Source organism: Pseudomonas sp. FP597 (assembly GCF_030687435.1).
Taxonomy (GTDB): Bacteria; Pseudomonadota; Gammaproteobacteria; order Pseudomonadales; family Pseudomonadaceae; genus Aquipseudomonas; species Aquipseudomonas lactucae.
Genome location: NZ_CP117432.1, coordinates 6,130,149 through 6,185,803, shown reverse-complemented (window position 1 = coordinate 6,185,803; position 55,655 = coordinate 6,130,149). Strand labels below are relative to the sequence as shown.

Sequence of the window (55,655 nt, the reverse complement as noted above, 5' to 3'; positions counted from 1 at the left end):
CCACGGCGTGCAGGTGTTCAGTGAGCTGGAGTTGCCTGAGGCGGCAGTCCATCTCTCAAGTCATGCGTAGATCAGATGTGGGAGGGAGCAAGCCCCCTCCCACATTTGGATCTACTCAGACTGATCCACCGGTGTTGTTCCCTCAAACCACTTCTGCGACAGCGCCTTCAGCCGGCCATCGTCCTTCACCCGCTTCAACGCCCCGTCCAAACTGCTCTTGAACGCCGGGTTGCCCTTCTGGAATGGGATCGCCAGCTCAGGTTTCTCGTGATAAACCGCGCTGAAATCGAACTGATCCTCAAGCTCGGCAGTCTTAGCGATATGGTTGATGGCCACGTCATATTTGCCGGTGGCTACACCGGGGAGCAGGTCGGCCTCATCGGTGGTGATAAACGAGGAGCGCACGTCCATTTCCTTTGCCAGCAGTTCACCCAGCTCGACTTCAAAGCCAGTGAGTTTGTCGCTTTCCTTGAAATTGTAGGGCGGGGTGTTGGCTTCAAGGGCAATGCGCAGTTCACCGCGATCATTCACATCGTCGATCAGTTCGGCATAAGCCAAGGGGCTCAGAAGGGGTAGCAAAAGTAACAGGCCAGGCGAAAAGCGCATGGTCACTCCTAAAGAATTCGAATGTGCGAGGCGCCGTTCAGCATCGCTTTGCTAGGGTGGTGAGTGCCTTGGACAGCAAATTATCGCGAAGTTGTCATAACCCTACAGATTTCACAGAAAAACTGGAGAAGCGAATGAAAGCCCTTTTGTCCCGTGCAACGATTGCCAGCCTGCTGCTGGGTGCTTCGATGTTGGCCACTGCCGCCGACGGCATCCCGCGCAGTGCACCGCCTGAAGGCGCCAAAGTGTTTATCGTGTCGCCCAAGGACGGCGCCACTGTCGATAAAACCTTCACCGTGAAATTCGGCATGGAAGGCTTGAAGCTGGCCCCGGCCACTGACCAGACCGCCGGCACCGGCCACCATCACCTGCTGATCGACCAAAAAGAGCTGCCTGACGCCAGCCTGCCGATCCCGGCCACCGACACTGTGATCCACTACGGCAAGGCCCAGACCGAAACCGAACTGACCCTGACCCCAGGCAAGCACACCTTGCAACTGGTGGCCGGTGACAAACTGCACATGCAGTTCAACCCGACAGTCGCCTCGAAAGTCATCACGGTGATCGTCAAGTAAGCGTTATCCAGACAAAAAAATGGGAGACCCCTGCGGGTCTCCCATTTTTTGTGCGGCGTTTAAAGCGTTAGAACAACACGCGGCTGCGGATAGTGCCGTTGATGTGCTGCAGCTTCTCTTGCGCCAGGTCCGAGTACTCGGCGTCGACGTCGATCACCACGTAGCCGACCTTCTCGTTGGTCTGCAGGAACTGACCGGAGATGTTGATGCCGTTTTCCGCGAAGACTTTGTTGATCTCCATCATCACACCAGGAATGTTCTGGTGGATGTGCAGCAGGCGGTGCTTGCCAGGGTGAGCCGGCAGGGCCACTTCCGGGAAGTTCACCGACGATACCGAAGTACCGTTGTCGCTGTACTTGACCAGTTTTTCCGAGACTTCCAGGCCGATGTTGGCCTGCGCCTCAGCGGTGGAGCCGCCGATGTGCGGGGTCAGGATCACATTGTCCAGGCCACGCAGCGGGCTTTCGAAAATGTCATCGTTGGAACGTGGCTCCACCGGGAACACGTCGATGGCGGCGCCGATCAGGTGCTTGTCCTTGATCGCGTCGGCCAGGGCGTCCAGCTCGACCACGGTGCCGCGTGCGGCGTTGATCAGGATGCCGCCTTTCTTGATGGCGCGGATTTCCTTTTCGCCGATCATCCACTGGGTCTCGGCGGTTTCCGGAACGTGCAGGGTAACGATGTCGGACATGCCCAGCAGCTCGGTCAGGCTCGACACTTGCGTGGCGTTGCCCAATGGCAGCTTGGTCAGGGTGTCGTAGAAGAACACCTGCATGCCCAAGCCTTCAGCGAGTACCGAAAGCTGCGTGCCGATCGAGCCGTAACCGACGATACCCAGCTTCTTGCCGCGGATTTCGAAGGAGTTGGCCGCGCTTTTGATCCAGCCGCCACGATGGCAGGAAGCGTTCTTCTCAGGGATACCGCGCAGCAGCAGGATGGCCTCGGCCAATACCAGCTCCGCAACGGAACGGGTGTTGGAGTACGGTGCGTTGAACACCGCGATGCCGCGCTCGCGCGCCGCGTTGAGGTCGACCTGGTTGGTGCCGATGCAGAAACAGCCAACTGCCACGAGTTTCTTGGCGTGATCGAAGATTTCTTCGGTCAGCTGAGTGCGGGAGCGAATGCCGATGAAGTGCGCGTCGGCGATCTTTTCCTTGAGCTGGGCTTCCGGCAGAGAACTGGTGATGTACTCAATGCTGGTGTACCCGGCGGCTTTCAGAACGTCGACAGCCGATGGGTGGACGCCTTCCAGAAGAAGGAACTTGATCTTGCTCTTATCGAGAGAAGTCTTGCTCATCTGCGTAAACCTGTATCCCGGAGAAAAATGGCAGGGAGTCGGATCACTTAAGCTGACCCGGACGGCAGGAAAGCCGTCACCGCAGAAACGCCCTTGGGCTCTGTCCTGCGGGGGCGGTATGCTAGCATACGCGCCCCGCTAACACTCATTCCTGCGACGTGAAGCGTTCTCAGGATGACCATGAATTGTTCGAGAGTTCTGTCGATGACCCATCCTGCCCTGATTGATGAGCTAAAGACCCTGGTTGAGCCCGGCAAAGTGCTGACCGACGCCGACTCCCTGGAGGCTTACGGCAAGGATTGGACCAAGCACTTCGCACCCGCGCCAACCGCCATCGTCTTCCCCAAGACCATCGAACAGGTGCAGGCCATTGTGCGTTGGGCCAATGAACGCAAGGTGGCGCTGGTGCCGTCGGGCGGGCGTACCGGGCTGTCGGCTGCGGCGGTGGCGGCCAATGGCGAAGTGGTTGTGTCCTTCGACTATATGAACCAGATCCTCGACGTGAACCTCACCGACCGCACCGCTGTGTGCCAGCCAGGCGTGGTCACCAAGCAATTGCAGAACGTCGCCGAAGAAAACGGCCTGTACTACCCGGTGGACTTCGCATCGTCCGGTTCCAGCCAGATTGGCGGCAATATCGGCACCAATGCCGGCGGGATCAAGGTGATTCGCTACGGCATGACCCGTAACTGGGTAGCCGGCATGAAAGTCGTCACCGGCAAGGGCGATGTGCTGGAACTGAACCGCGACCTGATCAAGAACGCCACCGGCTACGACATGCGCCAGCTGTTCATCGGCGCCGAAGGCACCCTGGGTTTTGTGGTCGAAGCGACCATGCGCCTGGACCGTGCGCCGAAAAACCTCACCGCCATGGTGCTGGGCACCACCGATTTCGACTCGATCATGCCGGTGCTGCACGCCTTCCAGAGCAAGCTGGACCTGACTGCCTTCGAATTTTTCTCGGACAAGGCCCTGGCCAAAGTCCTCGGCCGTGGCGATGTGCCGGCGCCGTTTGAAACCGAGTGCCCGTTCTACGCGCTGCTGGAATTCGAGGCCACCACCGAAGAAGTCGCCAACCACGCCCTGGAAACCTTCGAGCACTGCGTCGAGCAGGGCTGGGTGCTGGATGGCGTGATGAGCCAGAGCGAAACCCAACTGCACAACCTGTGGAAGCTGCGCGAGTACATCTCCGAGACCATCTCCCACTGGACACCGTACAAGAACGACATCTCGGTCACCGTCTCCAAAGTGCCGGCGTTCTTGAAGGAAATTGACGCCATCGTCGGCGAACACTATCCGGACTTCGAAATCGTCTGGTTCGGCCATATCGGTGACGGCAACCTGCACCTGAACATCCTCAAGCCGGAAAACCTGAGCAAGGACGAGTTCTTCGCCAAGTGCGCCACCGTGAACAAGTGGGTGTTCGAGACCGTCGAGAAGTACAACGGCTCGATCTCCGCCGAACACGGCGTGGGCATGACCAAGCGCGATTACCTGACCTACAGCCGCTCCCCGGCTGAAATCGAATACATGAAGGCCGTCAAAGCGGTGTTCGATCCGAACGGGATCATGAACCCTGGCAAAATCTTCGCTGTTTAATCGCCCCTGAAGGAGTCGTTTCATGAGCTACCAGCACAAGTACGTCGACGGCACCAACATCCATTTTCCGGTGGGTAAAGTGGTGTGCATTGGGCGTAACTACGCCGAACATGCCAAGGAACTGGACAACCCGGTGCCGACCGAGCCGTTGCTGTTCATCAAGCCGGGCAGTTGCGTGGTGCCACTGGACGGTGGTTTTGCCATCCCGACCGAGCGCGGTTCGGTGCATTACGAAGCGGAAATCGCGGTATTGATCGGCAAGCCGCTGTCGAACAAGCCAAGCCGTGAAGAAGTACTGGATGCCATCTCCGGTTTCGCGCCGGCTTTGGATTTGACCCTGCGCGACAAGCAAGCCGAGTTGAAGGCCAAGGGCCTGCCATGGGAAATCGCCAAGTCCTTCGACGGCGCGGCGGTGATTGCACCTTTTGTGGTGAGCAGCACCTTTGCCGACGTCACCGATATCGGCATCCGCCTGACCATCAACGGTGAAGTGCGTCAGGACGGTAACAGTTCGCAGATGCTCAACCCCATCGTGCCGATGATCCAGCACATGGCCGGCTGCTTCTCGCTGCAGGCCGGCGATGTGATTCTCACCGGCACCCCGGCCGGCGTGGGCCCGTTGAATGTGGGGGACGAGTTGGTGCTGGAACTGTCGGGTGTGAATCGCTTCGAGAGCGTCGTTCGCTGAGCATCAGGCAAAACGCGGTTAAAAATATGGGAGGGGCGGTGCGACGATTCGCCCCCTCCCACATTGGGTCCGGGTATATTTCATATATCGGGTTTTGCATTTTTTTCACACGGCATCCGGATAATTCCCAGCCTCGAACGCGCGGGCCTGTTGCTCCTGTGCTATCACCTAACGCTGACTTTCCGGAAAAAGCGCCCCATGGCCTTGCCTCTGCCCTCCGTCACCCCTAAGCCGCGTTCTCGTTTTGCCCTGCGCTGGTATTCCTGGCTGTTTCTGTGCGGCGCCGTTGTGTACGGCATCGCCTGGGCCATGCATTGGGATGATCGCGGTGTGCTCTGGGTGCTGGAGCGTTTTGAAACTTCCGCCGAACGCGGCGAAAGTGTGTGGCTGCCGGACTATCAAGCCGTCATCGACGCCAAGGTGTTGCCGGGTATGGAGAAGGATGAGGCTTCGGACGTCTCCTACAATCCGCAAACCAAGACCCTGTTTTCCGTGATGGGCAAAAACCCGTTTCTCGTTGAGTTGAGCCTGCAAGGCGATGTGCTGCGCAAGATGCCACTCAATGGCTGGGACAACCCGGAAGGCGTGACGGTGATGGAAAACGGCCTGATGGCAATTGTCGATGAGCGCCAGCACACCCTGACCATCGTCAAGGTCGATGCCACCACTCAGCAACTCACCAAAGCCGACTTCCAGAGTGTCGACCTGGGCCCCTCCAAAAACCAGAACAAAGCGTTTGAAGGCGTCGCGTGGGACAAGCGCGGTCAACAGCTTGTATTGGGCGAAGAGCGCCCGCCGGCGTTGTTCACCTGGAAAAGCGATGGCAGCCAGGCCCTGGTTGGCGACAAGCAAAAACTGGCGAGCAAGGAACTGGACATGCGCAACCTCTCGGCCCTGGCTGTCGACCCGCGCACCGGACACCTGTTGGTGCTGTCGGCCGATTCCCATCTGTTGCTGGAGCTGAACGAGAAGGGCGAACAAGTCAGCTTCATGACCCTGCTCGGCGGCTTCAACGGCCTCAAGAACACCATCCCGCGTGCCGAGGGTGTGACCATGGACGAAAGCGGCACCCTGTACGTGGTCAGTGAGCCGAACCTGTTCTATCGTTTCGAAAAGCAGAAGTAGCCCACCGATTACGTCGGATAGTTCTCCAGTTGCGGCATTCGCCAGACAGATGGGCGCGTTTAAGTTTAAATTCAGACCGGCGTGATATTTATTCGCCACTTTTGATTTTGAGCCCGCCCAATGCGTCGACTAACCCGCCCCAAACCCCTTCTGATTGTGCTTGCGCTGATCGCCCTGATCAGCGCCGGGGCCGTTGCGCAGCATTTTCGCCTGTTCGAGCGCGCCTGGTTCAATCTGCAGGCCTGGCGCCAGCCGGCGGATGCGCGCTCCATTGGCTTGGCGGATTACCGGGTCGTCCTGGAGGCCCAGGTGATCGAGGGGCTCGACGATGATGTCTCGGCCCTCACCTATGACCCGGTGCGCAAAAGCCTGTTTACCGTCACCAATAAAAACGCCGAGCTGATTGAGCTGTCCCTGCAGGGCAAGATCCTGCGGCGTATTCCCCTGGTGGGCTTTGGCGACGCCGAGGCCGTGGAGTTCATCAGCGACAACATCTACGTGATCACCGATGAGCATCAGCAGCGTCTGATCAAGGTGCATGTCGACGATGACACCCGCTTTCTCGACGCCGCCGATGCCGAGCAAATGACCCTGGGCGTGCACGTCGGTGGTAACAACGGGTTCGAAGGGTTGGCCTATGACTCGGTGGGCAAGCGCCTGTTCGTGGCCAAGGAGCGCGACCCGATGCTGATCTACGAGGTTCGCGGTTTTCCCCATTTCAAACCGGAAAAAACCTACTCGGTGCACGTGATCAACAACCCCAAGCGTGATGCCGGGCTGTTTGTGCGCGACCTGTCGAGCCTGCAATACGACGAGCGCAGCGGCCATCTGCTGGCGCTGTCGGATGAGTCGTTTCTGGTGTTGGAACTGGATATCGACGGTCGCCCGCTGAGCAGTCTGTCTCTGCTCAATGGGCGCCACGGCCTGAAAAGGCGCGTCCCGCAGGCCGAAGGGATCGCCATGGATGACGACGGCACGTTGTACCTGGTCAGTGAGCCGAACCTGTTCTACGTCTTCAAGAAACCAACACCCTGACACACCGCCGATCAAAAGTGTGGGAGGGGGCTTGCTCCCACATTTGGTTTTGCATCAGGCCTTGAGGGTTTTTACGCCTTCGCAAGTGCCGAGCAGCAGCACGTCGGCTGGGCGCGCGGCGAACAGGCCATTGGTGACCACGCCGACGATCGCATTGATCTGCGTCTCAAGCTCCACCGGGTTGGTGATCTGCATGTTGAACACATCAAGGATGATGTTGCCGTTGTCGGTCAACACGCCTTCGCGGTACACCGGGTCGCCGCCCAGTTTCACCAGCTCGCGGGCCACATGGCTGCGGGCCATTGGGATCACTTCCACCGGCAACGGGAAGGCGCCCAGTACCGGCACCAGCTTGCTGGCGTCGGCGATGCAGATGAAGGTCTTGGCCACGGCCGCGACGATCTTTTCACGGGTCAGGGCCGCGCCGCCGCCCTTGATCAGGTTCAGGTGCGCGTCGCTTTCATCGGCGCCGTCGACGTAGAACTCCAGGTCGCTCACGGTGTTGAGCTCGTACACCGGAATGCCGTGGCCCTTGAGGCGCGCGGCGGTGGCTTCGGAACTGGCCACGGCGCCGTCGAATGCGCCTTTATGCCGGGCCAGCGCATCGATAAAGCAATTGGCGGTGGAGCCTGTGCCGACACCGACGATGCTCTTGTCGTCGAGCTTGGGAAGGATTAAATCGACGGCGGCCTGGGCCACTGCCTGTTTGAGTTGATCCTGGGTCATGCGGGCTCCGGAACGGGCGGGGAGTTATCGAGGCGCGCGAGTATAACCCAACAAAACCTCGGGATTCGTGTGGTCGTACGGCTAAAAGCCGGGTTAGACTCCTCGGCCCTGCCCAACCCGCCCAGTGATTCCGCCGATGCTTGAACACTACGTCAAAAAGATCCTCACCTCGCGCGTTTACGACGTCGCCGTAGAAACCCCGCTGCAGACCGCCCGTCAGCTCTCCGAGCGCCTGGGCAACAAGGTCTGGCTCAAGCGCGAAGACTTGCAGCCGGTGTTCTCGTTCAAGATTCGCGGCGCCTACAACAAGCTGACCCAGTTGAGTGCCGAAGAACGCGCGCGTGGCGTGGTCACCGCCTCGGCGGGCAACCATGCACAGGGCCTGGCGCTGGCGGCCAAGGTGCTGGGGGTCAAGGCCACCATCGTGATGCCCAAGACCACCCCGGAGATCAAGGTCGAAGGCGTGCGCTCGCGTGGCGGCAAAGTGGTGCTGCACGGTGACTCCTTCCCGGAAGCCCTGGCCTACTCGCTCAAGCTGGTCGACGAAAAAGGCTACGTCTACATTCACCCTTACGATGATCCGCACACCATTGCCGGGCAGGGCACCGTGGCGATGGAAATCCTGCGCCAGCACCCGGGGCCGCTGGACGCGATTTTCGTACCGGTGGGCGGCGGCGGGCTGATCGCCGGCATTGCGGCGTATGTGAAATACCTGCGGCCCGAGATCAAGATCATCGGCGTAGAGCCGGACGACTCCAACTGCCTGCAAGCCGCGATGGCGGCGGGCGAACGCGTGGTGTTGCCGACGGTCGGGATCTTTGCCGATGGCGTGGCGGTGGCGCAGATCGGCCAGCACACCTTCGATATCTGCAAAGACTATGTCGATGAAGTGATCACCGTGAGCACCGATGAAATCTGTGCAGCGATCAAGGACATCTACGACGACACCCGTTCCATTACCGAACCGGCGGGCGCCCTGGGTGTGGCGGGCATCAAGAAGTACGTGGAAACCCGTGGCGTCAGCGGCCAGACCTTTGTCGCCATCGACTCCGGCGCCAACGTCAACTTCGACCGCTTGCGTCACGTGGCCGAGCGCGCCGAGCTGGGCGAGGGCCGCGAAGCCATCATCGCCGTGACCATTCCCGAGCAGCCCGGCAGCTTCAAGGCGTTCTGCGAGGCCGTGGGCAAGCGCCAGATCACCGAATTCAATTACCGCTACCACTCCGGCAGCGAGGCGCACATCTTCGTTGGCGTGCAGACCCACCCGGAAAACGATCCGCGCAGTGCACTGATCGCCAGCCTCACCGAGCAGGGTTTTCCGGTGTTGGACCTGACGGAGAACGAACTGGCCAAGTTGCACATTCGCCATATGGTCGGTGGGCATGCGGCGCACGTCAGCAACGAAGTGGTGTTTCGCTTCGAATTTCCGGAGCGTCCGGGGGCCTTGTTCAACTTTCTCAACAAATTGGGCGGGCGCTGGAACATCTCGATGTTCCACTATCGCAACCACGGCGCCGCCGACGGCCGTGTGGTCGCTGGCCTGCAAGTACCGGCGAGCGAGCGTCACCTGGTGCCGGCCGCGTTGGAAGCGATTGGCTACCCGTACTGGGATGAGAGCGATAACCCGGCCTATAAACTGTTCCTCGGTTGAGCGACTACGCTGATTGAGGCGCGGCCTTTAAGGAAGACGACACATGGAAACCCTGATCACCCTGAAAGTTATCCACATCGCGGCCACCGTGGTGTTACTGCTCAGCGGCCTCGGCCTGGCGCTGCTGGCCTGGCGCAAACGCAGTGCCGGCGCGGCGGTGACCGTGCAGCGCCCGTGGGCGTTCGTGTGGTTGCTGATGGGCATTTGCGTGGTGAGCATGCCGTTCACCGGCTGGTGGTTGGTGCACCTGACCGGCTGGCCGCTGGGGCAGACCTGGATCCTGGGCTCCAGCCTCCTCTACACCGTCGCGGCGCTGGCCTGGTTCTGGCTGGTGGCGCGGCTTAACCGCCTGCGCAAGGGGGAGGGTGGCAGTCTGAATTTCACCCTGGTGCTGGCGGTGGTCAGCCTGGTGGGGTTCGTGGCGATTGCGGGGCTCATGGGGGCCAAGCCGGTTTAAGGCTTGAGACCGACTTGCCCCCGATAGGGCCATCAGCTACGCAGCGTAATCACCGGCCAGCCGCGCCGTTCAGCCTCAGCGCGAAGATTGGGGTCCGGATCCACCGCCACCGGGTGCGTCACCTGCTCCAGCAACGGCAGGTCATTCATCGAATCGCTATAGAAATAGCTGTCTTCCAGGCTATGCCCGGTTTCTTCCAGCCAACGATTCAAGCGCGTGACCTTGCCCTCGCGAAAGCACGGCACATCAGTGCTGCGCCCGGTGTAGCGGCCGTCTTCCATCTCACACTCGGTGGCGATCAGGGTTTCGACACCCAGGCGTGCGGCAATTGGCGCGGTGACGAAACGGTTGGTGGCGGTGATGATCACCAGCTTGTCGCCGGCGGCGCGATGCTTGGCCAGCAGTTCCACGGCCTTGGGTAGCAGGATCGGCTCGATGCAGTCGCGCATATAGTCGTTGTGCCACTCATCCAACTGGGCCATCTCGGTGCGGCCGAGGATTTCCAGGCAAAAGTTCAGGTAGGCGGCGTTATCCAGCTTGCCGGCCAGATAATCCTGATAGAACTCGTCGTTGCGAGCCTTATAGGCTACGGCGTCGAGAATCCCGCGTTCGCACAGGTAATCGCCCCACGCGTGGTCGCTGTCGCCGCCGAGAAGGGTGTTGTCCAAGTCGAATAAAGCCAGGCGCATTGCAGTTACTCGCTGAAAAGTCTGTAAAAAGGCGTCCAGAATACGGTCTTTTCACAAGAGTGCACATAAGCTAAGAAGCCTCGTTGCCGCTGGAACAACCTTTGTGGAACAATGCGGCGACATGCGTTTGCGAGGTTGTTGCCGTGATCGACCCCGATGGTTTCCGTCCTAATGTCGGGATCATTCTTACGAATGATGCCGGACAGGTGCTATGGGCTCGCCGAATCAACCAAGATGCCTGGCAGTTTCCTCAAGGTGGAATCAACCCCGACGAAACCCCTGAAGACGCCTTGTACCGTGAGTTGAATGAAGAAGTCGGCCTTGAGCGTGAAGATGTGCAAATTCTGGCCTGTACCCGTGGCTGGTTGCGCTATCGTTTGCCGCAACGCCTGGTGCGTACCCACAGCCAACCGCTGTGCATCGGCCAGAAGCAAAAATGGTTTCTCCTGCGCCTGATCTCCAACGAGCAGCGGGTGCGGATGGATTTGACCGGTAAACCGGAGTTCGATGGCTGGCGCTGGGTCAGCTATTGGTACCCGTTGGGCCAGGTGGTGACATTCAAGCGCGAGGTTTATCGTCGCGCTCTCAAAGAGCTTGCCCCGCGCCTATTAGCGCGCGACTGACGACGGAGTTCGACCCCGAGCCATGCTCAATACGCTGCGCAAGATCGTCCAGGAAGTTAACTCCGCCAAGGATCTCAAGGCGGCGTTGGGGATTATTGTGTTGCGCGTCAAGGAAGCCATGGGCAGCCAGGTCTGCTCGGTTTACCTGCTGGACCCAGAGACCAACCGTTTTGTGCTGATGGCCACGGAGGGCTTGAACAAGCGCTCCATCGGCAAGGTCAGCATGGCGCCCAATGAAGGGCTGGTTGGCCTGGTGGGGACGCGTGAAGAACCCCTGAATCTCGAAAACGCGGCCGATCACCCGCGTTATCGCTACTTTGCCGAAACCGGCGAAGAGCGTTACGCCTCATTCCTCGGCGCACCGATCATTCACCACCGCCGCGTCGTCGGCGTGTTGGTCATCCAGCAGAAAGAACGCCGTCAGTTCGATGAAGGTGAAGAAGCCTTCCTCGTGACCATGAGCGCACAGCTCGCCGGGGTTATTGCCCACGCTGAAGCCACCGGCTCGATTCGTGGCCTGGGCCGTCAGGGCAAGGGCATCCAGGAAGCCAAGTTCGTCGGTGTGCCGGGTTCGCCGGGCGCCGCCGTCGGTACAGCCGTGGTCATGTTGCCGCCGGCCGACCTTGATGTGGTGCCGGACAAATCCGTCGACGACATCGACGCCGAAATCAAACTGTTCAAGACCGCCCTGGAAGGCGTGCGCGCCGACATGCGCAACCTGTCGACCAAGCTGGCCACCCAACTGCGTCCCGAAGAGCGTGCGCTGTTCGACGTATACCAGATGATGCTCGACGACGCGTCCCTGGGTAACGAAGTCAAGACCGTGATCAAGACCGGCCAGTGGGCCCAGGGTGCGCTGCGCCAAGTGGTGACCGATCACGTCAACCGTTTTGAGTTGATGGACGACGCCTACCTGCGCGAGCGCGCCTCGGATGTGCGCGACCTCGGTCGCCGTCTGCTGGCGTATCTGCAGGAAGACCGCAGCACCAACCTGGTCTATCCCGACAACACCATCCTGATCAGTGAAGAGCTGACCGCCACCATGCTCGGCGAAGTGCCTGAGGGCAAACTGGTGGGCCTGGTCTCGGTACTCGGTTCGGGCAACTCCCACGTCGCGATCCTGGCCCGCGCCATGGGCATTCCGACGGTGATGGGCCTGGTGGACCTGCCGTACTCCAAGGTCGACGGCATCGACATGATCGTCGATGGCCATCGTGGCGAAGTGTTTACCAACCCCAGCGAAGTACTGCGCAAGCAATACGCCGAAGTGGTTGAAGAAGAGAAACAACTGGCGCTGGGCCTCGATTCATTGCGCGAACTGCCGTGCGTGACCACCGATGGCCACCGGGTGCCGTTGCTGGTGAATACCGGGCTGTTGGCTGACGTGGCGCGTGCGCAGCAACGTGGCGCCGAAGGCGTGGGGCTGTACCGCACCGAAGTGCCGTTCATGATCAACCAGCGCTTCCCGAGCGAGAAGGAGCAGTTGGCGATTTATCGCGAGCAACTGCAAGCCTTCCACCCGCTGCCGGTGACCATGCGCAGCCTGGACATCGGCGGCGACAAGTCCCTGTCGTATTTCCCGATCAAGGAAGACAACCCCTTCCTTGGCTGGCGCGGCATTCGTGTCACCCTCGACCATCCCGAGATTTTCCTGGTACAGACCCGCGCCATGCTCAAGGCCAGCGAGGGGCTGAACAACCTGCGTATTTTGTTGCCGATGATCTCCGGCACCCATGAGCTGGAAGAGGCCCTGCACCTGATCCATCGTGCCTGGGGCGAAGTGCGCGACGAAGGTGCCGACGTACCGATGCCGCCGATTGGCGTGATGATCGAAATCCCGGCAGCGGTTTACCAGGCCAAGGAACTGGCGCGGCAGGTGGACTTCCTGTCGGTGGGCTCCAACGACCTCACTCAATACCTGCTGGCCGTGGATCGCAACAACCCACGGGTGGCCGACCTCTACGACTACCTGCACCCGGCGGTGCTGCAAGCGCTGCAACACGTGGTGCGCGACGCCCATGCCGAAGGCAAGCCGGTGAGTATCTGCGGTGAAATGGCCGGTGACCCGGCGGCGGCGGTGCTGTTGATGGCAATGGGCTTTGACAGCCTGTCGATGAACGCCACCAACTTGCCGAAGGTGAAGTGGATGCTGCGCCAGGTTGAACTGAGCATGGCCAAGGACCTGCTGGCCGAGCTGATGACCATCGACAACCCGCAAGTTATCCACAGCTCGCTGCAGTTGGCGCTGAAGAATTTGGGGCTGACGCGGATGATCAACCCGGCGTCGGCCAAAACCCTTTAGAACCTGATCGTTCCCACGCAGAGCGTGGGAACGATCATGCCGCTAAATTCTGAGCTCTACTTCACCCAGCCGCCCACCTTGCGGCCCAAAACTGCGCTCCACCATCCGCCGTGTGCCATCGGCATTCACAATCAACGCCGTGCTCGCCCGTGTCCCATAAGTGGGGCTGGCGATAAACACGCTCGACAGCAGACTTTCGGTCGCCAGACCCACGCCGGTATCCGGCAGCTCGGCAAACGGCGCAATCTGCGGATCGCTCAGAATCTCCAATAGCGCTTCAGGCTGCGGATCGGCCAGCAATTCGCTCAGCGCGGCTTTGGTCTTGAGCAGTTTTGGCCAAGGCGTGTCCAGCCCTGCGTTGGATAACCCATACACGCCCGGTTTCAACTGCGTGGGCTCGGTGTGATGGGCGTTGTAGTGCCACAGCTCATCCTGGGTCCCCACCAGCAGGTTAAACCCGGCATATTCAATCGAACGGCCGTTAACGTCGGCCAAATAATCCTCAATCGACAGCGAACCACTGAGAAACCGCGCCACCAGTTCCCCGCGGGACTTGCGTGCCGGCGGCTGATGCGGATCACGGATATTGGTCAGCGCGGCAAAACGCCCCTCGGCATTCACCCCCAACCAGGTACCGCCGGCTTCCTGATCGCGGCCGGCGTAGACGTGCGGCGCATCCGGCCACTGGGCCAGCGGCAGGCTGGGGCGGGCGTAGAACTCATCACGGTTGGCCGCGACGATCAGCGGTTGGGCGTGGCCCGGCCGCCAGGCGAAAACAATCAGGCACATCAGGCGATTTCCCTTTGTGGTTTTTTGCCACTCTACCCACACAACCGGAGGCGTTCCATCGTATCCAGTTGGGTAGCACGCCTTCCATCCGTTAACATGCCGGACTTGATTCGGGGGCTCCCATGGAATTTCTGCTGTATTTGCTGCTGGGCGCCTGCGCAGGCGTGCTGGCGGGGCTGTTCGGTGTCGGCGGCGGGATCATCATTGTGCCGGTGCTGGTGTTCAGCTTCACCGTGCAGGGCTTCGACCCGCAGGTGCTGACTCACCTCGCCGTGGGCACCTCCCTGGCGACGATTATCTTTACCTCGATCAATGCCGTGCGTGAGCACCACCGGCGCGGCGCGGTGCGTTGGCCGATCTTCGTGTGGATGACGGTAGGCATTTTGATCGGCGCAGGCTTCGGCGCGCTGACTGCCGAGGCGATTTCCGGCCCGCATTTGCAAAAGATCATCGGTGTGTTTGCGCTGGTCGTGGCGGTGCAACTGGGCCTGGATTTCAAGCCCAAGGCCAGCCGCACGGTGCCGGGCAAGGTCGGGCTGACCCTGGCCGGTACGGTAATCGGCTGGGCCTCGGCGATTTTCGGCATCGGTGGCGGCTCGCTGACCGTGCCGTTTTTAACCTGGCGCAGCGTGCCGATGCAGCAGGCAGTGGCCACCTCTTCGGCCTGTGGTCTGCCGATTGCCCTGGCCAGTGCATTAAGTTTCATGATTCTGGGCTGGCATGACCCGTTGCTGCCCGCTCATAGTCTAGGGTTCGTGTATTTGCCCGCACTGCTGGGGATTGCCCTGACCAGTATGGTGTTCGCGCGCTTTGGCGCACGCCTGGCGCACCGCTTGTCGCCGCGCTTGCTCAAGCGGCTGTTCGCCGGCCTGCTGTTTTGCGTCGGTATAAATTTTCTGATTTGACGGCAGTTGCTGTAACGCACGCTTAATCGCGCCCGGGCATGGTCCGGTCGCTATAACGAATGATTTTACGAGGAGTCGCAATGCTGCCTTACCCGCAGATCGACCCGGTGGCCCTGGCCATCGGTCCGCTGAAAATCCACTGGTACGGGTTGATGTACCTGATCGGCATCGGCGGCGCCTGGCTGCTGGCGTCCCGGCGCCTGAACCGTTTCGACCCGACCTGGACCAAGGAAAAACTCTCCGACATGGTGTTCTGGCTGTCGATGGGGGTGATCGTCGGCGGGCGTCTGGGGTATGTACTGTTCTACGATCTTCCTGCGTATATCGCCAATCCGATGCTGATCTTCGAGGTCTGGAAGGGCGGCATGGCGTTCCATGGTGGCTTCATCGGCGTGATGATCGCGGCTTGGTGGTTTGGCCGTCGCAACGGCAAGTCGTTCTTCGAACTGATGGACTTCGTCGCGCCGCTGGTGCCGATCGGCCTGGGCGCCGGGCGTATCGGCAACTTCATCAACGCCGAATTGTGGGGCAAGCCGACCGACGTGCCCTGGGCCATGGTCTTCCCTCCGTTCAGCGATCCGGCGCAACTGCCGCGCCATCCGTCGCAGCTGTACCAGTTCGCTCTGGAAGGTGTGGCGCTGTTCCTTATCCTTTACCTCTTCTCGCGCAAGCCACGTCCGACCATGGCCGTTTCCGGCATGTTCGCGTTGTTCTACGGGATCTTCCGCTTTATCGTCGAGTTCGTGCGCGTGCCGGATGCCCAGTTGGGTTACCTGGCGTGGGGCTGGTTGACCATGGGGCAGGTGCTCAGCATCCCGATGATCCTGGTAGGCCTGGGCCTGCTGTGGTGGGCGTACAATCGCCCGCAGCCGTTGAAGAACACCGCGCTTTGAATTCGAATGCCGGGGCCTGCGAGGTCTCGGCTTCAACGATACAGGTAATGATATGAAGCAATATCTCGAGCTGCTGAACGACGTCGTGACCAATGGCCTGACCAAGGGCGATCGCACCGGCACCGGCACCAAGGCCGTGTTCGCCCGTCAGTATCGGCATAATCTGGCCGACGGCTTCCCGCTGCTGACCACCAAAAAGCTTCACTTCAAAAGCATCGCCAACGAACTGATCTGGATGTTGAGCGGCAACACCAACATCAAGTGGCTCAACGAAAACGGTGTGCGCATCTGGGACGAATGGGCCACCGAAGACGGCGACCTGGGCCCGGTGTACGGCGAGCAGTGGACTGCCTGGCCGACCAAGGACGGCGGCACGATCAACCAGATCGACTACATGGTTCACACCCTCAAGACCAACCCCAACAGCCGGCGCATCCTGTTCCACGGCTGGAACGTCGAATACCTGCCGGACGAGACCAAGAGCCCCCAGGAAAACGCGCGCAACGGCAAGCAAGCCCTGCCGCCGTGCCACCTGCTGTACCAGGCATTTGTGCATGACGGTCATCTGTCGATGCAGTTATACATCCGCAGTTCCGATGTGTTCCTTGGCCTGCCGTACAACACCGCCGCCCTGGCGCTGCTCACCCATATGCTGGCCCAACAGTGCGACCTGATCCCCCACGAGATCATCGTCACCACCGGCGACACCCACGCCTACAGCAACCATATGGAACAGATCCGCACCCAGCTGGCGCGCACGCCGAAGAAGCTGCCGGAGCTGGTGATCAAGCGTAAGCCCGAATCAATCTACGACTATAAGTTCGAAGACTTCGAGATCGTGGGGTACGAGGCCGATCCAAGCATCAAGGCGGACGTGGCGATCTAAAGTCGGTCTCGGTCCAAATGTGGGAGGGGGCTTGCTCCCACATTTTTATCCGGTTACCAGTCTGGGTTAATGGCCATGGCTTCTGCCCACGTGTGAAGGCTCAGCTTCACTGGGCTGCACACTCCCGTTCACCTCCAGCCGCTGCAAAATCCCACACTGCTCCCCACCCCCACAGCGCTGGCGCAAATCCAGCAATTGCTCCTGCAGCGCCAACAGCCCATCGATCCGTGCTTTTACATGGTGAATATGCTCGTCGATCAACGCATTCACGCTTTCGCACTGGTCCTGGGGACTGTCGCGCAGGCTGAGCAGGCTGCGGATTTCTTCGAGGGTCATGTCCAGGCTGCGGCAGTTGCGGATAAAGACCAGCCGTTCGGTGTGCGCCTGGGTGTACACGCGATAGTTGGCGTCAGTGCGGGCCGGGGGCGGCAGCAGGCCTTCTTTCTCGTAATAACGGATGGTTTCCACCGGACAGTCGGTGAGTTTGGCCAATTCGCCGATCTTCATCGCAGCAATCTCCAAAAGGGTGCTTGACCCTATAGTGGCTACAGGGTCTTTACTTGGCAACAGGCACCTTTTATGGACGCGACCTGATGAGCGATTCCCTTCACACCCCGCACCTCTCCCCGCACAAACATGACCATGACCATGGCGAGAAGAAGCTGACGCCTGTGCATAACCACGGCCACGGCGGTGCCTGCTGTTCCGGCACCCCGGCTCCTGCGCGGGTGCAACTGAGCCAGGCCCCTACCGCCGGCTCGCGCCTGAGCACCTTTCGCATCGAAGCCATGGACTGCCCCACCGAGCAAACGCTGATCCAGAACAAACTGGGCAAGCTGGCCGGCGTGCAGCAACTGGAATTCAACCTGATCAACCGCATCCTCGGCGTCACTCATGACTTGCCGAGCACGGCGCCGATCATCGATGCGATCAAATCCCTGGGCATGCAGGCCGACCCGATTGAACAAGGCACCCCGGCCGCCGAGTCGCCCGTCAGGAAACATTGGTGGCCGCTGGCGTTGTCCGGTGTGGGGGCGTTGGGTGCCGAAGTACTGCACTTCACCAACGCCGCGCCGACTTGGGTGATTGCCATCGTGGCATTGGTGTCGATCCTCAGCGGTGGCCTCACTACCTACAAAAAGGGCTGGATTGCCCTGAAAAACCTCAACCTGAACATCAACGCCCTGATGAGCATTGCCGTCACCGGCGCGGTGCTGATCGGCCAGTGGCCGGAAGCCGCCATGGTGATGTTTCTGTTCACCGTGGCCGAGTTGATCGAAGCCAAGTCACTCGACCGCGCACGCAATGCCATCAGTGGCTTGATGCAGATGACCCCGGAACAGGCCACCGTGCGGCAGGCTGACGGAAGCTGGGCGGAACAAGAGGTCAAAGACATCGAACTTGGGGCCATCGTGCGGGTAAAACCCGGCGAGCGCATTGGCCTGGACGGTGAAATCACGGCCGGTCAATCCACCATCGACCAGGCGCCGATCACCGGCGAAAGCCTGCCGATTGAAAAGACCGTGGGCGACAAAGTCTTCGCCGGCACCATCAACCAGGCCGGTTCCCTGGAATACGCCGTTACCGCAGCGGCCAACAACTCAACACTGGCGCGCATCATCCATGCGGTGGAGCAGGCCCAAGGTGCCCGCGCACCGACCCAGCGCTTCGTCGACAGTTTCTCCAAGGTCTACACCCCGGCGGTGTTCCTGTTTGCCCTGGGCGTGGCGGTGATCCCGCCGCTGTTCATGGCCGGCGTGTGGTTCGACTGGATCTACCGCGCCCTGGTGCTGCTGGTGGTCGCCTGCCCGTGCGCGCTGGTGATCTCCACCCCGGTGACTATCGTCAGCGGCCTGGCGGCGGCGGCGCGCAAAGGTATCCTGATCAAGGGCGGCGTGTACCTGGAGGGCGGCTATAAGCTCGACTATCTGGCGCTGGACAAGACCGGCACGATTACCCACGGCAAACCGGTGCAAACCGATTACCTGGCGCTATTCCCCAATGTAGAAGACAGCGCACCGGCCCTGGCCGCCAGTTTGGCCGGGCGTTCCGACCACCCTGTGTCGTTGGCCATCGCCAAAGCGGCTGTGGATAACAATCTGCCGAGCCACGTTGTGGATAACTTCGAAGCCTTGGCCGGTCGTGGTGTGCGCGGTGATATCAATGGCAAAACCTACCACCTGGGCAACCACCGCCTGGTGGAAGACCTCGGCTTGTGTTCGCCGCAGCTGGAAGAAAAGCTCTTCGCCCTGGAGAAACAAGGCAAGTCCGTGGTGCTGTTGCTCGACAAGTCAGGCCCGCTGGCACTGTACGCCGTGGCTGACACGGTCAAGGACAGCAGCCGCGAAGCCATCCGGCAGCTGCACGAGCTGGGCATCAAGACCCTGATGCTCACCGGTGACAACACCCACACCGCCCAGGCGATTGCGGCACAGGTCGGCATCGATCAGGCCCAGGGTGACCTGCTGCCCACCGACAAGCTGCACGCCATCGAAACCCTCTACGGCCAGGGCCGCCGCGTGGGTATGGTCGGCGACGGCATCAACGATGCCCCGGCCCTGGCCCGCGCCGAGATCGGCTTTGCCATGGCCGCCGCCGGCACCGACACCGCCATCGAGACCGCCGACGTGGCGCTGATGGACGATGATTTGCGCAAGATCCCGGCTTTCATTCGGTTGTCGCGGCAAACGTCGAGTATCCTCAAGCAGAACATCGCCCTGGCGTTGGTGATCAAGGCGATTTTCCTGGCGGTCACGTTCCTGGGCATGGCCACCATGTGGATGGCGGTGTTCGCCGACATGGGCGTGAGCCTGCTGGTGGTGTTCAATGGCCTGCGCCTGTTGCGCAAATGAGGATGAGAGGGTGGTGTGCTGAGTGCCGAGCTGAAGGCGTTTTTCATGGTAGCCCGCCTGGGCAGCATCACCCAGGCGGCGAAGAAACTCGGCCTCAGCCAGCCCACGGTCACCACCCAGATTCGCAACCTGGAAAGCCAGTACGGCGTTGAGCTGTTCTACCGTGGCGGTCGCCGCCTCACGGTGAGTGACGAAGGCGCGCGGCTGTTGCCGATGGTCAAGGCGTTGTTGCAGCAGGAAGCGGATATCGAATTTTTCCTGCGTAACAACGGCCAGGTCCAGGGCGCCTTGCGCATTGCCGCGACGGCGCCGTATTACATCCTGGATCTGGTCAAAGCCTTTCGCGAGCGCCTGCCGCAAGTGGACGTGTCGGTGGAAATCGGCAACTCCCAGCAGGTGCTCGAGGCGTTGGACGATTACCGCGTCGATGTCGCGGCCTCTTCGCAACTGCTGGAAGACCCGCGCCTGATTCGTCGGGTACTCGGCACCGACCCGCTGGTGCTGGCGGTGCACCGTAATCATCCCCTGGCCAAGCTCGATCATGTGCCCTTGACCGCACTGGCCGGGCACACCTTGTTGATGCGCGAAGCTGGCTCCACCACACGCCGTCTCACCGAAGAAATGCTGCAAGGTGCCGGCGTGAGCTACGGCCCGCTGCTGGAAATCGGCAGCCGCGAATCGATCCGCGAGGCGGTGCTGCGCAATATCGGCATCAGCATCATTGCCCGCCAGGAAGTGCCGCATGACCCACAGCTGCGGGTGTTGACCCTCGAGAATGCGCCGCAGATCGCGGAGTATCTTTACTGCCTCAAGGAGCGTAAAGGTGCGCGGCTGCCGGCGGCTTTTCTGGGGTTGGCGCAGGAAATGTCGCCACTCTGAAGTGTTGTGGTGGCCTTTGGGGCCAATCGGGAGCAAGCCCCCTCCCACAGGTGACCGCGTTCCCATGTTGGAACTCGATCGAATGTGGGAGGGGGCTTGCTCCCGATAGCGCCAGACCAGGCAACCCATCCCTATGAGTCCTACCCAAATCCACCAATACCACTATCACCGCCTTTTGCCTTCCTGCCACATGCACGACGCATTGCCTGCCTAGCATGGCCCTCATTCGTTCGATGAGGTGCCCCCATGAACACAGCCCTGACCCAACCCGGCGCGCCGATGAAGGTGCGTGCCATCCAGAAACGCTTCGGCGCCTTTACCGCGCTGGACAACGTGTCCCTGGACGTCGCCGCTGGCGAGTTGGTGTGCCTGCTGGGGCCGTCCGGTTGCGGCAAGACCACCTTGCTGCGCTGCATCGCCGGCCTGGAGCGCCAGGACAGCGGTGAGCTTTACCTGGGCAACCGCGATGTTTCCCTGCTGCCGCCCCAGGCCCGGGACTACGGCATTTTGTTCCAGTCCTACGCGCTGTTTCCCAACCTCACCGTCGAAGCGAATATCGGCTACGGCCTCACCGGCAGTGGCCGCGATGAAGTGCGCAAGCGCGTCGGGCAGATGCTTGAGCTGGTGGGCCTGCTGGGCAGTGAAAAAAAATACCCCGGTCAACTCTCCGGTGGTCAGCAGCAACGTGTAGCGCTGGCGCGTGCGTTGGCGCCGGCCCCGTCGTTGTTGCTGCTCGACGAACCCATGTCCGCGCTGGACGCCCGTGTGCGTGAGCACTTGTGCACTGAACTGCGCCAGCTGCAACGGCGCCTGGGCGTCACCACCTTGATGGTCACCCACAACCAGGACGAAGCCATGTTGATGGCCGACCGGATTGCCGTGATGAACAACGGCAAGGTCGAGCAATACGCCACGCCCCAGGAGATCTACGACCGCCCGGCCACACCGTTCGTGGCGGAGTTTGTCGGCCAGGGCAACTGGCTGCCGTTCAGCCGCAACAGCGCCAGCCACGCCCAGGTCGGCGGGATGAATATGCGCCTGGCCGATGATGCTGGTGGGGCCAGGTCCGGTCGTCTGTTCTGCCGCCCGGAAGCCATCAGCGTGAACCCCCCTGTGCATGAAGAAAACCTGTTCCCGGCCAAGGTCCGCGAGATCACCTTCCTTGGCAACCGCTGCCGCATGAGCTTTGAGCTGGAGCAGTTGCCCGGTCACCCGCTGCTGGCCGAACTGGCCCCCGAAGCCATGCCGCGCCTGGGCGCCCAGCACATTTGGGTGGCCCTGCCGCCGCGCAGCCTGCAGGTGTTTGCCTGAGATGGCTGGCGTGATGACGCTGCCGATGCCGCGCCAGGTTTCCCGCGCCGAAAGGGGCGACCGCCTGTTTGTGGTGGGCGGCAAAGTACTGTGGCTGCTGTTGCTCGGCGTCGCTGTGTTGTTGCCCTTGCTGGCGATTTTCTGGCGCGGCTTCAGCAGTGAGGCCGGGCAGGGCGGCGGGCTGATTGCTGCCCGGGCGTTGGTGACCAGCGAAAACTTCCACTGGCTGCTGGGTAACAGTCTGAAAGTTTCTCTCAGCGTCGCGGCCATCGTCGTACCGTTGGCCTACCTGTTTGCCTACGCCCTGCAGCGCACGTTGATTCCCGGCAAGGCGATCTGGCGCGGCCTGTCGCTGCTGCCGTTGATGGCGCCGTCGATGCTGCCGGGCATTGCGCTGGTGTACTTGTTCGGTAACCAGGGCCTGTTGCGCGGGCTGCTCTCGGAGAATATCTACGGCTTCTGGGGCATTGTTCTAGGGGAGGTGATCTACACCTTCCCACATGCGCTGATGATCTTGCTGTCGGCGCTGTCGCTGGCGGATGCGCGCCTGTTCGATGCGGCGTCCAGCATGGGTGCCAGCCCGGCGCGGGCGTTTCGCAGTATCACCTGGCCGGCGACACGCCAGGCGGTGTTCGCCGCGTTCTGCCTGGTGTTCACCCTGACCATCACCGACTTCGGCGTGCCCGTGGTGGTGGGGGGCGATTACCAGGTACTGGCACTGGAGGCCTACAAGGCGGTGGTCGGCCAGCAACAGTTTGGACGCGGCGCGCTGATCGGCATGGTGTTGCTGCTGCCGGCGCTGTTCAGTTTTGGCGTGGATGCGTGGCTGCGCCGTCGGCAGGGCGATGCCATGAGTGGCCGTGCCCAAGTGTTCCGACCGGCGCCGTCGCGGGTAAGGGATGGCAGCTACCTGGCGATCGTCCTGCTGATCTGTGCGGTGTTGCTGCTGGTGTTCGGCATGGCGGTGTACTCCTCGCTGGTCAAGTTCTGGCCGTACAACCTGTCGCTGTCGCTTAATCATTACCAATTCGAAGACACGGCGGGCGGCGGCTGGTTGGCCTATCGCAACAGCCTGACCCTGGCGCTGTGCGCCGCATTGATCGGCAGCGTGCTGATTTTTACCGGCGCCTACCTGATGGAAAAGACCCAGGGTCAGAAGGGCCTGAACCTGGCGTTGCGCCTGCTCAGCTTCGTACCGATGGCCGTGCCGGGGTTGGTGTTGGGTTTGGGCTACGTGTTCTTTTTCAACCTCAACGGTAACCCGCTGCATGTGTTCTACGGGACCATGACCCTGCTGGTGGTGTGCACCATCGCTCACTATTTGACCACCGCGCAGATGACCGCCACCACGGCGCTGCGCCAGTTGGACAGCGAGTTCGAAGCCGCCGCGCTGTCGCTGAAGGCGCCGCTGTACCGTCATTATCTGCGCGTCACCGTGCCGATCTGCCTGCCGGCGCTGCTGGATATCGTGCGCTACCTGTTTGTGTCGGCGATGACCACCGTGTCCGCCGCCATCTTCCTCTACAGCCCCGACACTATCCTCGCTGCCGTCGCCGTGCTGAACATGGACGACGCCGGCAATGTGGGCGGTGCGGCGGCCATGTCGACCCTGATCCTGTTCACGTCGGCCAGCGTCTCGCTGCTGCTGGCGTGGGCCTCACGTGGCGTGTTGCGCCGCTCTCAAGCCTGGCGCCAGAGCGCGCCGGGTAAATAAATCCGTCCCCATTAAAGGAGGTGATTCATGTTCAAGCCCCTGGCGCTGGTCGCTGCCGCACTCACTGCATTCAGCCTGAATGCCTTCGCCAAGACCGAGCTCACCGTGTACACGGCCCTCGAAGCCGAGCAGTTGAAGACCTATAAGCAGGCGTTCGAAACAGCCAACCCCGACGTCGAGATCAAATGGGTGCGCGACTCCACCGGCATCATCACCGCCAAGCTGCTGGCCGAGAAGGACCGCCCGCAGGCTGACGTGGTGTGGGGCCTGGCCGCCTCCAGCCTGGCGATCCTCGACCAGCAGGGCATGCTCGATAACTACGCACCGAAGGACCTGGACAAGATCGGCAAGAACTACCGCGATGCCGCCAACCCACCGGCCTGGGTCGGCATGGACGTGTGGGCGGCGACTATCTGCTTCAACACCGTCGAAGCCGAAAAGCAGGGCCTGACCAAACCGGTGAGCTGGCAAGACCTGACCAAGCCTGAGTACAAGGGCAAGATCGTCATGCCTAACCCGGCGTCCTCGGGCACCGGCTTTCTGGACGTGAGCGCCTGGCTGCAGACCTTTGGCGAAAAACAGGGTTGGCAGTACATGGACGACCTGCACCAGAACATCGGCCAGTACGTCCACTCCGGCTCCAAGCCGTGCAAGCTGGCGGCATCGGGGGAGTTTCCGATTGGCATTTCGTTTGAATACCCGGCCATACAGCTCAAGCGCCAGGGCGCACCGCTGGACATCATCCTGCCGAAGGAAGGCCTGGGCTGGGACATTGAGGCCACGGCTGTGATCAAGGGCACGGCCCACGCCGATGCGGCGAAAAAACTCGCCGACTTCTCCGCCAGCCCGGCGGCGATGGCGCTGTACAAGGACAACTTCGCCGTACTCGCCCAGCCGGGTATCGCCAAGCCGCAGACCGAATTGCCGGCCGATTATGAGCAGCGATTGATCAAGAACGACTTTGCCTGGGCCTCGAAGAACCGCGACAGCATCCTGGCTGAGTGGCGCAAGCGTTATGACGGCAAGTCGGAGAAGGTGGCGGGTCAGTAAGCTCTTTGTTAAGGCTGACGGCCTCATCGGGAGCAAGCCCCTCCCACATTCGATTTGTGAATACCTTCAAGTGTGGGAGGGGGCTTGCCCCCGATGGCGGCTTCGAATTCAGGACATCACTCAATGACACACCACAGCGACCTGCTCATAGTCGGCGCCGGCATCCTCGGCCTGTCCCACGCGTACGCCGCCGCCAAGCGTGGCCTCAAGGTCAAGGTGTTCGAGCGCAGCGCCATGCCCTTGGGCGCCTCGGTACGCAACTTCGGCCAGGCATTGGTCACCGGCCAGCCGCCGGGGCCGATGCTCGACCTGGCGCGGGAAAGCCGCGAAATCTGGGGCCATTGGGCGCAGGTGGCGGGCCTGCAACTCAAGCGCAATGGCGCGTACCTGTTTGCCCGCACCGAAGCCGAAGAACATCTGTTGGAAGCCTTTTGCGCTGGCCGCGCCCGGCAACACGGCTACAACGTCGAGTTGTTGCAGGGCGCGGCGCTGAGGGATCTGTATGGCGGCCAGTTCCGCCATCACCGCGCCGCACTGCATGGCAAGGACGATCAGCAACTGTATTCGCGCGAAGCCATCCCGGCGTTGATCCACTACCTGAGCCAGCAGCTTGACGTGGAGTTCTACTTTTCCACCCTGGTGCGCGACGTCGAACCGGGCCAGTTGCACAGCACGGCGGGCAGCTTTCGTGGCGAGCAGATCATCGTCTGTTCCGGCCACGATTATCAAACCCTGCTGGCCGAATCAATTGCCCAGCTCAACCCGCATGTCTGCCGCCTGCAAATGCTGCGCGCCCGGCCGGCGGTGAACCTGAACCTGCAACATGCGTTGCTCACAGGCCTCAGTTGTGTGCATTACGGCGCCTTCGCCGACCTGCCGGAAGCCGCGCCGGTGCAGGCGCAGATCCTGCGTGAAACACCGCACCTGCACGAGCACGGGATTCACCTGCTGATCAGCCCGACGCCCCATGGCGAACTGATCATCGGCGACTCCCACGATTACGGCAGCGATGCGTCGCCGTTCAATGCCGAGCAGGTCGACGACTGGCTGATCGAACTGGCCGAGCAGACCTTGGGCTGCACGCTCCAGGTGGTGGAGCGTTGGCAGGGGGTGTATGGCGCGCGTGGGCCGGGGCCGTTTTCGTTCCTGCGCGTGGCGCCAGGGGTGAGCGCGGCGTTGATGCACACCGGCGTAGGCATGAGCGTGGGGCCGGCGATGGCCGAGCGCAATATCCGTGCGTTGTGGGAGGAGGCGTGACGAACCGCGAGCAGGGGGTTGATGAAGTCTTCGGTTTGTACGAACGGTACGGCACGGCGGATTACATCGGCGAGCCGGTGTCGCAGATCGAGCATATGTCCCAAACCGCGCAGTTGGCCATGGCCGAAGGTTTCGATGATGAGGTGGTATTGGCGGCGTTCTTCCACGATATCGGGCACATTTGCGGCGAAGGCGGCGAGAACATGGGTGGGTATGGCGTGGTCAGCCATGAGCGGCTGGGGGCGGACTATCTACGGCGTGCGGGCTTCAGTGAACGCATGGCCAAACTGGTGGAATACCATGTGCAGGCCAAGCGTTACCTGACGTTCAGTCAGCCGGACTACTACGCGCGCCTGAGCGAAGCCAGCCGCCGAACCTTGGGTTATCAGGGCGGTGTGATGAGCGCCGAAGAAGCGCGTGTCTTCGAGCAGGACCCGCTCTGTCGGATCAGCCTGCGCATGCGCCATTGGGACGAGCAGGCCAAACACAGGCATGTGCCGCTGCTTGACCTGGCAATGCTCAAGGCCAAGGCCCGCCAGGTGCTGGCAGCTCAGGTGTCGTCGAGGCGCTGAGCGAGGGCTTCAACCTGTTCCTGACGCTCTGCCTGGCTCAGTTTGACGTGAGGATTGAGGGACGACCATTGCGGATGGGCGCGGGCCTTGTGCAGCGCGTCCGGCAACTTGCCTTCGCGCCAGGTTTTGTCCTGGGGCGTATCGACCTTGATGCTGTGCATCGCGGCATGGCCGCGCAGGTTCAGGGCCTTGAGCAACTGGCGTTGGCGCAGGGCGAGCAGGCGCAGCACGCTGTCGTCCACGGTGAGTTCGCGCTGGCCTTTGATTTTGCCCAGCAGACGGCTGCCATAACTGCGCGCGGTTTGCAGCGCACCCCCGGCGATGGCGCCGGCGAGGGCGGCAGCGCCGAGGGTCAGCCCGCCGACCAACAAGTCCACACCGGCACCGGCGGCCGCGCCTGCGGCGATCCCACCGCCCACGCGCACGCCGAGTTGCTTGAGGGTTTCCGGGTTGAACAGGTCATCGCCCCAGCGGCCGTCGAGCAGCGGTAGATCACTGGCGGCGGCGTCCTGCGCACGAAAGCCGAACAGCTTGAGCAACGCCTCCACGCATTTTTGTTCGCGCTGGCGCACGGCCTTGCGCAACTCGCTGATGGCTTGCGGCTCATCTTCAGTGAACACGCTGCGTCGGCACGCGGCGCAGTCGATCAACAGCTCGGCGATCAACCGCGCGGCGCTTTGCTGGCGGGCCTGACGCTGGGCCTCTTGATCCACAATCAAACGTTCCAGTTGCGGCCGTGCGGTTTCCAGCAACAAGGCGAGGCTTTCATACAGGCGACGTTCGCCGTCTTCGGGCGGCGCGACGCTGTCAAAACGCACCAGCGCATGCAAGCCGAGGCGGGCCAGGGCTTCGCGCCAGTGCGGCTCGCGGTGATCGTTGCTGCTGACGAAGTTGAGCACCGGCAGCAGCGGTTTGCCGCAACTGGCCAGCACTTGCAACTCGTCGCGGTACTTGGCCAGCACCGGTTCGCGGGCGTCGATCACATACAGGCCGGCGTCGCAGGCCAGCAGTTGGCGCAGCACCTTGGCTTCCTGCTCGAAACGCTGGCGTGCTTCGCTGCCTTCAAGAAAACGTGCCAGGCGCGCCGGGCCGTCCAGGCGTTCGCCGGGGCGGTCGAGGCGTTCCAGGTAGTCGAGCAGGGCAATGGCGTCTTCCAGGCCGGGCGTGTCGTACAGCTCCAGCAGGGCTTCGCCCTCCACCGACAGGCGCGCGCCTTCCACGTGTCGCGTGGTGCTGGGACGATGGGAGACTTCGCCGAAGCCCACATCGCGGGTCAGGGTGCGCAGCAGCGAGGTCTTGCCCACATTGGTGTGGCCGACCACGGCGAGTTTCAGCGGCTTAGTCATGACCGGTCTCCAGCCAGTTCAGCGGCGCACAGTCGGCAAACGGCAGCTCCAACTGTTGCAGCGCGGTGTGCCAATCGCCCAGGCGCTCGGCGTTCAGCGCCTGGCCCGGTGGCGCTTGCAGCAACCACACGCGGGTGGCCGCGGCACTGCGCGCCAGTTCGGCGATCAGCGCCAGGCTGCCGCGATCCGGCGAGCGGCGCGGGTCGCAGGCAATGGCCAGGCGCGCGGGCGGGAAGCGCGTGAGTTGCTCCAGCAGTTTGTGGCGCGATTCGCGGCTGTCGAGAATACCGGCGTCTTTTACGGTGCCGGGCAATTTGGGCGGCCAGGGCCGTTGATCGTCCAGTTCGATGGCCACCACCAGCGCGCCGTCGCTTTGCAGTTCGTTCACACCACCGCTGACCTGGTGCAGTTGTTCCGGTGCGGCGTCGTTGACGCCGAGGCGTTCGCTGCTCGGCATCAGGCGTTCGCGCAACGGGCTGTAGCCGGGCAGGTTAAGGTCCAGGCGCAATGCGGCGCGCCCGCGTTTCCAGCGCCACAGGCACAGCAGGGCGAGGAGCAGTCGTGGCAGCAGGCCGTAGACCAGCAACACGCCCACCAGCCAGGCGGCCCAGGCTTGGCGGGCGTTTTCGATATTCAATGCCGAGTCGCCGCTGGCGCGGATCATCTCGACTGTCGGCACGTTGAAGCCGAACAACCCAGGCAGCGTGCCGAGGGCCTGGGTGACGGCGACAAAAGTGTCGGCACCAAGAATGGTGGTTTCCCACACGAAGCCGTAGCGCCTTGTGGCGAGCAGCATCAGCAGGACCACCAGCGCGCTGAGCAACGCCAGCAACCACAGGCCGTTGACCAGTACGCCGACGGCCCAGCGATTGAGTTTCTGGCGCTGCAACAACAGCAATAACGCCGGCGCCAGTTGCGCGGCCTTGGCGTCGCGGGCGAGTTTTTCGCTGAGCCACAACCACAGGCGACCGAGGCTGGCGCTGTGTTCGCCGGTAAACAGCAGGCCCATGACCCAACTGAGCAGCAGGATCAGGTTCAAGCCGAGCAGGCTGCCCAGGGCCCAGAACACATTCACCGGGGCCAGGCCGTTGCCGAGCGCGGCCAAAGCCAGGCCGGCGCCACTGATGATGGCGACAATCGCCAGCACCACAAGCGCCAGGCGCGCGCCTTGCAGCCAATGGGTGAGGGCGGTGCTCAGACCGTCGCGTTCGGCCAGGTGCAAGGCGCGGTGCTGAATGCGCGTCGGCAGGTCGCCGCCGGCCTTGCGGGCCAGACGGTTGGCTTCCTGGTCTTCCAAGGCGCCGGCGTGTTCTTCACGCAGGCGCACGGTTTCTGTCAGCCAGAGTCTGTGCAGGGGGGTCAGTGCAGTCACGCGCCGTCCTGTTGAGCTAATGAGATTGGAGCATAACCGCTGTGCACCCTGTTGGGGAAAGCTGCGCGGGGCTCTGGTATTCTCGTCGCCATGAAAAAAACTCTCCCTTTAAGCCTGATCGCAGCCCTCGGTGAAAACCGTGTGATCGGCGTCGACAACAGCATGCCCTGGCATTTGCCGGGGGACTTCAAATATTTCAAGGCCACTACGCTCGGCAAGCCGATCATCATGGGGCGCAAGACCTGGGACTCCCTGGGCCGACCGTTGCCGGGACGCTTGAACATTGTGGTCAGCCGTCAGACCGATCTGAGCCTGGAAGGTGCGGAAGTTTTTCCGTCACTGGAAGCGGCAGTGGAACGGGCCGAAGCCTGGGCGCTGGCGCAGGGCGTGGATGAGCTGATGCTGATCGGCGGTGCGCAGTTGTATGCGCAGGGGCTGGAACAGGCAGATCGCCTGTATTTGACGCGAGTGGCGCTGAGCCCGGAAGGGGATGCTTGGTTTCCGGCGTTTGATGCGAACCAGTGGAAGCTGGTGTCGAATGTTGTGAATCCGGCTGAAGGGGACAAGCCGGCGTACAACTTTGAGCTTTGGGAAAAGGCCTGACTGGCACCAGATAAGTCAGACTTGCAAAAGAAACCTTCATGCGCCACTGTAATGACTGATGTCTTTACAGTGAGGGCTACCCCATGGCCTCTATCAACGTACGTATCGACGACGACCTTAAGGCTCGTGCTTATCACGAGTTGGAAAAGCTCGGCGTCACCCCATCGGAATTAATGCGTCAAGCCTTGCAGTACGTGGCAGAACGCGGCCAGTTACCTTTCAAGCCTGTTCTCATGACTGAAGATGATGAGGCATTGTTGGCAACAGTTCGGGAACGGCTGTCTGCGCCGCAGCGGGTGAAGGTCTCACTGGATGACCTATGAACTGGATTTCGATGCGCGGGCTTTGAAGGAATGGCACAAACTGGGCGATACCGTTCGTCAGCAGTTTAAAAAGAAGCTGGTCGAGATCCTGATCAATCCACGTATTGAAGCCAGCCGTCTGCACGGCTTGCCCGATTGCTACAAAAACAAGCTTCGCAGCAGCGGCTATCGGTTGGTGTATCAAGTCATTGATCAGGAGATCACGGTGTTTGTCGTGGCTGTGGATAAACGTGAGCGTGATGAGGTTTACCGAAAAGCTGCTGATCGTTTGAGCTAGCAGGGACTGAGGTCCCTGCTAGCTTATTACGTTAAGCCTGCGCCAACTCCGCGTGCTCATCCGCCTCCAACAACGCCTTATCCGTCTGCCCCATGATCTGGCTGGTAATCGCCCCCGCCGTCATCGAACCGTTCACGTTCAACGCCGTGCGGCCCATATCGATCAGCGGTTCCACGGAAATCAGCAGCGCCACCAGTGACACCGGCAAGCCCATCGCCGGCAGTACGATCAGCGCGGCAAAGGTCGCACCACCGCCCACGCCCGCCACACCGGCCGAACTCAAGGTCACGATCGCCACCAGGGTCGCGATCCACAGCGGGTCCAGCGGGTTGATGCCCACGGTCGGCGCCACCATCACCGCCAACATGGCTGGGTAGAGCCCGGCGCAGCCGTTCTGGCCGATGGTCGCGCCAAACGAGGCGGCGAAGCCGGCGATGGATTGCGGGATGCCCAGGCGACGGGTTTGCGCTTCGATGCTCAGCGGAATCGCCGCCGCGCTGGAGCGGCTGGTGAAGGCAAAGGTCAGCACCGGCCAGACCTTATGGAAAAACCGCAACGGGTTGACCCCGGCCAACGACAGCAGCAAACCGTGCACCACGAACATCAGGCCCAAAGCCAGGTACGACACCAGCACAAAACTGCCGAGCTTGATGATGTCCTGCAGGTTGGAACCGGCGACCACTTTGGTCATCAGCGCCAGTACTCCGTACGGGGTCAGCTTCATCACCAGGCGCACCAGGCGCATCACCCAGGCTTGCAGGGTGTCGATGGCGTTGAGCACCTTCTGGCCTTTTTCCACGTCATCCTTGAGCAGTTGCAGCGCGGCGACCCCCAGGAACGCGGCGAAAATCACTACGCTGATGATCGACGTCGGCTTGGCCCGGGCCAGGTCGGCAAACGGGTTGGCCGGCACGAACGAGAGCAGCAACTGCGGGATATTCAGGTCGGCGACCTTGCCCGCGTAGTCACTCTGGATCACTTGCAGGCGTGCCATTTCCTGGGTGCCGGCCACCAGGCCTTCGGCGGTGAGGCCGAACAGGTTGGTCAGGCCGATACCAATCAACGCCGCTATCGCGGTGGTGAACAGCAAGGTGCCAATGGTCAGGAAGCTGATCTTGCCCAGGGACGCCGCGTTATGCAGGCGCGCCACGGCGCTGAGGATCGAGGCGAATACCAGCGGGATCACGATCATTTGCAGCAACTGCACGTAGCCATTGCCGACCAGGTCGAACCAGCCGATGGAGGCCTTGAGTACCGGATTGCCGGCACCGTAAATGCTGTGCAGCGCCACACCGAACGCCACGCCCAGGACCAGAGCGAACAAAACCTTCTTGGCCAGGCTCCAGTTCGTGCGGCGAGTTTGTGCCAGGCCCAACAGCAGGGCCGCGAACACCAGTAAGTTGAGAATCAGGGGCAGATTCATTGAAGCTCCGTTGAGAAGGCAGCCCATCGCATGAGACTGCGATTGCGAACCGGGAAGCCTAACAGCTTGAAATATAATGATTTAATACCGATATGGAATGTCGACTGTCGTTTTTGGAATAAGTGGTTGACGCTCAGGCGTATGCCGCTGGCGGGATCAGGACGTGTACCGTCGTGCTCGACACGGGAACTGTCACAGGGATTTGTTAGCGTCGATGTCTTTAACTCAGGGAGACAACGCCTATGAAGCTCGCGCCGAAACTACTGGTATCCGCCGCACTTTGCCTGGGGCTCGCCAGCCAGGCGTTTGCCGCCACCGAGTTGAAACACTGGCCGGCGCCCGCCGCCAAGCAACTCAACGAAATGATCGCCGCCAACGCCAACAAGGGTAACTTCGCGGTGTTCGACATGGACAACACCAGCTACCGCTACGACCTTGAAGAGTCCTTGCTGCCGTACATGGAAAACAAGGGTCTGATCACCCGCGAAAGCCTTGACCCATCGCTCAAACTGATACCGTTCAAAGACACCGCCGACCATAAGGAGAGCTTGTTCAGCTACTACTATCGTCTGTGCGAAGTGGACGATATGGTCTGCTACCCATGGGTCGCCCAAGTGTTTTCCGGTTTCACCCTCAAGGAACTCAAGGTCCAGGTCGATGAGCTGATGGCCTCCGGCAAGCCCGTTCCCGTCACCTATTTTGAAGGCGACGCGGTGAAGAAGTCCGAGGTGCAGCCGCCGAAAGTCTTCACCGGCCAGGCCGAGCTGTACAACAAGCTGATGGAAAACGGCATCGAGGTGTACGTGATGACCGCCGCTTCGGAAGAACTGGTGCGCATGGTCGCGGCGGATCCGAAGTACGGCTACAACGTCAAACCCGAGAACGTGATCGGTGTGACCACCCTGCTCAAGGACCGCAAGACCGGCGAGCTGACTACCGCCCGCAAACAGATCGCTGCCGGCAAGTATGACGAGAAGGCCAACCTCGGCCTGGAGCTCACCCCCTACCTGTGGACCCCCGCGACCTGGATGGCCGGCAAGCACGCGGCAATCCTCACCTACATCGATGAATGGAAAAAACCGGTGATCGTCGGCGGCGACACGCCGACCAGCGACGGCTACATGCTGTTCCACGATGTGGACGTGGCCAAGGGCGGCATTCACTTGTGGATCAACCGCAAGGACAAGTACATGACCCAACTCAACGGCATGATGGCCAAGCACGCGGCGGCGCAGGCCAAGGAAGGCTTGCCGGTGACAGCGGACAAGAACTGGGTGATCGTCAAGCCGGAGGACATCCAGTAAGACCGAGTCGCCCTTATCACAGGCAAGCCAGCTCCCACATTTTGATCTCCAGTGTTTTGGAGATTTGCTTCAAGCAAAAAAATGCCCCGCACTTGGCGGGGCATTTTTTATGGGCGCGGTTTACAGACCGTCAAGCATCGCCTTGTTACGTACCGCACCTTTGTCGGCGCTGGTGGCCAACAACGCGTAAGCCTTCAAGGCGGTGGTGACTTTACGTGGACGTTTTTCCACCGGTTTCCAACCCTTCTTGTCTTGCTCAACGCGGCGGGCCGCCAGTTCTTCATCGCTGATCAACAGGTTGATCGAGCGGTTCGGAATGTCGATCAGCACCTTGTCGCCGTCCTGCACCAGGCCAATCGCGCCGCCGGCTGCGGCTTCGGGCGAGGCGTGGCCGATGGACAGGCCCGAGGTGCCGCCGGAGAAGCGGCCGTCGGTGAGCAGGGCGCAGGCTTTGCCCAGGCCTTTGGATTTGAGGTAAGACGTCGGGTATAGCATCTCCTGCATACCCGGGCCGCCTTTCGGGCCTTCGTAGCGGATGATCACGATGTCGCCTTCTTTCACTTCGTCGGCGAGGATGCCGCGTACCGAGCTGTCCTGGCTTTCGTAGATCTTGGCGCGGCCTTCGAAGACGTGGATGGATTCATCCACACCGGCGGTTTTGACCACGCAGCCGTCAAGGGCGATGTTGCCGTACAGCACGGCCAGGCCGCCTTCCTTGGAATACGCGTGTTCAACACTGCGGATGCAGCCGTTTTCACGGTCGGCGTCCAGGGTGTCCCAACGCGTCGACTGGCTGAAGGCGGTCTGGGTCGGGATGCCGGCCGGGCCTGCCTTGAAGAAGGTGTGCACGGCTTCGTCGTCTGTCTGGGTGATGTCCCACTTGGCGATGCCTTCGGCCAGGGACGTGCTGTGCACGGTCGGCAGGTCGGTGTGCAGCAGCCCGCCACGGGCCAGGGAGCCCAGGATCGAGAAGATCCCGCCGGCGCGGTGCACGTCTTCCATGTGGTACTTCTGGATGTTCGGCGCGACCTTGCACAGTTGCGGTACGTGACGGGACAGGCGGTCGATGTCGCGCAGGTCGAAATCGATCTCGGCTTCCTGGGCAGCGGCCAGCAAGTGCAGGATGGTGTTGGTGGAACCGCCCATGGCGATGTCCAGGGTCATGGCGTTTTCGAACGCCTTGAAGTTGGCGATGTTGCGCGGCAACACCGACTCATCGTTCTCACCGTAGTAACGCTTGCACAGCTCGACGATGGTGCGACCGGCCTGCAGGAACAGTTGCTCGCGGTCGCTGTGGGTGGCCAGGGTGGAACCGTTGCCCGGCAAGGCGAGCCCCAGGGCTTCCACCAGGCAGTTCATCGAGTTGGCGGTGAACATGCCGGAGCACGAACCGCAGGTCGGGCAGGCGCTGCGCTCGTATTCCGCGACCTTCTCGTCGGACGCGCTGGAATCGGCGGCGATGACCATGGCATCGACCAGGTCGAGGCCGTGGGAGGCGAGCTTGGTCTTGCCGGCTTCCATCGGGCCGCCGGAGACGAAGATCACCGGAATGTTCAGGCGCAGAGCGGCCATCAGCATGCCGGGGGTGATCTTGTCGCAGTTGGAGATGCAGACGATGGCGTCGGCGCAGTGGGCGTTGACCATGTACTCCACGGAGTCGGCGATGATCTCGCGGCTCGGCAGCGAATACAGCATGCCGTCATGGCCCATGGCGATGCCGTCGTCCACGGCGATGGTGTTGAATTCCTTGGCTACGCCGCCGGCGCGTTCGATTTCGCGGGCGACCAGTTGGCCCAGGTCCTTGAGGTGGACGTGGCCGGGTACGAACTGGGTGAACGAATTGGCAATCGCGATGATCGGCTTCTTGAAGTCGTCATCTTTCATCCCCGTGGCACGCCACAGTGCGCGCGCGCCGGCCATGTTGCGGCCATGGGTGGATGTTTTCGAGCGGTAATCTGGCATGGAGCACTCCGGGCGGCTAATCAGGTAACTACTAATCAGGTACTACTGGGGAGTGAGCTTCTATTGACGTCTGGAACACTCAGAAATAGCCGTGTGTCCGGAAGTTGCCGCTCGCGTCGCGGGATCGCCGCACGCTTGGGCCTTGAGCTCATAAACCCGCCGGGGATGACTGGCGATGAATAGGGCCGATTCTACACCGCTGGCGGCTGGAGGGAATGGGGCAATACTCAGGGCGGCCGGCTTTGTTTAGACTGGCGGCCCTTTGCACTCACCTCGCTCCAAAGGAATTGGAATGCCCGTTATTCACCGTTTTCTAGGGTTCTACCTGCTGATCGGCCTGATCCAGGGAATCGTCTTTTATTACGCCGGCCAGTTGCATCGCCTGAGCGAGACGCTGTTTTTTGTCATCGGCACCGTGGTGCTGGTCGGCGGTACCGCGTTGCAGTTGCTCGGCGAGAAAGCCCGACATTGGCGTTCATTGCTGCCTACGCTGGCGTTCACCGTACTGATGGGCGGTATGACGCTATGGGTCTGCCAGGGCCTTGATCCTGAGGGCAATCCCCGCTGGGCGATCAACTCCTGGGTGATCAGCCTGCTGGTGTTGAGTTATGTCTGCGCTACCTTTCTGTTCGTCTGGCCTGCCACCAAAGGCGAGCGCTGGCGCTATGAGGCGTTGTTCCTGCAGGCCTGGAGCAGCGTGTTTATTGTGCTGTACGCGCTGATTCTGGTGGCGGTATTCATGCTGTTGCTCAAACTCTGGGGCCAGCTGTTTCTGATGCTGGGCATCGAGTTTTTCGAGCATCACTTCTGGAGCAAGCTGTTCCTGAGTTTCAGCCTGCCGCTGCTGTTCGCCCTGGGAATGTATTTCGCGGCGCGCAGCGAGAAAGTCATCGGCCAGATGCGTGGCATGTTGTTAAGCGCCTGTGGCTTGTTATTGCCGTTGATTGCGCTGATCAGTGTGTTGTTTACCTTGACCTTGCCGTTCACCGGGCTGGCACGGATTTGGGCCACGGGCTATTCCACTCCGATTCTGCTGGTGTTGGCCGGTGCGCAATTGTTCCTGCTCAACGGCGTGTTCCAGGATGGCGTCCAGCCTCGACCGTATCCCAAATGGTTGACGCACTTTATCGAGTTGAGCCTGCTGTGCCTGCCGATACTCGCCGCATTGGCGTTTTACTCAAGCTGGCTGCGGGTCGAGCAATACGCCTTGTCGCCACTGCGCTTCATCGCGCTGGCGCTGGCAGTGTTGTGTGGCTTGTACGGCCTGGCGGCGGTGTGGGCGGTCGCCCTGCGCTCGCCGGTCTGGCTGGGCAACTTGCGGGTGACCAACCCGGCCTTGGCGTTGTTGTTTTGTGGGCTGGTGGTATTGATCAACACGCCGCTTCTGGACCCGGTGCGCCTGAGCGTCGACGACCAGGTCCGGCGTTTGCTTGACGGGCGCACCAAGGCTGAAGCGTTCGATGCGCACAACCTGCGGTTTGGCTTGGAGAAGGCGGGCCAGGAGGCATACGCGAAGTTGCAGGCCGATCTGGATCAGGAGCGCATTCTGGACCCGGAATCACGCCGGGCCTTGCGCGAGCGCATGGACGACACGTCGCTGAGTTTCAGCGAACAGTACGAAAAGGAACGCGCCCAGCGGCCCACGCCCGAACTGGAGTGGATCGGACCGCAGCCCAAAGGCAGCGAACAGTTCGCCGAACTCAGCCTGGACACTGACTCGGCATGCGAGCCCGGCTGTGTGCTGTGGGCTGTCGACCTTGATGAGGATGGCCGGCCCGAAGTGCTGGCAGTGCCGCGCACAAGCTACCGTCACGACTTCAAGCCCCCGCGCATTTTCGTGCAGGACAATAAAGGCCAATGGAGCGATCGCGGCCCGCTGCTGTGGACGCAGCTGCCGGACGGAGCCATCGACACTGAAACGCTGATCCACGACATCCGTGCAGGCAAAGTCTCGTTGGCCAAGCCGCGTTACCTGCAATTGGAATCCAGTGACATGTTGCTCACTCCGGTCATTCGGGAGCGTTAGTCGCGGCCTGCTCGGCGATTGGTCACCAGCCCCCACAGGCTGAACCCGATGAAACTGAGGGCGATAGTCAGCAGCAGATGATCGCCCGCCTGGGCCAGTGCCGCGCTGCTGACAGCGGCGGTGAGGAACATAATGCTGTTTCCTGCCGATGCCGCCGTGCCCGCGCGGCTGGAAAACAACAGCATCGCCGCAGAAATGGCGGCAGGGCGAACCAGCGTGACGGCGAGGGCGCTGATCAGCATCGGGATCAGCAAGGTGACGGTGGTGATGGCATCCAGGCTCAGGATCAGCGCTAACAGCATGCCGGCGACACAGAGCAAGCCGAGGCCGATGTTGATTTGCCGGGACAGCGAAATACGTTTCTGCCAATACGATGCCGCCACGCCGCCGAGCAGGTACGCCACGCCGTATACCATCAGCACCAGCGCGTATTGGTATTCGGAGAGCTTGAGTGCGTCCATGAAGATCAAGGGTGTCACGCTGATCAGGGCGAAATAACAGGCGAACACCAGCGCGGCGATCCACCAGTAGCGCAGGAAGTCTCGATTGGCGGCCACGGCTTTGAGTGTGCTGATGATCGATACCGATGCGTGCTCCGGGCTGGCGGATTTGGACGGCAGGATGCAAAACGCATGGATCAACATACCCAGCGCCATCAAGACGAAGCCGTAGAAGCTGCCTTGCCAATCGAACGTCGTTTGCAGCCAAGAGCCGATCAGCGGTGACAGGGCCACAAAGGAACCGCTCAGGGTCATGTAATAGAGGCGCACCCGGGCTCGGTCCTGCTCCTCGAACAGGTCCTCCACCAGCGCGTGTCCCAATACGAAGAAACCGCAACCCATGGCCTGGACTGAGCGAAACAGCAGAAAGCTCAGGTAATCCGTCGCCAGTGCGCAGCCTATCGCACCCAGGATTGATAGCGTGATGCAGCCAAGCAGCACCTCCTTGCGGCCCCATTTATCCGAGAGGGGGCCGGTAATGAGTTGGGAGATGGAGAAGACCAATGTGAACAAGCTGATCGCGATCGCGACGTCAGCAAGGGGGACGTTGAACTCCGTGGCCAGCGCCGGGAATGAGGGCAGTAATATATTGAGAGGGAAAAAGCTAATTAAAGAGATATTTGTAATAAGTACAAAACGGGAAACAGTCTCCGCTTTTAAAGGGCGTGATCGGTTTGACGTAGAGTATGTTGGCATTTTAGGTTCCACCGCTTGATGACTGGCATTCTAATAAATCTATTAATGCCTGGCAGTTTTCTTCTCCATTACTCACGCCTGCCCCAAAAAAAAGAAATACTTGCTCTGATAAGTCATGGAGAGCGAGTGTCTTTTCGATTTTTTGTTCGCTTAATGCAGCGGTCAACCAGGTTTTTAAACCTAGTGATGTTGCACCTAATTGTAATGTTTGTGAGATGTGTCCTGCGTCAAGCAACGAGACTCTATATGCCTGGGAGTGAGGGTATTTCCACCACATCTTGTCGAGTCTTGACGTTATAAAAACTCCAAAAGGTAAATCATTGGCAAAGTGCTGGCCTTGTAAGAGTGCACCCAGCGGTTCCTGAGTCCGGCTTAACATTTTCAGCGCATGTTTTTGAGGGTGGTAGTAATAGAATCCTGGGTCCAGTCCTCGAACGTTGTTGGCGTATAAGTATCCTTCGCTGCAATTCAATCCACCTCCCGAGGGACTACTTCTTCGTGCCCGAAACATGGAAGGTACTAATTCGTTAGCGTCACTCTCTCGCTCCGATAGATAACCAAGTGCCAGGTAAAGAAGATCCGAAACCACCGGCAGCTCGATGCTTGATTTTTCGAACGTGCGGCATGTTTTTCGGTTTATGAGGCTTTGTTTCAGGCTTGCGTTTGTATCAAACACGTCATTGCTCCATGGACATGGGAGGGGCAACATATTTTCGAACCCTAGATTGGCAAGTCGATGACCCGGTGGTCGCGGACGGCTCATTGTCTCTTGGCATTGAGCAATGTAGTGCTGCGCCCACTCTTGGGTCGTCTGGGGGAGATCCGAGGGGGCGAGGTCTTTGGTGCCGATGTGGAAGATTTTTGAAAGGTCATCCCATCGCCATGTTTCAGATTCACTGGGTGTATCGAGCAAAATCGCGGTGTTGAAAAGATCCTGGTCCAGTTGGTTTGTCTTGTCTATTAATGAAGGACATTCGATGATCTCAAAAAGGCGGTTGGCATGAGCGCTATCAATCTCGAATTGTTCGTGTGACTTATAGTTCCAAACAATAAGTTTGGGTGGTTTTGGTAATAGAAAAACATAAGGGTTTATGCGCATTGAGTCACTCCTTGATCGCGTGCCACAGAGCCTCGGCTGAGCAGCGCTGTCGCTGCTCAGCGTTCGGCTTTATCGGTACTTATTTTGAAGTATTCAACATCATTGCGTGATGTTGGGCTGCGGTTTGCTCAAGAGTGACCTTTTTCATGATGGTGCTCCTTCGCTATTTTGTAATTGCCAATCTGCGTCGAGTGGCAATCCAAATAATAGGTGTCTTGTTGCGAAGGTCAATTCAAGGTGGTGTGGGATGCTTCTTGTAAAAATGTGGCTTTTTTCCGACGGGGTAGATGGCTAAGCTAACTTCTTAATGTTAATGGTTTTTTATATGAGTTTTTTAAGGAAAAATTTATTGAGATTGGCATGGTCGGCGAGATGATTAGCTAAAAGACAGCATTTACACCGTGTGTGAACGCCGCCTGATCAACGCATTCAAGACGAGCCCGGCAGCACTCAGCACTAAAAAACACAGGGCTAGGGCGCTGGTCAGGTTTTTGGTTACCAGCGTTGTTACCAGGCTGATCAGGCCCCCGCACATGAAAATCAACAAGCTGCCGGCGGAGGTCGCTGTGCCGGCGAGCTGAGGATGAAGTGTCATGGCCTTGGAGTTGGCGATGGGGCGGCAGATGGTCGTGCCGGCGGTGCAGATCAGCATGGGGATCAATACGGTGGCAACGGACAAGCCCCATTGCCACGCCAGACCCAACATCACCAGCCCCGAAAAGGCGATCAGCCATAGGCCGGTATTGATCTGTGTGTCTGCGTCTATCTTGCGATGCAGAATACTGGCGACCACGCCGCCCAACACGTAGGCCGCGCCGTACAACAGCAGCGCCCAGGCAAACTGGTAGGCCGACAGGTTCAGGTGTTCCATGAGGATCAGTGGCGACATTACGATAAAGGAAAAATGGCAGGCGAACGCCAGCGCGGAAATCAGCCAGTAGGCGACAAAGCGGAAATCGGAAAACAGCTTCCAATAGCCGCTGAAAAACTGCCGTGCTGATGTTCGATGGTGGCTGCGCGAATCGTGCAGCAGCCGTGCGGACCAGACCCAGACCCCTGTCGCCAGCGCGATGAAGACATAGAAACTCGCCTGCCAGCCCCCATACAGCTGAAGCCACGTGCCCATCAGCGGCGAACTGGAGATGAAGATCCCGCCGGCGGTGGTCATCCAGATGCGTATCCGCTCCAATTCGCGCCCGGCAAACAGGTCCTGGATCAGCGCCTGGGACAAGGCAAACGCCCCGCACCCCATCGCCTGGACCACGCGAAAGCCAAGAAACCAGTTGAAGTCCGGGGCCAGCAGGCAGCCCGTTGCCCCCACCGCCGACAAAGCCACGCCCGCCAGCAGCAGTTTCTTGCGGCCAAACATGTCGGACAAAGGCCCGATCAGCAGCAATGAGACAGCCAAGCCGATGGCGAAAATACTGACGGACTGGGCGATATCGGAGGGTGTATTGCGAAAGTGACCGGCGAGGGCCGGGAAAGACGGTAGGACCACGTCGAGCGGGAATACCGCGAGCAGGGTCATGGTCATCAAAAGCGCGATAAAAGATGATTTGCTTGATGTAACCGCGTTGCCAGGCATCAGGATCACTCTGTCCGTGAGGGAAGAAGAGGATCGATTTGGCGGTAGGGGAAGTCAACGGACGCTGCGGTGGGAAATGGCTGAAAGCCCCGTAGGAATACTCGCTGAGTGTTCCTGCGGGGCTCTTTCTATCAGCTGTTAGGCAACAACCGGCACGTAATGCTCTTGATATACCGCGTCTCTACAATCGCCGGGTGCACCGGATGGTCCGGGCCCTGGCCGCCGCGCTCCAGCATCTGGATATTGCGGTCCAGGTGACGGGCGCTGGTGAGCAGGATGTTCTGCAGGTCGTCTTCCGGCAGGTGCATGGAGCACGAGGCGCTGACCAGGATGCCGTCCTTGCTGAGCAGGCGCATGGCTTGCTCGTTCAGGCGGCGGTAGGCGCCTTCGCCGTTCTTCATGTCTTTTTTGCGTTTGATGAAGGCCGGTGGGTCGGCAACGATCACGTCGAAGCGTTCTTCGCTGGCCTTGAGTTCTTTCAACGCTTCAAACACGTCGCCTTCGATGCAGGTCATCTTCTCGGCCACGCCGTTCAGCGCGGCGTTGCGCTCGACGCCATCGAGGGCAAAGGCCGAGGCGTCGACGCAGAACACTTCACTGGCGCCGAAGGCGGCGGCTTGCACGCCCCAGCCGCCGATGTAGCTGTACAGGTCGAGTACGCGTTTGCCTTTGGCATACGGCGCCAGGCGGGCACGGTTCATGCGGTGGTCGTAGAACCAGCCGGTCTTTTGGCCCTGGATCACCGGGGCTTCGAATTGCACGCCGTTTTCTTCCAGCCCGACCCACTCCGGCACCAGGCCGAAGACGGTTTCGACGTAGCGGTTGAGGCCTTCGGCGTCGCGCGCGGCGGAGTCGTTCTTGAACAGGATGCCGCTCGGCTTGAGCACTTGGGTCAGGGCCGCGATCACGTCGTCTTTATGCGCTTCCATGGTCGCCGAGGCGATCTGTACCACCAGGATGTCGCCGAAACGGTCGACCACCAGGCCCGGCAGCAGGTCGGAATCACCGTAGACCAGGCGGTAGAACGGCTTGTCGAACAGCCGGTCACGCAGGGACAGGGCGACGTTGAGGCGGTGTACCAGCAGCGACTTGTCCAGCGGCAACTTGATGTCGCGCGACAGCAGGCGCGCGCAGATCAGGTTGTTCGGGCTCATGGCCACGATGCCCAGGGTCTTGCCGCCGGCTGCTTCGAGGATGGCCTGGTCGCCTGCCTGGAAGCCGTGGAGTGGGGTGGCGGCCACATCGATTTCGTTGCTGTAGACCCACAGGTGGCCGTTGCGCAAACGACGATCGGCGTTGGCTTTGAGACGCAGGCTTGGCAGGGACATGACGTCGCTCCGGAAAAAAGAGCGGGAGTATACCTGTTGCGGCATGGTTCATGTGGGAGCTGGCTTGCCTGCGATGCGGGCGCTGCGGTGTATCTGACGTACGGTGTTGATGCTATCGCAGGCAAGCCCGGCTCCCACACTGGGTCCGCGTCCAATCCGGTATTTGAGGTGTCGGTCAGCTTTGCTTAGGGGTTAGAATCCCCGCCTAGCCCAGAGTGTGTACTTATGTCCCAAGAGCTTTCCGCCGAACAGATCCAGCAGGCCCTTCAGGGCATCAGCGTGCCGCCTCAGCCGCAAATCATGGTGGATTTGCAGATGGAGCAGTACATGCCCGACCCGGACCTGGAAGTGATCGCGCGGTTGATCTCCCAGGATCCCGGCTTGTCCGGCGCGTTGCTCAAGATCGTCAATTCGTCGTATTACGGGCTGAGCAACAAGATCGCCTCGATCCAGCGTGCGGTGAACCTGCTGGGCAGTCGTTCGATCATCAACCTGATCAATGCCTTGTCGATCAAGGGCGAGATGAGCGACGACACCATCGTCACCCTCAACCGCTTTTGGGACACCGCCCAGGATGTGGCCATGACCTGCCTTACGCTGGCCAAGCGCACGGGCTCCCAGGCCGTGGACGAGGCCTACGCCCTGGGGTTGTTCCACGATTGTGGCGTGCCGTTGATGCTCAAGCGTTTCCCCGACTACATGGCGGTGCTGGAAGAGGCTTACGCCAATGCCGGCCCCGACTGCCGCGTGGTCGACACTGAAAACAATGCCTTCAACACCAACCACGCCGTGGTCGGTTACTACACGGCCAAATCCTGGCGCCTGCCTGAACATGTGACCGACGCCATCGCCAACCACCATAACGCCCTGGCAATTTTCAGCGATGAATCGACGCGCAATCCCCAGCTGAAAAACCTGTTGGCGATCCTGAAGATGGCCGAGCACATCTGCTCATCCTATCGGGTGTTGGGCAACCAGGCGGTCGATCACGAATGGGAAACCGTCGGCCCTCTGGTGCTGGATTACGTGGGCCTGTCGGACTACGACTTCGAGAGCATGAAGTTGTCGATCCGCGAACTGGGCGCGCACTGACCCTTCCTTCAAGAGGTACGCATGCCCGAGTTGCCAGAAGTCGAAACCACCCGTCGGGGCATCGCGCCGCACCTGGAAGGCCAGCGCGTCAGCCGTGTGGTGGTGCGTGAGCGACGCCTGCGCTGGCCGATCCCGGAAGACCTGGATGTGCGCCTGTCCGGGCAGCGCATCGTGCTGGTGGAACGACGCGCCAAGTACCTGCTGATCAACGCCGAAGTCGGCACCCTCATCAGCCACCTGGGCATGTCGGGCAACCTGCGCCTGGTGGAGACCGGCATGCCGGCCGCCAAGCATGAACATGTGGACATCGAGTTGGAATCGGGCCTGAGCCTGCGTTACACCGACCCTCGACGCTTCGGCGCGATGCTCTGGAGCCAGGACCCGCACAACCACGAGTTGCTGATTCGCCTGGGGCCGGAGCCGTTGACCGACCTGTTCGATGGCGAGCGCTTGTTCCAGTTGTCCCGCGGCAAGTCGATGGCGGTGAAGCCGTTCATCATGGACAACGCGGTGGTCGTGGGCGTGGGCAATATCTATGCGACGGAAGCGCTGTTTGCGGCCGGAATCGACCCGCGTCGCGCGGCCGGCGGTATTTCACGCGGGCGTTATTTGAAGCTGGCGATCGAGATCAAGCGCATCCTGGCGGCGGCTATCGAGCGTGGCGGGACCACGTTGCGGGACTTTATCGGCGGCGACGGGCAGCCGGGGTACTTCCAGCAGGAACTGTTCGTCTACGGCCGGGGAGGCGAGGCGTGCAAGGTCTGCGGGACAGAGTTGCGCAATGTGGTGCTGGGGCAGCGGGCGAGTGTGTTTTGCCCCAGGTGCCAGAGCTGATTATTGGGTAATGGCTGATATCGACTTGCTCCCGATGAGGCCCTTACAGGCACCCAAGAGCCTCAAGCCTTACCGGTAATCTTCCGGTACTTCTCCATCAATTGCTCTTGCGTCTCAGGATGGGCTTCATCCAACGGAATGCAATCCACCGGGCACACCTGCTGGCACTGAGGTTCGTCATAGTGGCCGACACACTGGGTGCACAGGTTGGGATCGATCACGTAGATCTCCTCACCTTGAGAAATAGCAGCGTTCGGGCACTCGGGTTCGCAGACGTCGCAATTGATGCAGTCGTCGGTGATGATCAGGGACATGGAAACTCCTGCCAGGGCACTCGGCCAAGGCATCTGAAAACTAATGCGTGCAATTGTGCCGCATTGGCGCCCGCAGTGCGAGCAGGCGCCGATTAAGCGGTCTTACTTCTTGAAGCGCAGCGTCAGCGCATCCGCCACGGCAGGGTGCACGAACTTGGTGATATCTCCGCCCAGAGCGGCAATTTCACGGACCAACGTCGAGGAAATGAACGAATAACGCTCAGACGGCGTGAGAAACAGGCTCTCGACGTCCGGTGCCAGTTGGCGGTTCATGTTGGCCAGTTGGAATTCGTATTCGAAGTCCGAGACCGCGCGCAGGCCACGCAGGAACACGTTGGCGTTCTGCTCCTTGGCAAAATGCGCCAGCAGAGTCGAAAAACCCACCACTTCTACGTTAGGCAGGTGCTTGGTGACCTCTCGCGCCAGCTCCACACGCTGTTCCAGGGGAAACAGCGGGTTTTTCTTGGGGCTGGCCGCGACCGCGATGATCACATGGTCGAACAAGCGAGAGGCGCGTTCGACCAGATCGCCATGGCCTTTGGTAATCGGGTCGAAGGTACCTGGGTACAACACTCGGTTCATCGCGTCGTCCTGGCGGAGTCCGTTGGGGAACCGGATGGTATCGCAGCCATCCCGGTCGGCCAAGTCGACTTATGTAGATAGAGGCCGCGTATCGAACGTTTTTTCACGCTGTTTTCAGACGTTCGGCCAATGCATCGGCCAGTTGTGCGGTCAACCCGTAGACCGATAATTGCGGGTTGGCCCCAATGCTGGTGGGGAATAGCGAGCCATCGTGGATCGACAGGTTACGCAATTGGTGATGACGACCGAGGCTGTCGGCCACTGCGTTTTTCGGGTCTTCACCCATGGCGCAACCGCCCATTACATGGGCGCTGCCCAGGCAGGTGCGGTGCAGTTCCAGGTTCAAACCGTCGATCAACGTGCGGGCTTCGGCCAGGGTTGTGACATAACGCGCATCGTGGTGCAGCGGTTTGACGGACTTGGCGCCCGCCGCGAACTGGATCTCGGCCATGCTGTGAAAGGCCCGGCGCAAGCCGTCCCAGGCGTACGGCGAGACCTGATAGTCGAGCACCGGCGTGCCGTCGCCGCGCAGTTCCACGTTGCCGCCCGGGCTGTCGGGGTGAAAGCCGTCGCGCAGCAGGGCGAGCATCGCGTGGGTGTTGGGCAATTGGCTCATGTCCAGGGCGTTTTGCGTGCCGTAGCCCCCCAGCAAGGTGCTGGCCAAGGCCGGATGCAAGGGGGGCGCCTCAAGCTTGTAGGACATTTTGCCGGTGGTGCCGTCCTGCCATTGGAAGTGGTCGGAGTAGATCGACTGCGGCGCGCCGTAGAACGGGTTGATCACCTCGTCGAACAGCGCGGCGGAAAAATTCACCAAGTGCAAAAAGGTACGCTTGCCCAGCCGCGAATGCGGGTCGGGCGCGTCCGAGCGCATCAGCAATGCCGGGCTGTTGATGCCGCCGCCCGAGAGCACGTAGTGTTTGGCCTTCACGGTGATCTTGCGTCCGGTGGGCGCCACGCAACGGGCATCCATCGCCAGGCATTCCAGGCTGCCGATGCGGTCGCCGCTGTAGTTCAGGCGTTCGGCGCGAGCCAGATACAGCAGCTCGCCGCCTTTCTCCAGGGTGGACGGGATGGTGGTCACCAGCATCGATTGCTTGGCATTGACCGGGCAACCCATGCCGCAATAGCCCAGGTTGAAGCAGCCACGCACATTGCGCGGGATCACGTGCCAGCTGTAGCCCAGTTGTTCGCAGCCTTTGCGGATGACGTCGTTGTTGGCGTTTGGCGGTATCGCCCAGGGCGCGATGCCCAGACGTTGTTCCATCTTCTCGAACCACGGCGCCATCTCGGCACTGCTGTGGCCTTTCACTGCGTATTCGCTGGCCCAGTGGGCGAGGGTCGCGTCCGGGGTGCGGAAGCTGGAGGTCCAGTTGATCAGCGTGGTGCCGCCCACCGCCCGGCCTTGCAGGATGGTGATCGCGCCGTCCTTGCTCATGCGGCCGATGCCTTCCTGGTACAGGCTGGTGTAGGCCTCGTCTTCGAGCAGCTTGAAATCGCTGCTGGTTTTGAGCGGGCCTTCTTCGATCAGCAGCACCTTGTAGCCGGCGGCGCTGAGGATCTCGGCGGTGGTACCGCCACCCGCGCCGCTGCCGATGATGGCGACGTCGGCTTCCAGGGTCAGGTCGTTGTCTAGGGCGGCGCCGTTGTGGGTTTTCCAGCCACGGGCCAGGCCTTCGCGAAACAGATCGGGTACGGGCATCAGGGTCGTCTCTTGTTTTTATTGGAGGATGCGGATCAGATCTTCGGCGGGCCGGGGTAGCCGCAATGGGCCCAGGACGCCGGTTGGAAGTACCATGCCATGATCACCAGTTTGAGCAGCGAGCCCTGGCCCATGCGCAGCAGGTTCAGGTAGCTGTTCTCCCAGCGGTGCAGGAAGTTGCGGATCTGCTCGCTGTCGGCGTTTTCCCAACTGCCCCAGATACCGGTCAACGGGCCGCGGGTGATGCCCATACTCAATACGTCGAACAATTGCTGGGTGAGCTTGAACATCTCCGGCGACAGGTGTTTCAGGCTGAAGTCGAGCTTTTTGAGGGTGTCTTCGACGCCATTGGCGATTTGCTGGGCGCTGGCCACGCCTTCCAGCAATACCGGGATCACCGCACGTAAAAAGGGCAGATCACTGCTGCGCAGCAGGGCGAAGCCGTTGGCCGGCGTGCTGCTGGAGCAGCCGCTGAGGCTGGCGCCCAACCCGGCGGTGGCCAGGAAGGCGCTGGCGCACAGGCCGATTTTCAAGACGCCGCGCCGCGACAGCGCAGGTGTTTCAGTCAGGCTAGGGTTCATTGTTATTGTTGTCCCATGGGTGGCGGTATCAGCGAACGAACAACTTCTGGATCAGCTTCTGAATGGATTTACCGTAGGGCGGGTAGATCAACCTGGCGGCGTTCAAGCGCTGTTTCACCAGCACACCCTTGGCCTTGCTGAAGGTCAGGAAGCCTTCATGGCCGTGGTAGTGGCCCATGCCCGAAGGGCCTATGCCGCCAAACGGCATGTCGTCCTGGGCCACGTGCAGCAGCGTGTCGTTCAGGCATACGCCGCCGGAATGGGTTTCGTGGAGCACGCGGTTCTGTTCGCCCTTGTTGTAGCCGAAGTAATACAGGGCCAGTGGGCGAGGGCGCTGGTTGATGTAGGCAAACGCCTGGTCGATACCGCGATAGGGCACGATCGGCAGCACGGGACCAAAGATTTCATCCTGCATCACCGTCATGTCGTCGCTGACATTGAGCAACAGGCTATGAGCCATCCGCCGCGCCTGGCCCTGTTCGTACAGCGCAATCAGGGTGGCGCCCTTGTCGGTGGCGTCCTTGATGTAACTGTTAAGCCGCGCCAACTGCCGCTCGTTGATGATCGCCGTGTAGTCCGGGTTATCGGCCAGCGTCGGATAAAACCCGCGAACCGCTTTGCTGTAGGCCTCGATAAACCCCTCGACGCGGTCTTCCGGCACCAGCACGTAGTCCGGCGCCACGCAGGTTTGTCCGGCATTCAAGGCTTTGCCGAAAGCGATGCGTTCGGCGGCGTCCTTGAGCGGCACGTCAGCGGAAACAATGGCTGGCGATTTGCCCCCCAACTCCAGGGTGACCGGTGTGAGGTGTTCGGCCGCCGCACGCATTACATGCTTGCCGATGCTGGTGGCGCCGGTGAACAGCAGGTGGTCGAAGCGCAGCTTGGAAAACGCCATGCCCACCTCGGCTTCGCCCAGCACCACGCAGACCAGGTCTTCGGGGAAGATCTTCGCCAGCAGCGTTTTAAGCAGTTCACCGGTGGCGGGGGTGGACTCGCTGAGCTTGAGCATCACCCGGTTGCCCGCCGCCAATGCGCCGACCAATGGCCCGATGGCCAGGTACAGCGGGTAGTTCCATGGCACGATCACACCGATCACGCCCAACGGTTGGTAAATGACTTTGGCTGAGGCGGGCTGGAAGGCAAGGCCTACCGCACGGCGGGAAGGTTTCATCCAGCCCTTGAGGTGTTTGCTGGCGTAGTGGATGCCGTGCAGGCTGGGCATCAGTTCGGCGAACAGGGTTTCGTCCGCGCTGCGGTGGCTGAAATCCTGGCTGATGGCGTTGATCAGTGCCTGGCGTTCGCCGCTGAGCAGGTCGCGCAGGGCCTTGAGCCATTGCAGGCGCTGCCCGGCCGGTGGCATCGGGTTGGCCGCATAGGCGCGACGTTGGGCGTCGAACTGGGCCTGGAGGTGATCCAGCGCCTGGGAATCTTGCAGATAGGCAACGTTGGCAGACATGGCGCGGCACCGATTGTTATTGGTCTGCCTGAGTTTTTAGAGTCATTGCTCTAAATTGTCAAATAACATTGCAGCAACATCCAGATTTATCCTGGCAAGGATAGGCCGTAAGATGCTCAATCACGTGTACAGAAGCTGATTCCCTTATGGCACCACGAGTAAAGACCAGCGAACGCATTGTGCAAACCAGCCTGGAGCTTTTTAACCAGCAGGGCGAGCGCAGTGTCAGCACCAACCATATCGCCGCTCACATGGAAATTTCACCGGGCAACCTGTACTACCACTTCCCCAACAAGCAGGCGATCATCGCCGTGCTGTTTCGTGAATACGAAGCGCTGGTAGACAGTTTTCTGCGCCCACCGCAGGGACGCGGGATGGTCGTGGAGGACAAGCGTTTTTACCTGCAAGCTGTGCTGGCCGGCATGTGGCGTTACCGTTTCCTGCACCGTGACCTCGAACATTTGCTGGAAAGCGACCCGGAACTGGCCACCGGCTACCGGCGTTTTTCCCAGCGTTGCCTGGTCCAGGGCGGCGCCATTTATCAGGGATTTGTCGATGCCGGCATCCTCAACATGGACCCGGTGCAAACCGAAGCCCTGACGCTCAATGCCTGGATCATCCTCACCTCCTGGGTGCGATTTCTGTGCACCACCAATGAAAACTCCGCCCACTTGAGCGCTGAAGCGATCAAACGCGGTGTGTATCAAGTCCTGGTGCTGGAGGCGGGTTTTGTCACGCCCCAGGCCAAAGAGGCGGTGGATGCGCTGTTCAAAGAGTTTTACGTGCCGTTGAACCAGGCATTGGAAGAAGTGAAGTAGACCTTTCCCCCATGCATTCGCAGGAGTTCGTCATGCCGCTTGCCCAACTGATCAACCCGCAGTCAATGGCCGAGCGTCGCGAGACCGGCGGCTTGGTGATCCTCGATTGCCGCTTTGCCCTCGAAGACCCGGATTACGGACGCTGCAGTTATGCCGAAGGGCATATCGACGGCGCGCAGTATGCCGACTTGGAGCGCCATCTCAGTGGGCCGGTGATCAAGGGGGTGACCGGTCGTCATCCGTTGCCGGAGCCGGATACCTTTGCCAGGCAACTGCGGGCCTGGGGGATCAGCGCCGATACCGATGTGGTGCTGTACGACGACGGTCCTGGCGCTTATGCCGCCCGTGCATGGTGGTTGCTGGCCTGGCTGGGCAAGCGCGATGGCGTGTTTATCCTGGATGGCGGCCTCAAGGCCTGGCACAGCGCCGGGTTCCCATTGAGCCTGGATGCGCCGACGATCGAGCCGGGGACCTTTGTCGGCAAGCCGGATAATCACCTGCTGTTGGACGCCGAACACCTGCAAAAACGCCTGGGCCAACCGGGCATGACCTTGATCGACGCGCGTGCACCCGCGCGTTTTCGCGGCGAAGTGGAGCCCATCGACCCGATTGCCGGGCATATCCCCGGTGCGCAATGTGCGGCGTTCAACGAAAATCTTGGCAGCGACGGCCGCTTCCTGCCGGCCGATCAGCTCCAGCAGCGGTTTGCCGCGCAATTGCAGGGGCGCTCGCCGGAGGAACTGGTGGCGTATTGCGGTTCCGGGGTGACGGCCTGCCATAACCTGTTTGCGCTGAGTCTGGCGGGATATCCGTTGGGCAAGTTATATGCGGGGTCTTGGAGCGAGTGGATTACTGAGCCTGCGCGGGCGATCGCTACAGGCGACTGAGCTTTCTGAGGTGTAAACACATTTCTATCCGTGTTGTGTCAGCAGCCATTGTGGGATGCGGCGCTCCAGGTAATAGCCGGGGCGCTTCAAGGAGCCTTCCACAAACCCGACATGCCCACCCTTCGCCAGCAACTCAAACTCAATGCACGCCGACAACTCACTGGCCTCGGGCAAGCTGTGCGCAAACACAAACGGGTCATCGGCCGCCTGGATAATCAGCGTCGGCGTGCGGATAGCGCCCAGGTAATAGCGGCTCGACGCCTGGCGGTAATAGTCCTCGGCACTCAAAAAACCGTGTAGCGGGGCGGTCACCCGACCGTCGAAATCCCAGAACGTGCGCATCTTCTCCAAGGAGCCCAGCGCTTGCAGGGTTTTCAGCCCGTCTTCCCGGCCATCCTGCAGAAACTGGCGCTGCTTGACGCGGATATACGCCAGCATCTCGCGCATGAAATGCTTCTGATACACCCGTGAAAACCCCAGCCCGATGCGGTCTGCGCATTGGTCCAGGCGAAACGGCACCGACACCGCCGCCGCGCCTTGCAGCCCGGACGTTTCGCCGGTTTCACCCAAATGCTTGAGCAGCACATTGCCGCCCAGGGAATAGCCCACGGCATACAACGGCGCCAACGGCCGCTTGGCGCGCAGATGGGCAATCGTTGCCGCCAAGTCTTCGCTGGCACCCGAGTGATAGCTGCGGGCCAACAGGTTCGGCTCGCCGGAGCAGCCACGCCAGTTCAGCGCCACGCTGGCCCAGCCGTGAGCACCGAGGACTTTTTGCAGGCCGGCGACATACGGCGAATTGGAGGAACCGGTCAGGCCGTGCAGCACCAGCACCAACGGCGCTTGTGCGTCGTGAGGGCCATGCCAGTCAAGATCGAGAAAGTCGCCGTCTTCCAGCCACAAGCGTTCGCGCTGGCGCTCGATATGGGTCGTGGGGCGCCACAGCGGCCCCCACAAGGTTTGCAGGTGGGGGTTGCCGAGGCCGAAGGCGGGCTTGAATTTTTCAGAGCAGGGGTTCATGCAAGTCTCTGTGGTCACAACGGCCCAATCGCGATCAACCCTCAATCAACCGATGCCACAGCGCGTAATACACCCGCCCTGACTTCTGCTCCCGGTGCAGGCGCCACGTCCCCGGCAAGCCCAGGGTAGACGGCGCGGTCTCGCTTTCAGTGTAGACCCACGCATCCGGCGCCAGCCACTGGCGCTCTTCCAGCAGCGCACAGACGGTTGGCAGCAGGTTCTGGTTGAACGGCGGGTCGAGGAACACCACGTCGTACGCACTGGCTGCCTGGGTTTCGAGGTAGCGCAGGGCGTCGGCGGTTTGTACCTGGCCATTGGTGCAGCGCAGGGTGCCCAAGTGTTCCTTGAGGCTGGACACCGCGACATTGCTGGCATCCAGCGCCTGGGCCTGGGCCGCGCCACGGGACAGCGCTTCCAGGAACAGTGCGCCACTGCCGGCGAACGGGTCCAGCACCTTGGCTCCGCCGATATACGGTGCGAGCCAGTTGAACAGCGTTTCACGCACGCGATCCGGTGTCGGGCGCAGGCCCACGACGTCGGGGAAGCTCAGCTTGCGGCTGCCCCATTCACCGCCAATGATGCGCAATTGGCCCACACCGTTGTGTACGTTGTGGACAGGTTTTTTCGGGCGAGATGAACTGGCCATTAATGCTCCGGAACCCCGAGCGGCTGCTCGGCGGGTTTATCAGTGGGGGGCGGTAGTGGCTTTTGCGCAATCGTCGGGCCGGCGGTCACGATGACCATCTTGTCGGCGCTCAAGTGTTTGTTCAAGGCAGCCTTGACCTGCTCTACGGTCAGGGCCTGGGATTGTTTCATGAAATCTTCCAGATAGCTCAGCGGCAGGTTGTAGAAACCCATGGCGCCCAGTTGGCCGACGATATCGGCGTTGCTCGCGGTCGACAGCGGGAAGCTGCCGGCCAGCTCGCGCTTGGCGTCATCCAGTTCTTTCTGGGTCGGGCCGGTCTTGAGGTAGTCGGCCAGCACTTGTTCGACCAGGCGCAGGGTGCCGCCACTCATTTCGGCGCGAGTCTGCAGGTTGATCATGAACGGGCCACGCACCTGCATTGGCGAAAAGCCGGAGTATACGCCGTAGGTCAGGCCGCGTTTTTCGCGCACTTCGCTCATCAACCGGGTGCCGAAGCCGCCGCCGCCGAGGATCTGGTTGCCCAGGGACAAGGCGGCGTAGTCCGGGTCGGCGCGGTCGATGCCCAGTTGGGCGAACAGCAGGTGGGTTTGCTTGGACGGAAACTCGATGTGGCTCAGGCCGGCTTTCGGCTCGGTCGGCTGGGCGATCTTCGCCAGGGCCGGGCCTTTGGGCAGTGACGCAGAGACCTTGGCCGTCATCGCTTCGGCTTCGGCGCGGGTCAGGTCACCGACCACCGCAATCACCGCGTTACCGGCGGCATATGCCTTGGCATGGAAGCCCTGCAACTGCGCCAGGGCGATCTTCGGCACACTGTCAGGCGTGCCTTCGCTTGGGTGCGCGTAAGGGTGATCGCCGTACAGGCGTTTGAACAGCTCCAGGTTCGCCAGTTTGCCGGGGTTCTGCTTCTGGTAGTCGAAGCCGGCGAGGATCTGGTTCTTGATGCGGGCCAGGGAGTCGGCCGGGAAGGTCGGCTTGCCGATGACCTCGTCAAACAGCGTCAGGGCCGCATCGCGCTTGTCGCTTGCGCTCAAGCTGCGCAGGGACACCAGCGCCATGTCGCGGTAGGCGCCATTGCCGAAGTCGGCCCCCAGGCCCTCAAAACCACTGGCGATCTGGCTGACATCCTTGCCCGGTACCCCTTCATTGAGCATGGCGTTGGTCATCAGTGCCAGGCCCGGCACATTGCCGTCCTGGCTGCTACCGGCGGCGAACAGGATGCGCATGTCGAACATCGGCAGTTCATGGGCTTCGACGAACAGCACCTTGGCGCCTTCGGCGGTGGTCCAGGTTTGCACGTCGAGCTTGCGGTTGGTCGGCGCCTTGCCGTCCAGCTCCGCCAGGGATTGCAGCTTGCTCGCCGATTGAGCCTTGTCCAGCGCCTGGCTGGCCATGGATTCGTTGGGGCGCAGGACATACACGGCGCTCGCCGCCGCCAGGGTGACGGCGATCAGGCCGGGCAGGATCAGGCTTTTGCGATCACTCATGAGCGGTCTCCTCGGGCAGAACATGGGCGACGCTCAGACGTTCGCGGGTGAAATAGGTGCGTGCGGCCTTCTGGATATCTTCCGGGGTCACGCTTTGCAGGTCGGCCAGCTCAGAGTCCATCAGCTTCCAGGACAGGCCGACGGTTTCCAGGGAGCCGATGGCCGTGGCCTGGCTGGTGATCGAGTCGCGCTGGTAGACCAGGCCGGCAATCACCTGGGCGCGGATACGCTCCAGTTCTTCGGCGGTCGGTGGCTTGGCCTTGAGTTCTTCCAGCAGACGCCACAGGCCGGCTTCGGCTTGGGCGATGGTCTTTTTCTTCTGCTGGTTGGGGGTGGCGCTCAGCATGAACAGAGTGTCGCCGCGGGTATAGGCGTCGTAGTTGGTGGAGGCGGCGGAGACCAGCTCTTCACCGCGCTCCAACTGCTCGGAGATGCGCGCGCTGTAGCCGCCGTCCAGCAGCGCCGAGATCAGGCGCAGGGCCTGCACCGAGCGCTTGTCTTCGGCGGTGGCCAGGCCGGGGACGTTGAAACCCAGGAATACGCTCGGCAGTTGGGTTTGCACGTGCATCGTCAGCAGGCGCTCGCCGGGTTCGGCCAGCTCCATCGGAATCTTGGCGGGCGGTACGTCACGCTTGGGGATCGGGCCGAAGTAGCGCTGGGCCAGGGTTTTCACCTCGTCCGGGGTCACATCGCCGACCACCACCAGGGTGGCGTTGTTCGGCACGTACCAGGATTGGTACCAGTGGCGCAGCTCTTCGACCTTCATGCGATCCAGGTCGGCCATCCAGCCGATGGTCGGCGTGTGGTAGCCGCTGGCCGGGAACGCCATGGCCTTGAAGCGCTCGTAGGCCTTGGACATCGGGTTGTCGTCGGTGCGCAGGCGGCGTTCTTCTTTAATCACCTCGATTTCGCGGCTGAACTCGTCGGCCGGCAGGCGCAGGCTGGCCATGCGGTCGGCTTCGAGTTCAAAGGCCACGCCCAGGCGGTCGCGGGCCAGCACTTGGTAGTAGGCGGTGTAGTCGTCACTGGTGAACGCGTTCTCTTCCGCGCCCAGATCGCGCAGGATCAGCGAGGCTTCGCCTGGGCCGACTTTGGCGCTGCCCTTGAACATCATGTGCTCCAGGGCGTGGGACAAACCGGTCTGGCCCGGGGTTTCGTAGCTCGAGCCGACCTTGTACCACACCTGGGAAACCACCACCGGCGCGCGATGATCTTCGCGCACGACGACCTTGAGGCCGTTGTCCAGGGTGAATTCATGGGTGGGTTGTGGGTCGGCAGCCAGAGCTGAAAGGGGCAGACAAACTGTGCTGAGCAGCAGGCCTGCGGCGCGGCGGGCTAGAGCATTCATTCGTTTTTTAACCTGTTGGGCTGCCCGCTTGGTCTTAGCGTCGGCGGGCGAGGAGGTGCTAGGATACTGGTCGGATTTACGGACGGCCACTGCGGCAGTCTTGTTGAGGCCCTATTTAGGCCTTACAAAATGTTGCGCATGAACGAGCTGGCTAAAAAACAGTCTGTTACGCATCGTATTTTATTTACCGACGCGCCCCCTGGCGCGTCGCTACCTTGAGATAGCCGTCTCCATGTTTGGTTCCAACGACGACAAGAAGACCCCAGCTGCGGCTGGCGAGAAGAAAGGCCTGTTCGGATGGCTGCGCAAAAAGCCGCAGGAAACCGTCGTCGAACAGCCGCAGGTTCAAGCCGAACCGATCCCCGAACCCCTAATAGAAGCCGAACCGCTTGCTGAAACGCCGCCGCCGGTGTTGTTGCCGATAGTTGAACCGGTGTTGCAGCCGGTCGTCGAGGCCGAGCCGGAGCTCGAGCACAAGCCGTGGCCGGAACTGCCGGTGGCCGAAGAGCCGGTGGCATTGGTTGAGGATGTGCAGGCCGAGCACGTGGTGCCGCCGATTCCTGCGGTGA

53 protein-coding genes (2 of these 53 cut by a window edge) are annotated in these 55,655 nt (G+C 61.0%); 30 read left to right on the top strand and 23 right to left on the bottom strand.

All coding sequences use genetic code 11. The annotated features are described in order from the left end of the window. Positions 1–70 carry the 3' portion of a DUF523 domain-containing protein gene (locus PSH66_RS28435; protein WP_305428061.1) on the top strand. The gene continues 416 nt to the left of window position 1, outside the view, so 70 of the gene's 486 nt are visible here — the last part of the coding sequence; its start codon lies beyond the left edge, outside the window; it ends in the stop codon at positions 68–70. 41 nt (positions 71–111) lie between these two features. On the opposite strand, the gene PSH66_RS28430 is transcribed toward PSH66_RS28435, so the two are convergent. Then, positions 112–606, bottom strand: a complete 495-nt coding sequence (locus tag PSH66_RS28430) for a transporter substrate-binding domain-containing protein (protein WP_305428060.1) — start codon at positions 604–606, stop codon at positions 112–114. Positions 607–740: 134 nt separating this feature from the next. Between PSH66_RS28430 and PSH66_RS28425 the strand changes: the two genes are divergently transcribed. Beyond that, positions 741–1,181 carry a DUF4399 domain-containing protein gene (locus tag PSH66_RS28425; protein ID WP_042945436.1) on the top strand — a complete coding sequence of 147 codons (441 nt, stop codon included), beginning with the start codon at positions 741–743 and terminating at the stop codon, positions 1,179–1,181. Positions 1,182–1,248: 67 nt separating this feature from the next. On the opposite strand, the gene serA is transcribed toward PSH66_RS28425, so the two are convergent. Continuing rightward, the gene (gene serA, locus PSH66_RS28420) at positions 1,249–2,478 is read right to left on the bottom strand and encodes a phosphoglycerate dehydrogenase (RefSeq protein ID WP_003176761.1); all 1,230 of its coding nucleotides are present in this window, start codon (positions 2,476–2,478) and stop codon (positions 1,249–1,251) included. A gap of 204 nt (positions 2,479–2,682) precedes the next feature. Between serA and PSH66_RS28415 the strand changes: the two genes are divergently transcribed. From PSH66_RS28415 to PSH66_RS28400, 4 genes are all read left to right on the top strand, one after another. Then, positions 2,683–4,077, top strand: coding sequence for an FAD-binding oxidoreductase (locus PSH66_RS28415; RefSeq protein WP_042945433.1), 1,395 nt, complete (start codon positions 2,683–2,685; stop codon positions 4,075–4,077). A 22-nt stretch (positions 4,078–4,099) separates the two neighbouring features. Then, positions 4,100–4,765 carry a fumarylacetoacetate hydrolase family protein gene (locus tag PSH66_RS28410; RefSeq protein ID WP_003176759.1) on the top strand — a complete coding sequence of 222 codons (666 nt, stop codon included), beginning with the start codon at positions 4,100–4,102 and terminating at the stop codon, positions 4,763–4,765. Positions 4,766–4,963: 198 nt separating this feature from the next. Then, complete coding sequence (locus PSH66_RS28405) at positions 4,964–5,890, top strand: SdiA-regulated domain-containing protein (protein ID WP_305428059.1); 927 nt, start codon at positions 4,964–4,966, stop codon at positions 5,888–5,890. Between the two features lie 120 nt (positions 5,891–6,010). After that, complete coding sequence (locus PSH66_RS28400; protein WP_003176757.1) at positions 6,011–6,925, top strand: SdiA-regulated domain-containing protein; 915 nt, start codon at positions 6,011–6,013, stop codon at positions 6,923–6,925. A gap of 54 nt (positions 6,926–6,979) precedes the next feature. Here PSH66_RS28400 and rpiA read toward each other — a convergent pair whose 3' ends face one another. Further along, positions 6,980–7,651 (bottom strand): ribose-5-phosphate isomerase RpiA, encoded by a 672-nt coding sequence (gene rpiA / locus PSH66_RS28395; RefSeq protein ID WP_003176756.1) that lies wholly within the window; start codon positions 7,649–7,651, stop codon positions 6,980–6,982. Positions 7,652–7,787: 136 nt separating this feature from the next. On the opposite strand from rpiA, the gene ilvA reads away from it, so the two are divergent. After that, the gene (ilvA, locus tag PSH66_RS28390) at positions 7,788–9,302 is read left to right on the top strand and encodes a threonine ammonia-lyase, biosynthetic (RefSeq protein ID WP_042945428.1); all 1,515 of its coding nucleotides are present in this window, start codon (positions 7,788–7,790) and stop codon (positions 9,300–9,302) included. Positions 9,303–9,345: 43 nt separating this feature from the next. After that, positions 9,346–9,759 carry a DUF2269 family protein gene (locus PSH66_RS28385; protein ID WP_078826488.1) on the top strand — a complete coding sequence of 138 codons (414 nt, stop codon included), beginning with the start codon at positions 9,346–9,348 and terminating at the stop codon, positions 9,757–9,759. Positions 9,760–9,791: 32 nt separating this feature from the next. On the opposite strand, the gene PSH66_RS28380 is transcribed toward PSH66_RS28385, so the two are convergent. After that, complete coding sequence (locus PSH66_RS28380; protein WP_003176752.1) at positions 9,792–10,448, bottom strand: HAD family phosphatase; 657 nt, start codon at positions 10,446–10,448, stop codon at positions 9,792–9,794. 143 nt (positions 10,449–10,591) lie between these two features. On the opposite strand from PSH66_RS28380, the gene PSH66_RS28375 reads away from it, so the two are divergent. Beyond that, positions 10,592–11,071, top strand: a complete 480-nt coding sequence (locus PSH66_RS28375; RefSeq protein WP_003176750.1) for an RNA pyrophosphohydrolase — start codon at positions 10,592–10,594, stop codon at positions 11,069–11,071. 22 nt (positions 11,072–11,093) lie between these two features. Continuing rightward, positions 11,094–13,373 carry a phosphoenolpyruvate--protein phosphotransferase gene (ptsP, locus tag PSH66_RS28370; RefSeq protein ID WP_017530922.1) on the top strand — a complete coding sequence of 760 codons (2,280 nt, stop codon included), beginning with the start codon at positions 11,094–11,096 and terminating at the stop codon, positions 13,371–13,373. Positions 13,374–13,415: 42 nt separating this feature from the next. Here the strand turns inward: ptsP and PSH66_RS28365 are convergent, their stop codons facing one another. After that, a complete protein-coding gene (locus PSH66_RS28365) occupies positions 13,416–14,162 on the bottom strand; it encodes an NRDE family protein (RefSeq protein ID WP_003176741.1) in 747 nt (248 codons plus the stop codon). 122 nt (positions 14,163–14,284) lie between these two features. Here PSH66_RS28365 and PSH66_RS28360 point away from each other — a divergent pair, with 122 nt between their 5' ends. The 3 genes from PSH66_RS28360 to PSH66_RS28350 all read left to right on the top strand — a co-directional run bounded on the left by PSH66_RS28360 (position 14,285) and on the right by PSH66_RS28350 (position 16,846). After that, the gene (locus tag PSH66_RS28360) at positions 14,285–15,067 is read left to right on the top strand and encodes a sulfite exporter TauE/SafE family protein (RefSeq protein WP_003176740.1); all 783 of its coding nucleotides are present in this window, start codon (positions 14,285–14,287) and stop codon (positions 15,065–15,067) included. Between the two features lie 80 nt (positions 15,068–15,147). Then, on the top strand, positions 15,148–15,960 hold the full coding sequence (gene lgt / locus PSH66_RS28355) for a prolipoprotein diacylglyceryl transferase (RefSeq protein ID WP_003176739.1): 813 nt from the start codon (positions 15,148–15,150) through the stop codon (positions 15,958–15,960). 52 nt (positions 15,961–16,012) lie between these two features. Beyond that, positions 16,013–16,846 carry a thymidylate synthase gene (locus PSH66_RS28350; RefSeq protein ID WP_003176738.1) on the top strand — a complete coding sequence of 278 codons (834 nt, stop codon included), beginning with the start codon at positions 16,013–16,015 and terminating at the stop codon, positions 16,844–16,846. Positions 16,847–16,912: 66 nt separating this feature from the next. Here PSH66_RS28350 and cadR read toward each other — a convergent pair whose 3' ends face one another. Then, a complete protein-coding gene (gene cadR / locus PSH66_RS28345) occupies positions 16,913–17,353 on the bottom strand; it encodes a Cd(II)/Pb(II)-responsive transcriptional regulator (RefSeq protein WP_003176737.1) in 441 nt (146 codons plus the stop codon). A gap of 86 nt (positions 17,354–17,439) precedes the next feature. Here cadR and PSH66_RS28340 point away from each other — a divergent pair, with 86 nt between their 5' ends. The 7 genes from PSH66_RS28340 to PSH66_RS28310 all read left to right on the top strand — a co-directional run bounded on the left by PSH66_RS28340 (position 17,440) and on the right by PSH66_RS28310 (position 26,481). Further along, positions 17,440–19,698, top strand: a complete 2,259-nt coding sequence (locus tag PSH66_RS28340; protein WP_305428058.1) for a heavy metal translocating P-type ATPase — start codon at positions 17,440–17,442, stop codon at positions 19,696–19,698. A 15-nt stretch (positions 19,699–19,713) separates the two neighbouring features. After that, positions 19,714–20,577 (top strand): LysR family transcriptional regulator, encoded by an 864-nt coding sequence (locus PSH66_RS28335; RefSeq protein WP_305428057.1) that lies wholly within the window; start codon positions 19,714–19,716, stop codon positions 20,575–20,577. Between the two features lie 246 nt (positions 20,578–20,823). Next, positions 20,824–21,888 (top strand): putative 2-aminoethylphosphonate ABC transporter ATP-binding protein, encoded by a 1,065-nt coding sequence (locus PSH66_RS28330; RefSeq protein ID WP_305428056.1) that lies wholly within the window; start codon positions 20,824–20,826, stop codon positions 21,886–21,888. Position 21,889: 1 nt separating this feature from the next. Continuing rightward, a complete protein-coding gene (locus tag PSH66_RS28325) occupies positions 21,890–23,602 on the top strand; it encodes a putative 2-aminoethylphosphonate ABC transporter permease subunit (protein WP_003176733.1) in 1,713 nt (570 codons plus the stop codon). 27 nt (positions 23,603–23,629) lie between these two features. Beyond that, positions 23,630–24,652 (top strand): putative 2-aminoethylphosphonate ABC transporter substrate-binding protein, encoded by a 1,023-nt coding sequence (locus PSH66_RS28320; RefSeq protein WP_003176732.1) that lies wholly within the window; start codon positions 23,630–23,632, stop codon positions 24,650–24,652. A gap of 123 nt (positions 24,653–24,775) precedes the next feature. Beyond that, positions 24,776–25,909 carry a TIGR03364 family FAD-dependent oxidoreductase gene (locus PSH66_RS28315; protein ID WP_305428055.1) on the top strand — a complete coding sequence of 378 codons (1,134 nt, stop codon included), beginning with the start codon at positions 24,776–24,778 and terminating at the stop codon, positions 25,907–25,909. Next, complete coding sequence (locus PSH66_RS28310; RefSeq protein WP_305428054.1) at positions 25,906–26,481, top strand: phosphonate degradation HD-domain oxygenase; 576 nt, start codon at positions 25,906–25,908, stop codon at positions 26,479–26,481. The genes PSH66_RS28315 and PSH66_RS28310 overlap by 4 nt, the downstream gene beginning before the upstream one ends. On the opposite strand, the gene PSH66_RS28305 is transcribed toward PSH66_RS28310, so the two are convergent. Together PSH66_RS28305 and PSH66_RS28300 are read right to left on the bottom strand one after the other, a co-directional pair. Next, a complete protein-coding gene (locus PSH66_RS28305; protein WP_305428053.1) occupies positions 26,460–27,827 on the bottom strand; it encodes a GTPase/DUF3482 domain-containing protein in 1,368 nt (455 codons plus the stop codon). The two genes, PSH66_RS28310 and PSH66_RS28305, sit on opposite strands and share 22 nt — an antisense overlap. Beyond that, entirely contained in the window at positions 27,820–29,199 is a 1,380-nt protein-coding gene (locus PSH66_RS28300; RefSeq protein WP_305428052.1) for a DUF2868 domain-containing protein, read from the bottom strand. The genes PSH66_RS28305 and PSH66_RS28300 overlap by 8 nt, the downstream gene beginning before the upstream one ends. Positions 29,200–29,289: 90 nt before the next feature. On the opposite strand from PSH66_RS28300, the gene PSH66_RS28295 reads away from it, so the two are divergent. The 3 genes from PSH66_RS28295 to PSH66_RS28285 all read left to right on the top strand — a co-directional run bounded on the left by PSH66_RS28295 (position 29,290) and on the right by PSH66_RS28285 (position 30,402). Next, entirely contained in the window at positions 29,290–29,802 is a 513-nt protein-coding gene (locus tag PSH66_RS28295) for a dihydrofolate reductase (protein WP_042945403.1), read from the top strand. 83 nt (positions 29,803–29,885) lie between these two features. Beyond that, positions 29,886–30,125 carry a type II toxin-antitoxin system RelB/DinJ family antitoxin gene (locus PSH66_RS28290; RefSeq protein WP_003176725.1) on the top strand — a complete coding sequence of 80 codons (240 nt, stop codon included), beginning with the start codon at positions 29,886–29,888 and terminating at the stop codon, positions 30,123–30,125. Then, complete coding sequence (locus PSH66_RS28285; RefSeq protein WP_305428051.1) at positions 30,115–30,402, top strand: type II toxin-antitoxin system RelE/ParE family toxin; 288 nt, start codon at positions 30,115–30,117, stop codon at positions 30,400–30,402. Before PSH66_RS28290 ends, PSH66_RS28285 begins: the two co-directional genes overlap by 11 nt. Positions 30,403–30,433: 31 nt before the next feature. On the opposite strand, the gene PSH66_RS28280 is transcribed toward PSH66_RS28285, so the two are convergent. After that, positions 30,434–31,825, bottom strand: a complete 1,392-nt coding sequence (locus PSH66_RS28280; protein WP_305428050.1) for an L-cystine transporter — start codon at positions 31,823–31,825, stop codon at positions 30,434–30,436. Between the two features lie 242 nt (positions 31,826–32,067). Here PSH66_RS28280 and PSH66_RS28275 point away from each other — a divergent pair, with 242 nt between their 5' ends. Further along, the gene (locus PSH66_RS28275; protein ID WP_003176722.1) at positions 32,068–33,129 is read left to right on the top strand and encodes a hypothetical protein; all 1,062 of its coding nucleotides are present in this window, start codon (positions 32,068–32,070) and stop codon (positions 33,127–33,129) included. 120 nt (positions 33,130–33,249) lie between these two features. Here PSH66_RS28275 and ilvD read toward each other — a convergent pair whose 3' ends face one another. Further along, complete coding sequence (gene ilvD, locus PSH66_RS28270; protein WP_003176721.1) at positions 33,250–35,091, bottom strand: dihydroxy-acid dehydratase; 1,842 nt, start codon at positions 35,089–35,091, stop codon at positions 33,250–33,252. A 292-nt stretch (positions 35,092–35,383) separates the two neighbouring features. Here ilvD and PSH66_RS28265 point away from each other — a divergent pair, with 292 nt between their 5' ends. Beyond that, entirely contained in the window at positions 35,384–37,117 is a 1,734-nt protein-coding gene (locus PSH66_RS28265) for a DUF4153 domain-containing protein (protein ID WP_305428049.1), read from the top strand. Here the strand turns inward: PSH66_RS28265 and PSH66_RS28260 are convergent. The 4 genes from PSH66_RS28260 to PSH66_RS28245 form a co-directional block, all read right to left on the bottom strand. After that, positions 37,114–38,313, bottom strand: coding sequence for an MFS transporter (locus tag PSH66_RS28260; RefSeq protein ID WP_305429662.1), 1,200 nt, complete (start codon positions 38,311–38,313; stop codon positions 37,114–37,116). The two genes, PSH66_RS28265 and PSH66_RS28260, sit on opposite strands and share 4 nt — an antisense overlap. Before the next feature lies 1 nt (position 38,314). Then, the gene (locus PSH66_RS28255; RefSeq protein ID WP_305428048.1) at positions 38,315–39,412 is read right to left on the bottom strand and encodes a SagB family peptide dehydrogenase; all 1,098 of its coding nucleotides are present in this window, start codon (positions 39,410–39,412) and stop codon (positions 38,315–38,317) included. A gap of 394 nt (positions 39,413–39,806) precedes the next feature. Further along, a complete protein-coding gene (locus PSH66_RS28250; RefSeq protein WP_305428047.1) occupies positions 39,807–40,997 on the bottom strand; it encodes an MFS transporter in 1,191 nt (396 codons plus the stop codon). A 131-nt stretch (positions 40,998–41,128) separates the two neighbouring features. Beyond that, a complete protein-coding gene (locus PSH66_RS28245) occupies positions 41,129–42,325 on the bottom strand; it encodes a class I SAM-dependent rRNA methyltransferase (protein WP_305428046.1) in 1,197 nt (398 codons plus the stop codon). Between the two features lie 279 nt (positions 42,326–42,604). On the opposite strand from PSH66_RS28245, the gene PSH66_RS28240 reads away from it, so the two are divergent. Further along, on the top strand, positions 42,605–43,417 hold the full coding sequence (locus PSH66_RS28240; RefSeq protein WP_181408566.1) for an HDOD domain-containing protein: 813 nt from the start codon (positions 42,605–42,607) through the stop codon (positions 43,415–43,417). 21 nt (positions 43,418–43,438) lie between these two features. After that, on the top strand, positions 43,439–44,251 hold the full coding sequence (gene mutM, locus PSH66_RS28235) for a bifunctional DNA-formamidopyrimidine glycosylase/DNA-(apurinic or apyrimidinic site) lyase (protein ID WP_141062892.1): 813 nt from the start codon (positions 43,439–43,441) through the stop codon (positions 44,249–44,251). 62 nt (positions 44,252–44,313) lie between these two features. On the opposite strand, the gene PSH66_RS28230 is transcribed toward mutM, so the two are convergent. The 5 genes from PSH66_RS28230 to PSH66_RS28210 form a co-directional block, all read right to left on the bottom strand. Next, on the bottom strand, positions 44,314–44,565 hold the full coding sequence (locus tag PSH66_RS28230; RefSeq protein WP_003176712.1) for a YfhL family 4Fe-4S dicluster ferredoxin: 252 nt from the start codon (positions 44,563–44,565) through the stop codon (positions 44,314–44,316). 102 nt (positions 44,566–44,667) lie between these two features. Further along, on the bottom strand, positions 44,668–45,147 hold the full coding sequence (coaD, locus tag PSH66_RS28225) for a pantetheine-phosphate adenylyltransferase (protein ID WP_003176711.1): 480 nt from the start codon (positions 45,145–45,147) through the stop codon (positions 44,668–44,670). Between the two features lie 103 nt (positions 45,148–45,250). Continuing rightward, positions 45,251–46,846 (bottom strand): GMC family oxidoreductase, encoded by a 1,596-nt coding sequence (locus tag PSH66_RS28220; protein ID WP_003176710.1) that lies wholly within the window; start codon positions 46,844–46,846, stop codon positions 45,251–45,253. Positions 46,847–46,881: 35 nt separating this feature from the next. After that, entirely contained in the window at positions 46,882–47,427 is a 546-nt protein-coding gene (locus PSH66_RS28215; RefSeq protein ID WP_305428045.1) for a twin-arginine translocation pathway signal protein, read from the bottom strand. 28 nt (positions 47,428–47,455) lie between these two features. Further along, positions 47,456–48,883: a coniferyl aldehyde dehydrogenase gene (locus PSH66_RS28210; protein ID WP_305428044.1), complete on the bottom strand. Its 1,428-nt coding sequence runs from the start codon at positions 48,881–48,883 to the stop codon at positions 47,456–47,458. 146 nt (positions 48,884–49,029) lie between these two features. Here PSH66_RS28210 and PSH66_RS28205 point away from each other — a divergent pair, with 146 nt between their 5' ends. Beyond that, the gene (locus PSH66_RS28205; protein WP_003176707.1) at positions 49,030–49,701 is read left to right on the top strand and encodes a TetR/AcrR family transcriptional regulator; all 672 of its coding nucleotides are present in this window, start codon (positions 49,030–49,032) and stop codon (positions 49,699–49,701) included. Positions 49,702–49,733: 32 nt separating this feature from the next. Next, positions 49,734–50,588: a sulfurtransferase gene (locus PSH66_RS28200; protein ID WP_305428043.1), complete on the top strand. Its 855-nt coding sequence runs from the start codon at positions 49,734–49,736 to the stop codon at positions 50,586–50,588. Between the two features lie 24 nt (positions 50,589–50,612). Here the strand turns inward: PSH66_RS28200 and PSH66_RS28195 are convergent, their stop codons facing one another. From PSH66_RS28195 to PSH66_RS28180, 4 genes are read right to left on the bottom strand one after another with little or no spacing between them, the layout of a single operon-like run. Continuing rightward, positions 50,613–51,608, bottom strand: a complete 996-nt coding sequence (locus tag PSH66_RS28195) for a hydrolase (RefSeq protein WP_003176705.1) — start codon at positions 51,606–51,608, stop codon at positions 50,613–50,615. A gap of 34 nt (positions 51,609–51,642) precedes the next feature. After that, positions 51,643–52,254, bottom strand: a complete 612-nt coding sequence (gene rsmD, locus PSH66_RS28190; RefSeq protein WP_003176704.1) for a 16S rRNA (guanine(966)-N(2))-methyltransferase RsmD — start codon at positions 52,252–52,254, stop codon at positions 51,643–51,645. Next, positions 52,254–53,738 carry a pitrilysin family protein gene (locus tag PSH66_RS28185; RefSeq protein WP_305428042.1) on the bottom strand — a complete coding sequence of 495 codons (1,485 nt, stop codon included), beginning with the start codon at positions 53,736–53,738 and terminating at the stop codon, positions 52,254–52,256. The genes rsmD and PSH66_RS28185 overlap by 1 nt, the downstream gene beginning before the upstream one ends. Next, positions 53,731–55,086: a pitrilysin family protein gene (locus tag PSH66_RS28180; RefSeq protein WP_003176702.1), complete on the bottom strand. Its 1,356-nt coding sequence runs from the start codon at positions 55,084–55,086 to the stop codon at positions 53,731–53,733. Before PSH66_RS28180 ends, PSH66_RS28185 begins: the two co-directional genes overlap by 8 nt. A gap of 232 nt (positions 55,087–55,318) precedes the next feature. Here PSH66_RS28180 and ftsY point away from each other — a divergent pair, with 232 nt between their 5' ends. Further along, positions 55,319–55,655, top strand: the 5' portion of a protein-coding gene (gene ftsY / locus PSH66_RS28175) for a signal recognition particle-docking protein FtsY (protein WP_305428041.1). Its footprint extends 1,055 nt past the window's final position; 337 of the gene's 1,392 nt are visible here — the first part of the coding sequence; it begins with the start codon at positions 55,319–55,321; its stop codon lies off the right edge, out of view.

Bases quoted from the DNA above. Each gene is read 5' to 3' on its own strand.
- PSH66_RS28430 (WP_305428060.1), bottom strand. From the start codon at position 606: ATGCGCTTTTCGCCTGGCCTGTTACTTTTGCTACCCCTTCTGAGCCCC.
- PSH66_RS28425 (WP_042945436.1), top strand. From the start codon at position 741: ATGAAAGCCCTTTTGTCCCGTGCAACGATTGCCAGCCTGCTGCTGGGT.
- serA (WP_003176761.1), bottom strand. From the start codon at position 2,478: ATGAGCAAGACTTCTCTCGATAAGAGCAAGATCAAGTTCCTTCTTCTG.
- PSH66_RS28415 (WP_042945433.1), top strand. From the start codon at position 2,683: ATGACCCATCCTGCCCTGATTGATGAGCTAAAGACCCTGGTTGAGCCC.
- PSH66_RS28410 (WP_003176759.1), top strand. From the start codon at position 4,100: ATGAGCTACCAGCACAAGTACGTCGACGGCACCAACATCCATTTTCCG.
- PSH66_RS28405 (WP_305428059.1), top strand. From the start codon at position 4,964: ATGGCCTTGCCTCTGCCCTCCGTCACCCCTAAGCCGCGTTCTCGTTTT.
- PSH66_RS28400 (WP_003176757.1), top strand. From the start codon at position 6,011: ATGCGTCGACTAACCCGCCCCAAACCCCTTCTGATTGTGCTTGCGCTG.
- rpiA (WP_003176756.1), bottom strand. From the start codon at position 7,651: ATGACCCAGGATCAACTCAAACAGGCAGTGGCCCAGGCCGCCGTCGAT.
- ilvA (WP_042945428.1), top strand. From the start codon at position 7,788: ATGCTTGAACACTACGTCAAAAAGATCCTCACCTCGCGCGTTTACGAC.
- PSH66_RS28385 (WP_078826488.1), top strand. From the start codon at position 9,346: ATGGAAACCCTGATCACCCTGAAAGTTATCCACATCGCGGCCACCGTG.
- PSH66_RS28380 (WP_003176752.1), bottom strand. From the start codon at position 10,448: ATGCGCCTGGCTTTATTCGACTTGGACAACACCCTTCTCGGCGGCGAC.
- ptsP (WP_017530922.1), top strand. From the start codon at position 11,094: ATGCTCAATACGCTGCGCAAGATCGTCCAGGAAGTTAACTCCGCCAAG.
- PSH66_RS28365 (WP_003176741.1), bottom strand. From the start codon at position 14,162: ATGTGCCTGATTGTTTTCGCCTGGCGGCCGGGCCACGCCCAACCGCTG.
- PSH66_RS28360 (WP_003176740.1), top strand. From the start codon at position 14,285: ATGGAATTTCTGCTGTATTTGCTGCTGGGCGCCTGCGCAGGCGTGCTG.
- lgt (WP_003176739.1), top strand. From the start codon at position 15,148: ATGCTGCCTTACCCGCAGATCGACCCGGTGGCCCTGGCCATCGGTCCG.
- PSH66_RS28350 (WP_003176738.1), top strand. From the start codon at position 16,013: ATGAAGCAATATCTCGAGCTGCTGAACGACGTCGTGACCAATGGCCTG.
- cadR (WP_003176737.1), bottom strand. From the start codon at position 17,353: ATGAAGATCGGCGAATTGGCCAAACTCACCGACTGTCCGGTGGAAACC.
- PSH66_RS28340 (WP_305428058.1), top strand. From the start codon at position 17,440: ATGAGCGATTCCCTTCACACCCCGCACCTCTCCCCGCACAAACATGAC.
- PSH66_RS28330 (WP_305428056.1), top strand. From the start codon at position 20,824: ATGAACACAGCCCTGACCCAACCCGGCGCGCCGATGAAGGTGCGTGCC.
- PSH66_RS28325 (WP_003176733.1), top strand. From the start codon at position 21,890: ATGGCTGGCGTGATGACGCTGCCGATGCCGCGCCAGGTTTCCCGCGCC.
- PSH66_RS28320 (WP_003176732.1), top strand. From the start codon at position 23,630: ATGTTCAAGCCCCTGGCGCTGGTCGCTGCCGCACTCACTGCATTCAGC.
- PSH66_RS28315 (WP_305428055.1), top strand. From the start codon at position 24,776: ATGACACACCACAGCGACCTGCTCATAGTCGGCGCCGGCATCCTCGGC.
- PSH66_RS28305 (WP_305428053.1), bottom strand. From the start codon at position 27,827: ATGACTAAGCCGCTGAAACTCGCCGTGGTCGGCCACACCAATGTGGGC.
- PSH66_RS28295 (WP_042945403.1), top strand. From the start codon at position 29,290: ATGAAAAAAACTCTCCCTTTAAGCCTGATCGCAGCCCTCGGTGAAAAC.
- PSH66_RS28290 (WP_003176725.1), top strand. From the start codon at position 29,886: ATGGCCTCTATCAACGTACGTATCGACGACGACCTTAAGGCTCGTGCT.
- PSH66_RS28285 (WP_305428051.1), top strand. From the start codon at position 30,115: ATGACCTATGAACTGGATTTCGATGCGCGGGCTTTGAAGGAATGGCAC.
- PSH66_RS28280 (WP_305428050.1), bottom strand. From the start codon at position 31,825: ATGAATCTGCCCCTGATTCTCAACTTACTGGTGTTCGCGGCCCTGCTG.
- PSH66_RS28275 (WP_003176722.1), top strand. From the start codon at position 32,068: ATGAAGCTCGCGCCGAAACTACTGGTATCCGCCGCACTTTGCCTGGGG.
- ilvD (WP_003176721.1), bottom strand. From the start codon at position 35,091: ATGCCAGATTACCGCTCGAAAACATCCACCCATGGCCGCAACATGGCC.
- PSH66_RS28265 (WP_305428049.1), top strand. From the start codon at position 35,384: ATGCCCGTTATTCACCGTTTTCTAGGGTTCTACCTGCTGATCGGCCTG.
- PSH66_RS28260 (WP_305429662.1), bottom strand. From the start codon at position 38,313: ATGCCAACATACTCTACGTCAAACCGATCACGCCCTTTAAAAGCGGAG.
- PSH66_RS28255 (WP_305428048.1), bottom strand. From the start codon at position 39,412: ATGCGCATAAACCCTTATGTTTTTCTATTACCAAAACCACCCAAACTT.
- PSH66_RS28250 (WP_305428047.1), bottom strand. From the start codon at position 40,997: ATGCCTGGCAACGCGGTTACATCAAGCAAATCATCTTTTATCGCGCTT.
- PSH66_RS28245 (WP_305428046.1), bottom strand. From the start codon at position 42,325: ATGTCCCTGCCAAGCCTGCGTCTCAAAGCCAACGCCGATCGTCGTTTG.
- mutM (WP_141062892.1), top strand. From the start codon at position 43,439: ATGCCCGAGTTGCCAGAAGTCGAAACCACCCGTCGGGGCATCGCGCCG.
- PSH66_RS28230 (WP_003176712.1), bottom strand. From the start codon at position 44,565: ATGTCCCTGATCATCACCGACGACTGCATCAATTGCGACGTCTGCGAA.
- coaD (WP_003176711.1), bottom strand. From the start codon at position 45,147: ATGAACCGAGTGTTGTACCCAGGTACCTTCGACCCGATTACCAAAGGC.
- PSH66_RS28220 (WP_003176710.1), bottom strand. From the start codon at position 46,846: ATGCCCGTACCCGATCTGTTTCGCGAAGGCCTGGCCCGTGGCTGGAAA.
- PSH66_RS28215 (WP_305428045.1), bottom strand. From the start codon at position 47,427: ATGAACCCTAGCCTGACTGAAACACCTGCGCTGTCGCGGCGCGGCGTC.
- PSH66_RS28210 (WP_305428044.1), bottom strand. From the start codon at position 48,883: ATGTCTGCCAACGTTGCCTATCTGCAAGATTCCCAGGCGCTGGATCAC.
- PSH66_RS28205 (WP_003176707.1), top strand. From the start codon at position 49,030: ATGGCACCACGAGTAAAGACCAGCGAACGCATTGTGCAAACCAGCCTG.
- PSH66_RS28200 (WP_305428043.1), top strand. From the start codon at position 49,734: ATGCCGCTTGCCCAACTGATCAACCCGCAGTCAATGGCCGAGCGTCGC.
- PSH66_RS28195 (WP_003176705.1), bottom strand. From the start codon at position 51,608: ATGAACCCCTGCTCTGAAAAATTCAAGCCCGCCTTCGGCCTCGGCAAC.
- rsmD (WP_003176704.1), bottom strand. From the start codon at position 52,254: ATGGCCAGTTCATCTCGCCCGAAAAAACCTGTCCACAACGTACACAAC.
- PSH66_RS28185 (WP_305428042.1), bottom strand. From the start codon at position 53,738: ATGAGTGATCGCAAAAGCCTGATCCTGCCCGGCCTGATCGCCGTCACC.
- PSH66_RS28180 (WP_003176702.1), bottom strand. From the start codon at position 55,086: ATGAATGCTCTAGCCCGCCGCGCCGCAGGCCTGCTGCTCAGCACAGTT.